Source organism: Labrys sp. KB_33_2, from assembly GCF_052114505.1.
GTDB lineage: Bacteria > Pseudomonadota > Alphaproteobacteria > Rhizobiales > Labraceae > Labrys.
On the sequence record NZ_JBFREW010000003.1, the window covers coordinates 398201 to 454767 of the forward strand.

Genomic DNA, 56567 nt, shown 5'->3' on the forward strand with positions numbered 1-56567 from the left:
GAAGTTCCAGCAGTCTGGCCAGGGTGACGTGATCAAATCCTGGATCGGCGGCGGGCAGAACCAGCCCATTCAGCCGGGCCAGCTCGGTCAGGTCCTCGGCCAGGACACGCTGAACAACCTGGCCCAGAAGGCCGGCGTCAATCCCAACGATCTGCTCGGCCAACTCGCCCAGCACCTGCCCGAGATCATCAACAAGCTCACGCCGAACGGCCGCCTGCCCAATCAGAACGAACTCGGGCAGTAAAGGCCGGTTTGCGAGCCGGATGAAGCTCTCAGCAAGGGCGGGCCTGACGGCTCGCCCTTTTGCATGATCGGCCGGCAGCAGTACGTGCGTCACATAAAGAAATCCTTATATCCTTATTGCCGATGGCTGCCGACTGTGCTAGACGCCCGCCATGTCAAATGCGGGATGCATCGAATGAGCACGCACGATTACATCGTCAAGGATATGGGTCTGGCCGATTGGGGCCGTAAGGAAATCGAGATCGCCGAGAGCGAAATGCCGGGCCTGATGGCCACGCGCGCCGAATATGGTCCGCGCCAGGTGCTCAAGGGCGCCCGCATCGCCGGCTCGCTCCACATGACCATCCAGACGGCCGTGCTGATCGAGACGCTGAAGGCCCTCGGCGCCGATGTGCGCTGGGCTTCGTGCAACATCTATTCGACCCAGGATCATGCCGCCGCAGCCATCGCCGCCGCCGGTACGCCGGTCTTCGCCGTCAAGGGCGAGTCGCTCGAAGAATATTGGGAATACACCCACAAGATCTTCGAATGGGCCGATGGCGGCACGCCCAATTTGATCCTCGACGATGGCGGCGACGCCACCATGCTGATGCATCTGGGCCTGCGCGCCGAGAAGGGTGACGTCGCCTTCCTCGATACCGCCGACAATGAAGAGGCGGAAGTACTGTTCGCCGCGATCAAGAAGCGGCTCACTACCCATCCGGGCTGGTACACCAAGAATGCCCTCGCCATCACCGGCGTGACCGAAGAGACCACCACGGGCGTGCATCGCCTTTACGAGATGGCCAAGAAGGGCACGCTCCTGTTCCCGGCCATCAATGTGAATGACTCGGTGACCAAGTCGAAGTTCGACAATCTCTATGGCTGCCGTGAATCGCTGGTGGACGGCATCCGCCGCGGCACCGACGTCATGATGGCCGGCAAGATCGCCATGGTCGCCGGCTTCGGCGATGTCGGCAAGGGCTCGGCTGCTTCCTTGCGCAACGCCGGCTGCCGCGTGCTGGTTTCGGAAGTCGATCCGATCTGCGCCCTGCAGGCCGCGATGGAAGGCTATGAAGTCGTCACCATGGAGCAGGCTGCGCCGCGTGCCGACATCTTCGTCACCTGCACGGGCAATGTCGACGTCATCACCCTCGACCATATGCGCGCCATGAAGGACCGTGCCATCGTCTGCAACATCGGTCACTTCGATTCGGAGATCCAGGTCGCCGGCCTGCGCAACCTGAAGTGGACCAATGTGAAGCCGCAGGTCGACGAGATCCAGTTCACCGACGGCCACCGCATCATCCTCCTGTCGGAAGGCCGCCTGGTCAATCTCGGCAATGCCACCGGCCATCCCTCCTTCGTGATGTCGGCATCCTTCACCAACCAGACGCTGGCTCAGATCGAGCTGTGGACCAATCCCAGCCAGTACGGCAAGCAGGTCTACACGTTGCCCAAGCATCTGGACGAGAAGGTCGCCTCGCTCCACCTCGCCAAGGTCGGCGCCACCTTGACCAAGCTCTCGGACAAGCAGTCCGCCTATATCGGCGTGGACCAGAACGGCCCGTTCAAGCCGGAACTCTACCGCTACTGAGTTCGCTCGACACGCATGCGTTTCAGCCCTTCCCGCAACTGCGGGGAGGGCTTTTTTGTCGCTTGCCGTACCGCCCTGCTACGGCCGTCAGATCACCAGCTTGCCCTGCTTGGCGAGTGCGTAGCGGTCGCCAATCTTGCGCCAGTCGACCACCTGCCACCAGGCCTTGAGATAATCCGGCCGGCGGTTGCGGTAGGTCAGGTAATAGGCGTGCTCCCAGACGTCGTTGCCGAAGAGCGCGCGCTTGCCGTCCATCAGCGGCGTGTCTTGATTGGGCTTGCTGTCGAGGGCGAGCTTGCCCTCGTTCGTCACCGTGACGAAGACCCAGCCCGAGCCGAAGACCTTGGCGCCGGCGGCACCGAAGGCTTCCTGCAGCTTGGCGACACCGCCGAAATCGCGCTCGATGGCAGCGAGAACCTCGCCTTCGGGCTCGCCGCCCTTGGCGCCCATGATCTGCCAGAACATGGAGTGATTGACATGGCCTCCGAGATTGTTGCGCACCATCTGGCGGACACTCTGCGGCACCTTGTCCAGGCTGGCCAGAATGTCGGTATAAGCCAGGTCTGCCAATGACGGTTCCTGCTTCAGGGCCGCGTTGAAATTGCTGACATAGGCCTGGTGGTGCTTGTCGTGATGCAGAGTCATGGTTTCGGCATCGATGGTCGGCGCCAGCGACGAGGCCTCGTAGGGGAGAGGCGGCAGTTCGGCCGGCCCCTTCGGGTCCGTCGACGCCGAGGCAGCGGCGCTGGCGGGAGCAAGCCTGGCGCTGGCGGCCAAGGCAGCGCCTGTCGCGGCGGCAAGGAGGGTGCGACGGTTCAGCATGGTCATGGTCATTGAAAACGTCTCCGGCCTGTTGGATGAAGAGTCTCGAGCAATGAGGCGGATCGCCCGCGGTCGAGTACCGCGGGCGGAGCGTAATGAAGCTATTGCGGTAATTTGGTGGTACCGAGGCCGCAAGCGCGTTCATGACTGAGCGTCTGTTTGCTCTGGTACCGCGTTTCGAGGCGTCTTTGTGATTTCTGGCGCTTCCGTCTGACCGCAAAGCGTTTTTGGGAGAACGGCATGTCGGTTGCAAAAGTGAAGCCGAGGCAGACGGGGGCGACGGCCGTGCTGTCCCGTTTGGGACAGCCGGTGGTGACATCGGCCACTGGTGGCGAGATCGGCGTGGTCACCCGCCCTTCGGAGGCCGGCTTCAATCCGCTCGACCTGCTCTATGCCTCGCTGTCGGCCTGCCTCGTGCTGAGCGCCCGTATCGCCGCCAGTAATCTCGGCTTGCTCGACAGGCTCGGCGAGGTGCGAGCCGAGGTGAAGGGCGAGAAGGCGGCGGACGAACCCTCGCGCATCGAACGCTTCCATGTCGCGATCGAGATCAGCGGCGATTTCGACGAGGCGACGAAAGCGGCAATCATTGCCGATGCGGAGCGGATCTGCACGGTCAGCAACACGCTCAAGAGCAGTCCTATCCTGAGCTGAGCTTCAGTCGCGGACCATCCGTACATTCCGGCATGGATCCGCCGGTTTTGTACCGAGAATGCCGGTCAAAGGCGATGGCCGGACAGGCCGGACCTTCTATAGCCTCTCACCATTCTCCTTTGCGAGTGTCGGCGATGCGCTATTTGGGTTTTCTGATCCTTTCGATCCTGCTCGCGGTCGCGCAGCCGGCCTTGGCGCAGGACAATGCCTGCGCCAAGCCGGGGGAGACCGGTATAGAGGGCCTCGAAAACCTGCTGCGAGAGCAGAAGAGCTGCAAGGCGGCGACGGCGCTGCTGAGCGAATGTCGGTGGGGTTCCAGCGCCGATACCGAGTTCAGCGCCATCGTCGTCTCCATCTGCGAAAAGGAGTTTTACCAGGGGCTCTCCAAGGCGGCTCAGACCGATTATGGCGAGCGCATGCAGCTATGTGCCTACCGTTATGCCGGCCAGCAGGGCACGCTCTATATGTCGATGGCAGCGACGTGCCAGAGCGAGGTCGCGGCGCGCTTTGCCGATCCGGACGCTGCCCGCGAGCCGCTTGGCCGCGCGAGCTTCAACTGCGGCAAGGCGGTAACGACGCTGGAGAAGGCGATTTGTTCCGACCGGAAATTGGGACGGGCCGATCTCGTCTTGGCGCAGAGCTATCGCGAGGCGGTCGCGAGCCTGGATGCTGACGGGGAGACGCGCGGTGCTCTCATAGCCGATCAGCGTCGCTGGCTCGATCGTGTCGCCCGAAAATGCCAACTTGCCGATGGCGGCACGCCGTTTTCTGCCAAGAGCCTTGCCTGTGTCCGCGGCGCTTTCGAGCAGCGCTTTGCCTTGCTCGACAGTTGCGGCGAGGCGGGCATCAGCGTCGATTGCCTTGCCGGGACGGAGGACGGCGCAGCCAATGCGGCCGATCCGGCCCGGCGGGCGAGTTTCGATTGCGACAAACCCTCCACGCCGCTGGAAATCGCCATCTGCGCCGACTCGGACCTCGGGCAAGCGGACATCAAGCTCGCTGCCATCTACGAAAATGTGAAGAAGACCGCGGGCGGTGAGCCGGACAGGAAGCTTCTGGTTGAAAGCCAGCGCTTATGGCTCTCCTTCGTGCAAGGAACCTGTCCGCTCGGCGCGGTTGGCGGCATTCCGCCGGTGCTGGGGCGTGCTTGCGTACGTTCCGCTTTCGAGCTGCGCGGTAAACAACTAACGGCTTGTCTGCCGAAGCCGGACATCGACCGCAAGACCTGCCTCGATGATTTCAGGATCCTCGAAGACAAGAAGTAGATTTTGGAGCGTTTTCCAGAAAAGGTGGCGGATGATTGGGCCTCTACGCGAGGACGTCCGCGTTTACCGACGGAGGGGGCCTCAGCCGCGTGCCAGATCCTGCCGGTCGAGCAGCGCCTCGATCCTGCCGCCCGCCATGCGCGCCGCCCTGTCGCACATATGGCCGATCACGTCCGGGTCATGGCTCACCAATACCAGCGTCATGCCATGGCGCCGCTTGAGGTCGTTGAGCAAATTGAGAATGCCGGCCTGGACCGAGATGTCGAGCGCCGAGGTCGGCTCGTCGAGCAGCAGCAGGCGGGGCTTGAGCAGCAGGGCCCGGGCGATGGCCACGCGCTGGCGCTGGCCGCCGGACAGCTCGTGCGGATAGCGCCCGGCGATCTCGGCGGCGAGGCCGACATCGGCGAGAATGCTGTCGACACGCCCGGGAATATCGGTCTCCCCCTGCACTTCGAGGGGCTCGCCGAGCACGCGCGCGATCGTATGGCGCGGATGCAGCGAGGCATAGGGGTCCTGGAACACCATCTGGATGTCACGCCTCAGGGCGCCCTCGATGGCGCGTCCCGGCTGCAGGGGGGGCCCGAATACCGAGATCGCGCCCTGCCAGTTCAGGTTCAGCCCGGCAATGACTCGTAGCACCGTACTCTTGCCGCAGCCCGACGGGCCGACCAGGCCAAAGGTCTCGCCGGGCGCTGCGGCAAAGCTCACTCCGCGCACGGCGGCGAAGCTTCGGCCCCGGCGTTGGAAGCTGACCTCGAGATTGTCGATCGACAGCGCCATCATGGCCGTTCATACCCCGAGAGAAGCGCTTGTGGCATGTCGGGGGTCGGCAGGCGGGTGCCGTAGGTCGCTGCCGACGGCCGCGCCTGCCACAGGCCGCGCGTATAGGGATGGCTTGCGTGGGCGAGTTCGTTGGCCGGGAGGGCATCGACGATCGACCCCTGGCGCATCACCAGGACACGGTCGGCGAAGCGGGAGACCTGCTGCAGGTCGTGGCTGATCAGGAGCAGGCCCATGCCGCGCTCGCGCGCCAGCCGCTCCAGCAATTCGAGAATCTGATCGCGCACGACATGGTCGAGAGCGGAAGTCGGTTCGTCGGCGATGAGCAGCTCCGGCTCGCCGATCAGCATGGCCGCGATCATCACGCGCTGGCCCATACCGCCGGAGAGCTCGGCGGGCAGGCTGCCATAGACACGCTCCGGATCGTCGAGCCCGACCTGGGTGAGCATGCTGAGAGCCTTTCGTCGTCGTTCGGCCCTGGGCAGGCGACCATGCAGCAGCAGAGCTTCCTCCACCTGGCGTCCAATACGGTGGGCCGGATTGAGCGAAAATTTCGGATCCTGCAGCACAAGGCCGATCCGTCGGCCGCGCAGGCGCTGCCAGCCCCGGGTGTCGAGGTCGGCGAGGTCCGTTTCGCCGAGCCGCAGCCCCGCGGCCCGTGCCGTAAGGCTCGTCGGCAGCAGGCCCATGATCGCCCGCGCGGTCAGCGACTTGCCCGAGCCGGATTCGCCGACAACAGCCACTTTCTCGCGCCCGACCTCGAAGGAGATGCCGTGCACGAGCTGCCGGGGTGCCGCACCGCCGTCCGCTTTGCCCCCGGCTGTCCGGCTCTTGGTTTCGATCACCAGATCCTCGACCTGCAGCAGGGTATCAGTCATGGCGCGGATCCAATATGTCGCGCAGTCCATCCCCCAGCAGGTTCAGGGCAAGGCTGGTGATGAAGATGGCAAGGCCCGGTGCGGCGGCGATCCACCATTGATCGAAGATTACCTTGGTGCCATCGGCCACCATCGAGCCCCATTCGGCCATGGGTGGGCGCACGCCGAGGCCGAGGAAGCCGAGGCCGGCGGCGGCCAGGATGATTCCAGCGAGATCGAGCGCCAGGCGGATGATGGCCGAGGGCAGCACGAGGGGCAGCACATGGCCGAGAAGCAGGCGTGGCCCCCTGATGCCGACCATGGACGCGGCGGCAAGATAGTCGCTGCGAGCAAGGGCTGCGGTCTCCACCCTGGCGAGCCGCGCATAGGCCGGCCAACTCGTCAGGGCCAGAGCGAGGGCGCCGTTGACCAGGCCCGGGCCTAGAATGGCGACGAAGGCGAAAGCCAGCACCAGGCGCGGGAAGGACATCACGATGTCGGTCAGGCGCATCAGTGTCCGCTCGGTGAGGCCGCCGAAAAAGCCGGCGAGAAGGCCGACCGCTACGCCGAGCGGGGCCATCAGCACGGTGACCAGGACGATCAAGAGCAGGGTCGGCTGGGCACCGTAGATCAGGCGCGAAAGTAGGTCGCGTCCGAAGCCGTCCGTGCCGAGCCAGTGCTGCCAGGACGGAGCGGCGAGGCGGATGGCACTGTCCTGCAGGTTGGGATCGTAGGGAGCGATCAGCGGGGCGGCCAGGGCCATGAAGACGAGCAGAGCGAGCACGCTGGCCCCGATTAGGGCGGATGACGAACGGCGCAGCGCCGCGAGAGAGATTGCAAGGGAGGCCATCAGGAGCGCTCCGCCAAGGCAGCCGGATCGACGCGGGTGACGATCAGGTCGGTAAGGCTGTTGAGCAGCACGAAGGCCATGCCGATCGCCAGCGTCGAGCCGAGGATGGCGGCGGTGTCGCCAGCGAACATGGCGACGGTGAGGTAGCGCCCGATGCCGGGCCAGGCGAACACGGTCTCGGTGAGCACGGCGCCCTCGAGCAGGCTGGCATAGGCGAGGGCGATCACGGTGATCAGCGTGCCGGCCACATTGGGCAGAATATGGACCAGCACCACCCGCAGGGCGCCGGCTCCCTTGGCGCGGGCGGTGAGCACATATTCCTTGGAAAGCTGTTCGAGAATGGCCGCGCGCGTCAGCCTCGAAATGCCGGCCATGGCATAGAGGGCCAGCACCGCCGTCGGCAGGACGAGATGGGCAAGGGCGCTGCGCAGGGCGCCGGGCGTTCCCGAAAGCCAGGCGTCGATCAGGGCGAAACCGGTGACGGGCTTCATGGTATATTGAAAGACGATGTCGAGACGGCCGGGCCCCGGCGCCCAGTGCAGTCGGGCATAGAAGAGCAGCAGAAAGATCAGGCCGAGCCAGAAGATCGGAGTCGAATAGCCGATCAGCGACAACAGGCGGGCAATATTGTCGAAAAGGCCGCGCGGCCGCAGCGCCGCCAGGATGCCGAGCGCCAGGCCGAGCAATGCACCGATCAGCGCTGCGGCTGTGGCGAGTTCGAGCGTCGCGGTGAAGGTACGCAGGATGTCGGAGCGGACGGGCTGGCCGGTCGAGGAGGCGATGCCGAGATCGCCCTGGACGACATGGCCGAGATAGCGCAGGAATTGCATCACCAGCGGCTGGTCGAGCCCGAGCTCGCGGCGCGCGGCCTCATAGCTCGATTGGCTGGCGTGATCGCCGACCTGCTGCAGCGCGGGGTCGATGGTGGAGAGCCGGGTCAGGACGAAGGTGACGACGATCAGGCCGAACAGCGTGAGCGCGACGGAAAGCAGCCAGCGCAGCACCCTGAGCACCGGGCGGAAGAAGGGCCTGGTGCCCGACGTTTCGTCAGTTTGCATGTCCGGGTCCTGGAGGTGGCGCAGGTGCTACGCCACGGCGTCATGAGGGAGAAAGCCGTCTCGTTCCACTCTCGGCGATTGGAACGAGACCTCAAGTCATTTCTCGACCTGATCGTAATAGACCTGATCGGCGTTCAGGCCCTGGGCATAGCCCTTGACGGCCTTGCTGAGCACCACCTGATCACTGCCCTGGAACATCAGCACATAGGGGGCGCTCTTCTGGATCTTGCGCTGCAGTTCCTCATAGAGGGCGGCGCGCTTGGCCGGATCCTGCTCTTTCACCGCGGCGGCCGTCTCGTTGCTGAGCTCGGGGATCACCCAGCCGGCCTGTTTGGCGATGGTGTTGTACTTGTTGTCGCGGTTGATCGCGAAGGCGCTGGCATTGGAATGCGGGTCGAAATAGTCCGGGATCCAGTAGCGCAGCGTGAATTCATACTGGCCCGAGCGGCCCTTGGCATAGATGTCGCTGGCGACGCCCGGCTGGATGTCGAGCGTGAGGCCGGCCTGGCCGAAGGTCTGCTGCAGGGACTGGGCGATCTGCAGATAGGGTTCCTCGTTGAAGACGGGGAAGGCGATCTTCGTCGGGCCGATGCCGGCATCGGCCAGGATCTTCTTGGCCTTCTCGACGTCAAGCTTGTAGGGATTGTCGTTCAGCGCACCCGGGAAGCCGGCGGGCAGGAAGGCCTGGTGTACCTGCGACTGGCCGCGCAAGAGATTCTTGGCGATGCCCTCATAGTCGACAAGATAGCGCGCTGCCTCCCAGAAGGCCGGATTGCCGAGGGCGGCTTTGGCCTTGGTGTTGATCAGGAGATAGTCCGAGCGCGCCGAGGGTACGGCGAGCACGTTGAGCTTGCCCTCCTTCTTGAGAGCGTCGATCTGATCGGCGCCGAGCCCACGGGCGATGTCGATGTCGCCCTGCTCCACCAGGAGGCGGCGGGCGGCGGCATCGGGAACATTGCGCAGGATCACGCCCTGCAGCTTGGGGGCGCCACCCGGCGAGGTCGGGTTGGCATCCAGCACCAGCGCCTCATGCGCGGTATAGGTGTTGATCTTGAAGGCGCCGCTGCCGGCCGAGTGCGACTTCAGCCAGCCATTGCCGAAATCACCATTGGCAGCCTGCGGAGCGACCGTGGCCTCATCGACGACGGAGGCAATCGGCGCGGTCAGGATGGCGAGCACGAAGGCGGGGCCGACATCGGCCTGCCAGCTCAGCTTGAGCTTGCCGTCATCGACCTTGGTAATGGACTTGTCGACATTGTCGGCGTTCCAGCCGAGTTCGCCCAGGATGAAGGAGGGCGCCTTATTGAGCTTCACGGCCCGGGAGAAGGAGAAAATCACGTCTTCCGGGCGGACGGGATTGCCGGAGGCGAATTTGGCGTCCTTGGCCAAGTTGAAAGTCAGGCTCTTGCCATCGCTGCCTGCCTCCCACGAGGTGGCGAGCGCCGGCTCGATGCGGGTGCCCTCCTGGCGGTTCGACTGCACGAGGCGCTGGTAGAGGGCGTTGAAGGCCTGCACCGTCGTCAGCTCGAAGCCTTCGGCCGGATCGAAGCTGACGGCATCGTCGATTGACTGGCCGACCACCAGCAGGCCGGGCGGCGTCTCGGCCTGTGCCGTGGCCACCAGCATGGTCGACAGGCCAGCCAGCATGGCGATGCCGGCCTTCTTCCAGAACTTACCCATTTCACACCTCATGACAGCCGGAACCTTCGATGAATGCCCGGTTCACGGCCCTTCAGCCGTGACGATTAGGCAAGCCGGTTATAACGGTCAATATATTTCTATCAATCTTGTAGACTGTTGGTCGCGACCGCGATCCGCCCGAGCCGTGATCACGAAATTTCGGTTCCTTTACACGAAAACGTGTGCGGGCGGAGCCTTGTTATGCCGGGCGAGAAACAATGCGTTCACATACTCGCTGCAATTTGTGCGCATGGATACACTGCAGCACCCGTTTCCGGATATATTCGGGAGCGGGGCGTGTCGTTTTGAAAAAGGGGGAGGCCTCGCCTGCCCGGATTTAATGAAGATCTGATGGCGGCTCGATGAAGCGTCTTCTCAATTTCGTGCTTATTCTCGTTGTGGTCGTTGGCCTGGCCTGGTGGCAGCGTGCCGCCCTGGTGCCCTGGCTGGTACAGACGGTGCCGGCCTCGAAGTCACTTATCGCTGCTCTTCCCGGTTTTGCCGATGCTCTGCACAAGCCCGAGGAGCCCCAGCCAGCCGGCGGCGGCAGCAAGTCCGCGCAGCGCAACGTCGCGCCCGTGCCCGTGGTGCTCACCCAGGCGGTCGCCAAGCAGATGCCGATGGTGATCGATGCCGTCGGCACCGCCACGCCCTATGCCTCCATCCAGATCCGCACCCGCCTCGACAACACCGCGGTGACGAGCGTCAACGTCGCCGAGGGATCCGAGGTCAAGCAGGGCGACATTCTCTTCACCCTGGACGATCGTGCCATCAAGGCGCAGGTCGCGCAGATCCAGGCCCAGATCGCGCGCGACCAGGCCCAGATCGCTCAGGCCCAGATCGACCTTTCCCGCGCCAATGACCTGCTCGCCCGCAATGCCGGCGCGGCGACCACGCGCGATACGGCCGCCACCGCTCTCAAGGTCGGGCAGGCTCAGCTCCAGGCAGACCAGGCCTCGCTGGAAGCGGCGCAGGTGACGCTCGATTATACCGTGATCCGCGCGCCCGTGCCCGGCCGCATCGGCTCGATCCCGGTCAAGCCCGGTTCGACGGTGCGCACCTCCGACACCAGTCCGCTCGCCACCGTGAACCAGCTCGATCCGGCCGTGGTGGCCTTCTCGATCCCGCAGGCACGCCTGGCCGAGTTGCGTGAGGGCATGGCGAAGGGGCCTGTGCGTGTCGACGCCATCACCGGCAAGAATACGCTCACCGGGCAGGTCTCCTTCGTGGAGAACACCATCGATGCCGCCACGGGAACCATCCTGGTCAAGGCCGACATTCCTAATCCGCACGAGGTCCTGTGGGGCGGTGCCTTCGTCAATGTGCAGGTGGTCCTGCCCGATGCCAGCCCGCAGGTGGTGGTTCCGGACGCTGCCGTTCAGCTCGGCCAAAAGGGGAGCTACGTCTTCGTGGTGAAAGATGGTAAAACGGCTGAGCTTCGGCCCGTGACCGTGGCGCGCGTCACCGGCGCCGATGCCGTGCTCACCAGCGGCGTCGAGAGCGGCGAGCAGGTGGTGGTCGACGGCGTGTTGCGCCTGGTCGACGGTGCGCCGGTCGCCATCAATGCGGGAGCCAAGGAGAGCACCGCCGCCAATACCAGTGCCAAGAGCTGAAGCCGGGAGACAAGCCGTTGCTTTCGGAACTGTGCATCCGCCGCCCGGTCATGACCATCCTGTTGATGGTCTCCTTCATTGCGGCCGGTTGGTTCGGCTACCGGCAATTGCCGGTGGCGGCCGTGCCACGCGTCGATTTCCCAACCATTTCGGTGACCGCGACCCTGCCGGGCGCCAGCCCCGAAACCATGGCGTCTTCGGTGGCCGCCATTCTCGAGAAGCAGTTCTCGGCGATCTCCGGCATCTCGACGATGTCGTCGACCTCCTATCTCGGCTCGACCCAGATCGTCCTGCAGTTCGACCTCAACCGCAACGTTGATGGCGCGGCGCTGGACGTGCAGGCGGCGATTGCTACGGCGCAGCGCCAGTTGCCGAACGAGATGACGACACCGCCAAGCTTCAGGAAGGTCAACCCGGCCGACCAGCCGGTGATCTTCATGGCGCTGACCTCCGACCAGGCGCGCACATCGGATATCGACCGCTTCGCCCAGTCCAACATTCAGCCGCTGCTGGCGACGTTGCCGGGCGTCGCCCAGGTCAATATCTGGGGTTCGCAGCAATATGCCGTGCGGGTGGAGGCGGACCTCGACCAGCTCACTGCGCGTGGCCTGACCCTCGACGATGTGCAGAAGGCCGTTGCGGCCGCCAATTCCAACACGCCAGTCGGTTCGACCAGCAATAACGGCCGCAACCTCATCCTCGATGCCACCGGCCCGATCCGCTATGCCAAGGGCTATATGCCGATCGTGGTGTCGTCCAAGAACGGCGCCCCCGTGCTGCTGCAGGATGTGGCGCGGGCCGTCGACAGCGTGGAGAACGACAAGACCGCAGCCTGGCGCAACGATACCCGCGGCATCATCATCGCCATCCAGCGCCAGCCTGACGCCAACACGGTCGCCGTGGTCGACGCGGTCAAGAACACCCTGCCCAAGATCCGCGAAAGCCTGCCGGTCGGGGTCAGCCTCGACATGCTGTTGGATCGCTCCGTGCCGATCCGCGCCGCGGTGGAGGACGTCGAGTTCACACTGGGCCTGTCGATCCTGCTGGTGATCATGGTGATCTACTTCTTCCTGCGCAGCGCGCGGGCCACCCTGATCCCGGCCATCGCCCTGCCGATCTCGCTGATCGGCACCTTTGCGGGCATGTATGTGCTCGGCTTTTCGATCGACAACATCTCCCTGCTCGCCTTGACGCTGTGCGTGGGCTTCGTGGTCGACGACGCTATCGTCATGCTGGAGAACATCGTCCGCCATGTCGAACTGGGGCAGAAGCCCTTCGCGGCCGCTCTGATCGGCTCGCGCGAAGTCGGCTTCACCATCCTGGCGATGACGCTGTCGCTGATCGCCGTGTTCATCCCGGTGATCTTCATGGGCGGCATCGTCGGGCGGATGTTCTCCGAATTCGGCTATGTCATGGCCATCGCCATCCTGATCTCCGGCGTGGTCTCGCTGACGCTGACACCGATGCTGTGCTCGCGGCTGATCAAGGAGCATCAGGAGGAAAAGCGTCCGGGTCTGCTGCTGCGCCTGTTCGAGGCCGGCTTCAACTGGTTGACCAGGGGCTATGCCCTCACGGTGCGCTGGGCGGTCAATTCGCCTGGCTTCATGCTCACCGTCACGGCAGCGACCTTCGTCGTTACCGCCATCCTGTTCGTCAACATCCCCAAGGGCTTCTTCCCGCAGGAAGACATGGGCTTTGTCAGCGTCTCGACGGTAGGCCCCGACGATGTCTCCTTCGAGGCCATGATGGCGCGCCAGCAGGCCGTCGTCACCGAATTGCGCAAGGATCCCGACGTCGTCTCCATCCTGTCGAGCATCGGCGGCGGAGCGACCAGCCAGATCAGCTCCGGCTCCATGAATATCCAGTTGCGCGACAAGCCGGCACGCCAGGACCCGATCGATGTGGTGATCAAGCGCCTCTCCCAGGAAGCGGCGAAGGTGCCGGGCATCAACACCTATTTCCAGGCGGTGCAGTCGATCAATATCGGCGCCACCCGCTCGCGCAGCCAGTATCAATACGCCCTGATGTCGCCCGACGTCGATGAGCTCAGGGCCAACGCCCAGAAGCTGCAAACGCGCATGACCCAGATTCCGGGCATCACTGGCGTCAATTCCGACCTGCAGATCAAGGCGCGCGACGCCGTCGTCTCGATCGACCGTGACAATGCCGCCAAGCTGGGCATCACCGTCGACCAGATCCGCTCCGCGCTCTATTCGGCCTATGGCACCAGCCAGGTCTCGACCATCTATGCGCCCGAAAATACCTATGAAGTGATCCTGGAGGCGAGCCAGGCCTACAGCTCGCCGCAGGACCTGATGCGAAAGCTCAATGTTCGCTCGAACTCGGGAGTGCTGATCCCGCTCGACAGCGTGGCGCGAGTCGAGCAAAAGCCGTCGGCCGTCTCGCTCTCCCATATCGGCCAGCTGCCTTCGGTGACGATCTCCTTCAACCTCCAGCCCGGCGTCGCACTCAGCCAGGCGGTGGACGCCATCCAGCAGGCGACGGCGGAGCTCGACATTCCCAAGACGATCTCCACGCAGTTCCAGGGCACGGCGCAGCAGTTCCAGGATTCCCTGGCCAGCATGCCGCTCCTGCTCTTCGCCGCGGTGCTGGTGGTCTATATCCTGCTCGGCATTCTTTATGAGAGCTTCATCCACCCGATCACCATCCTGTCGGGCCTGCCGACGGCCGGTATTGGGGCTCTTTTGACCCTGCAGATGTTCTCTATGGACCTCTCCATCATCGCCATGATCGGCCTGATCATGCTGATCGGTATCGTCAAGAAGAACGCCATCATGATGGTGGACTTCGCCGTGCAGCGCCGCTCGGCAGGCCTTTCCGCCAAGGAGGCCATCGTAGAGGCGGCGGTGCTGCGCTTCCGCCCGATCATGATGACCTCGCTCGCCGCCATCCTCGGTGCGCTGCCGATCGCCCTCGGCCATGGCGCCGGTGCCGAACTGCGCCGGCCGCTCGGTGTCACCGTGGTCGGCGGCCTGATCGTGTCGCAAATGCTCACCCTCTACATCACGCCGGTGGTCTACCTCGCCCTTGACCGTGTCGCCGGCTGGTTTTCCCGCAAGCCGGAGGATCTGCCGGCACGCACCGACGACGTCCTGCCCGAACCGGAGCAGCACGACGTGCAGCCGTCCGCGCCGGATGTGCCCGCTATCGCCGCCGAGAAGAAGTCCGGCCTGATGACCGCGGCGGAGTAAATTTCCTGGGATCGCAGGCTTCCAGCCCATAGGCGCTAATTTTGCGGCCGGAGGCGCGGGTAGCGTGGAGGGTCGATCTCCACAGCTCCATCAATTGATGGAGCGAGATCGACCACCTTTGTCCTCTATCTGGCTCGACATTTCCAAGATGGTCGATCTGGAGATCGACCCTCCAATCTGGTGCCACCACCCAAAGTTAGCGCCTATGGGCAGGGACGTCCGCGCACCCGGCGAACCCCATTTGCCCTCCACCCCAGCTTTCGCCTATGAAGGCCCCGATTCCCCGGATGCCTTCCCATGCGCCTCAAGGCGATCTGCCGTATTGCTGCCGTCGCCTTGCTGGCCCTGCTCCTGATCCCGCTGCAATGGCTGGCCGTGAAACGGGACTGGGCGCTCGCCCGCCGCCTGCCGGTGTTCTTCCATCGCAGCGTGCTCGCCATCATCGGCGTCAAGGTTGCCGTCAACGGCGTCCAGGCTCGGCAACGGCCGCTGCTGATCGTCGCCAACCATGTCTCCTGGCTCGACATCGTGGTGCTCGGCGCCCTGGCTCCCCTGTCCTTCATCGCCAAGAGCGAGGTGCGCGGCTGGCCGGTGATCGGCCTGTTCGCCCGGCTGCAGCGTTCGGTTTTCATCGAGCGCGAACGCCGCCACAAGACCGGCCACGCCACCGCCGCCATCGGTGCCCGGCTGAAGTCGGGCGATGCCATGGTGCTGTTCGGCGAAGGCACCACCGGTGACGGGGTGCATGTGCTGCCCTTCCGCTCGGCTCTGGTGGGTGCGGCGCGCGAGGCGCTCGATGGCGGCGAGGCCGCCGCCTACGTGCAGCCGCTCGCCTTGCGCTATGCCAAGCGCGGCGGGCTGCCGATCGGGCGCGGGGCGATGAAGGAGGTCGTCTGGATCGGCGACATGGATCTGGCGCCGCATCTCGTCGGCATTCTCTCCGGTCCGCCGATCGACGCGGTGGTGAACTGGGGCGAAGCGATCGCCTGCGACGCCACCACCGATCGTAAGGCCCTGACACGCCAGCTCGAGGCCGATGTCCGTCGGCTGGTACGGGTGAGTTAGCCGGGGCCTCCCTACTCCGTCTGTACGGAGGCTTCGATCGTCCGCGCGAGGGCCGTCAGTGCGGCCATGACCGACGTAGCGATCTCGGCGTTCCCGGCCATGCCGGCGGCGTCCAGCCTGGACGCCAGCAAAGGCAGCGTGATCGAGGCTTCCTCGACGATGCGGGCCGACATCGTGGTCAAGACCAGGCGCAAGGCCGCCTGCGCGTCGCTGGCGCGCGGGGAGGCATTGAACAGGGCGACCGGCTTGCCCGGAAATTCGAAGCTTCCGACCAGCCAGTCGAGAGCGTTCTTGAAGGAGCCCGGAATGCCGCGGGCATATTCCGGGCAGGAGATCAGGAGGCCGTTGGAGGCGCCGACCTGGCGCCGCAGGGCTGTAACAGCCTCGGGCGGATTATCACCGTCGAGATCCGGGTTGAAATGGGGCAGCGTGCCGATGGCATGATAAGGCTCGATCCGCATGCCGGCCGGCGCCAGCAACCCCGCCGCTTCGAGCAGCACGGTATTCGACGAGCCAAAGCGAAGGCTGCCGGATAGTGCGAGAAGTGTGATCATTGGCGAATCCGATGCTGTTCCGAAGGCCCACTCTTACCGACGGCCGGGCGGGCGGCAAGCACACGCGCAAGTGACAGGACCGGGGCGAGATAGGAGGCTGACATTCGCCCTCATGAGGCGTATTGTCGCGGCTCTCCAGGTCGTGTTCGTCGTGGTTGTTCCCGCGTCGATATCCCCGTTCGACGCTTCCCACTTCGGTTGCGGCCTCTCGAAATTCCTTTCGGGAGTAGGACCATGACGATCAGAAATCCCATCGAATGGGGTATCGATGCTGTCCGCGGCGCCGCCAATGGCGTGGGCGCTCTCGGCACCACCCTGCATCGCCCCGCCGCCCAGTTCGAGACCTCGACGCCCGTCGTCCGCCAGATCGGTTTTGCCGATCTGCGCGAGGTCCTGATCAAGGGCTTCCAGGATTTCGGCGCTTATCGCACCGACGTCATCTTCATCGGCCTGATCTATCCGCTGGCCGGCCTGGTACTGGCTCAGTTCGCCTTCGGCAACGGCATGCTGCCAATGCTCTTCCCGCTGGTATCGGGCTTTGCCCTGGTCGGCCCGGTTGCCGCGATCGGGCTCTACGAAATGAGCCGCCGCCGCGAGCAGGGTCTCGAGGCCACCTGGGCGCATACGCTCGACGTGGCGCGATCGCCCAATTTCGGTGCCATCCTTGGGCTCAGCCTGATCCTGGCCGTGATCTTCGCGCTCTGGCTCGGTGTCGCCGCGCTGATCTATCGCTATACGCTCGGCCCGGCCCTGCCGGTCTCGGTTTCCGCCTTCGTCTCGGATGTCTTCACCACCGGCGCCGGCTGGGCGATGATCGTGCTCGGCGTGGGAGCCGGCTTCCTGTTCGCCCTGGTGGTCCTGGCGATCAGTGTGGTGTCCTTTCCCATGCTGCTCGACCGCAAGGTGCGGATCGGCACCGCGGTCAGGACATCGGTGGATGTGGTGCGCGCCAATCCCGGCCCGATGCTGGCCTGGGGTTTCATCGTCGCCTGCGCCCTGGTGCTCGGCTCGCTACCCGCACTGCTCGGCCTGATCGTCGCCATGCCGGTGCTGGGACATGCGACCTGGCATCTCTACCGCCGCGCGGTAGGATAGCAGGCTCCAGATATGCTCATGCCCGGGCTTGACCCGGGCATCCAGCGTTGGTGGGCCGAAGTACAGCCCTCATTTCGGTGAGGCCTCGACGAAATCCTGCTGGAATTGCTTCAACTCCGCTTGGTTCAGATCGGAGACCGCCCAGAAATTCAGCCCTGCCTGGGTCCAGTTCAGAAGGCTATAGCCCTCGCGCTCGCTGGCTGGGGCAGGGGCGCCCGTGTCAGGCCAGATGAAGAGATTGATAACATGGCCGCTGCGCCGATAGATCAGCGCGGCGACCACCCGGCCATTGAGATAGTCCACACGCCCGCCGACCAGCGGAAAGCCCTGAGTCTTGAGATCCATCACCGGCGGCGAGAAATCGATCTTGCCGTTGAACCAGGGCTTGACGGTGTGCTGGTCGGAGGTGGCGACGTCGGTCAGGTGGTTGGCGAGCAAGGAATGGACATGGCTGGAAATCAGCTCGTCTTCCAGTGACGGGCCCGGTTGCGGCCGCATCGTCACGAACAGCGCGCAGGCGGCCAGGACGGCCAGCGAAGGCAGTAGGCTCCAGCGCGTGAAACGGTCGACAAACAGGCGCCAGTCGAGGCCGGCGAGGGTGGAAGTCCGGGGAGCACCGGCTTCGCGGCGCAGGGCCGCGGCCACTCGGCCATGCAAGGTTGCGGAGGCCGGCCAGCGCACGCCATCTTGGGTGATCATTGCCCGGATCGCCTCGATTTCGGCAAGTCGCGCGTTGCAGTCGGGGCAGCCGGTGAGATGGTCCTCCACCCGCATGGCGTTGGCAGCGTCGAGTTCGCCATCGGCATAGAGCTGTAGCAGCTTGTCCCAGTCCTGGTGGGATGTTTCTGGCATGCTCATGCCTCCTCCCCCAGACCCGCCTGCCGGCTTTTCCACGCCGCGGCGAACAAAGCCCGCGCGCGGGCAAGCCGCGACATCACCGTGCCCATGGGGGCCACTATGGTGTCCGCGATCTCCCGATAGGACAGATCCTCCATTTCGCGCAGGACCAGGATCTCGCGAAAGACTTCGGGCAGGCCGTCGAGAACCTCGCGGATCTCACCCGCTTCGGCGCCCTGCAGCAAGGTGGCTTCCGGGCTCGCCTCGTCATGCGGCAGGTCGGTGCGTTCTTCCCCGCCTTCGCCATCATCGAGCGGTTCGGTATGGATGCTGCGCTGGCGCGCCTGCCACCAGGAGCGATGGCAATTGCGCACGATGGTCAGCAGCCAGGCGCGCGCGCTGCCACCGCGATAGTCGGCAAAGCCGCGAAAGGCGCGCAGGAAAGCCTCCTGCACGATGTCCTCGGCGATGTCGGCATCACGGCAGAGATAACGTGCCAGATTATGCGCAGCGTCGAGATGGGGCAGTATCACGGCCTGGAACCGGGCGAGCGTTTCGGCATTCCCGGCCGCCCGGGCGGAAGGTTGCCCGGTTGCGGCCATGGCCCAGGCGCCATGCCACCATGCAGCCAGCCGCCGGATCGATGGCAGCAGCCATGGCGTGTCGGGATTCGTGCCGGCATGCGCCGTCATCGCCACTCGTCCTTCCCGCCCCAACCCTAGTTCGATCAATGCGTAGCCCACCGCATCGCGACTTTGCCGGTCATCGGCGTGGGCCGGGAACAGGAATAGCTGAAATCCCGGGCCTGCGCGAAGGCGAAGTTGTCTGCGGTTGCTTGGAGAGGGCAGCGGGCGCCGACCAAGGCGGGTAGGGACAGCAGGGCGAATTGCAGGGCGAGGCGCGCCAAGGCATGGCGGTAGAGGCGGGCGGCCGGAGGCAATCCAAACAGGTTCGCGCGGCGGCGACGGCCGGCACCGTCTCCATCTCCATCTGGAGAAGGTGTTTTGTGGGAATGGATCATCTCTCGCTCCGGATGCTGAAAGGGGCTGCCGGCAGCCCATGCCGATCCAGATCACGGCGATCGGGGTTTTATTCCCGAGCGTTCAACTTTTTTCCGATGTAGCTTGTGAGCGAGGGGAGCGCGGACCTGAAGGATGACAGGCGGGCTTGCGCCTCAGGATTCGTGAAAGCCCGTTGGCGACGGCAGCGTCCAGTCTTCCAGGCTGAGCTTTGGAATCCGGCTGAATTCGCCCACATTATTCGACACCAGAGTCAGCGATCGGGCGATAGCTTGCCCGGCTATCAGCAGGTCATAGGGTCCGATCGGCGTTCCAGCCGCCGCCAGAGCGGCCCTGATATCACCGGCTTCGCGGGCATCGCCGTCATCGAGGTCGAGAACCTCGAAATCGCGCTTGATCAAGCGGATGACCTCGAGATTGCGGTCGATCTTCTGGCTGCGATAGGCGCCGTAATAGAGTTCATGTAGGACAATGGTGGAAAGGGCGATCTCACCCGGCCTGCAGGCCAGTATGCGATCGAGCAATACGCGTGAACGCTGGTTCTTGAGAGCAATAATCGCGTTGGTGTCGATGAGGTAGCGGATCATTCGAAGAACTCGTCGAGCCCGGGCCGATCCGGCGTCGCTGGCTCTTCGCGGCCGTCAGCCAGAAAGTCGTTGCTGAAACCGAGTTCGAGAGCCGCCCGCAGGGAGGCCCAGTTCTGGGCGGGGTCGGCACGGGGGCGCAGGATGAGAGCATCGCCTTCCCGGATGACCTCGACCTCGTCGACCTGGAAGCGGAATTCCTTTGGCAGGCGGACGGCCTGGGAATTCCCGGAGCGAAAAACCTTGGCGTAGTGTGGCATCGACAATCCCAATGGGCGTATATACGAGTTTGTATATACGCCCATTTCGGCGAGGCTACAACGCCAGATACTCCGTCTGCACGGCACTGTCGGCTTCCAGTGCCGCCATCGTACCGGAATAACGGATCACGCCGCTCTCGATGACATAGGCGCGATCGGCGATCAGGCGGGCGAAATGCAGGTTCTGCTCGGAGAGCAGGATCGACAGCCCCTCTTGCTTGAGAAGCAGGATGGCACGCGCCATGTCCTCGACGATCTTGGGCGCGAGGCCTTCGGAGGGCTCGTCCAGCAGCAGGATGGCGGGATTGCCCATCAAGGTGCGGGCGATGGTGAGCATCTGCTGCTCGCCGCCGCTCATCCGCCCGCCCAGCCGGCCCGGCATGGCGGCGAGATTGGGAAAGAGTTCGTAGAGGCGTTCCGGCGTCCAGGGTTTCAGGCCCTGGCGAGGCGGTCGGCGGCCCACCTCCAGATTCTCGGCGACCGTCAGGTCGGTGAAGATGCGGCGATCCTCCGGTACATAGCCGATGCCAAGGCGGGCGATCTCGTAGACGGGTAGGCGGATGATGTCGGCGCCGTCGAGGCGGATGGCGCCGCGCCGGTCGGCGACCAGCCCGATGATCGAGCGGAAGGTGGTGGATTTGCCGGCGCCGTTGCGGCCGAGCAAGGCCACGACCTCGCCCTGTCCGATCTCGAGGCTGACCTGGTGCAGGATATGGGCGGGGCCATAGAAACTGTCGAGGTCGGCGATCTCCAGCTTCATCGGGCCTGTTCCTCCGCATGAGTCCCGGCGGGCGCGAAGACCGTGCCATCGCCAAGGTAGACGGCGCGCACTTGCGGGTCGTTGCGCACGGTCTCGGCGTCGCCCGCGGCGATCAGGCGGCCGCGATCGAGCACCAGGAGCCTGTCGGCATGCTCGAACACCACGTCCATGTCGTGCTCGGTGAACAGGATGCCGATGCCGTGCCCACGGGCGATGCCCGCTGCCAGGGCCATCATGGCGATGCGCGCACCAGGCGCCATGCCGGCCGTCGGTTCATCCATCAGGAGAAGGCGCGGCTCGTTGGAAAGAGCCACGGCCAGTTCCAGCCGCTTGAGATCGCCATAGGCGAGTTCGGCACAGGGATGATCGGCCAGGGCGCCGATGCCGACGAGATCGAGCAGGGCCTGGGCCTCTGCTCGCTTGTAGCGGTCGAGGCGGGAAAAGCGCCGCCAAATGATGCCGTCATGGCTCGCCAGGGCGACCTGAAGGTTCTCGATCACGCGCATGGAGGCGAAGGTGGCGGTGATCTGGAAGGTGCGCCCGACACCGAGGCGGGAAATTGCGGCGGGCCGCATCCCGGCCGTCTCACGGCCGAACAGGCGGATGGAGCCGCGGTCGGGCTTGATCTGGCCGTGGACCATGTTGAAGCAGGTGCTCTTGCCGGCGCCGTTGGGGCCGATCAGCGCCACCATTTCGCCCGCCGCGACGGTGAGCGAAACGTCCTTCACCGCTTCGACCCCGCCATAGGTCTTGGCGAGCCCCCGGACCTCCAGCAGCGCCGTCATGGCCGATTCTCCTTGGTGGGCAGGAGATCGCGCAGGCCCGCCAGACCACGCGGCAGCAGCACCACGACGGCGACGATGAACAGGCCGATGGCGAGCTTGGAATAGTCGGTTGCGCTCATCAGCCAGATCGACAGGGTCTTGAACACGCCGGCACCGAGCACGGCGCCGGAGACGCTGCCCATGCCGCCAAGCAGCACCATCACCAGCCCGTCCACCGAGGTGGTGACGCCGAACGCGTCGGGAAACACGCTGCCTTTCAAGAAGGCGAACAGGGCGCCGGAAACACCGGCCAGCAGGCCGGCCAGCACGAAGGCGGCCCATTGCACCGGCGCCTTGGCAATGCCGACCGCTTCGGCACGCAGGTCGGAATCGCGCACGGCCCGCAGCATGAAGCCGAAAGGCGCGAAGGTCGCGAGCCTGAGCAGGCCGACACCCAGCATGGCCAGAACCAATGTCAACTCGTAGAAGGCCCAGGACTTCGACGCCCATGTTGCCGGCCACACGCTCAAGATGCCATTGTCGCCGCCGGTGAAATCGACCCATTGCGAGGCAATCGACCAGCAGATCTGCGCAAAGGCGAGGCTGAGCATGGCGAGATAGACGCCAGAGAGCCGGACCGCGAAGCCTGCGAAGAGCACCGCCCCCGCCAGCGCCAGCAGGGGCGCGACCAGAAGCACAGCTTCCATCGGCCAACCCAGCATCGTCGTCAGCAAAGCGGCGCCATAGCTGCCCAGGCCAAAAAATGCGGCATGGCCGAAGGAGACGAGGCCGCCCACCGAGACCAGGAACTGCAGGCTGGCCGCGAAAAGCACGAAGATCAGGATCTCGCTGCCGACCGACAGCACATAGGGGCTGGCGCCGAGCGGAAGCAGGGCCGCCAGGGCAATGGCGGCTGCCGCGACCAGCCGTCCGGAAATGCGCATGGGCTGCCAGGGCTGTGTCGTGAGGCCTGGAGCGGTGCGCTGCGGGCTTGTCGGCTTGCCGAACAGCCCCCAGGGCCTGACCACCAGCACCACCGCCATCACCAGGAAGATCAGCACGATGGAGATCTTGGGGAAGGCAAGGATGCCGAAAGCGTTGAGCTCGGAGATCAGGATGGCGGCGACGAGTGCTCCCACGATGGAGCCGAGCCCGCCGGTGACCACGATGATGAAGGCCTCGACGATGATGGCGAGGTCCATCTGGTGGGTCACGGCATCGCGTGGGATCTGCAGGGCCCCGCCGAGCGCGGCGAGGCCGACACCGAGCATGAATAGGCCGGTGAACAGCCATTTCTGGTTGACGCCGAGAGCGGCGACCATGTCGCGATCCTGCGTGGCGGCACGCACCAGGATGCCCCAACGGGTGCGGTTGAGCAGCAGCCAGATCAGGCCGAGCACCAGCGGCGACATGGCGATGAGGAAAAGGTCATAGCTGGGAATGGCCTTCCCGGCGATCTCGACCGCGCCCTTCAATCCCGGCGCGCGCGGCCCGAGCAGGTCGTCGGCACCGAAGACGATCACAACGAGGTCCTGCACCACCAGCGTGACACCGAAGGTGGCGAGCAGCTGGAACAGTTCCGGCGCCCGGTAGATCCTTCTCAGCAGCGTCATCTCCAGCAACCCGCCCAGGACGGCCACGATTACCACGGCAGCCGGCAGAGCAAGCCAGAAGCCGAGCGGGCCGGACCAGGCGTTGGCGAGCGTGCAGGCGATATAGGCGCCCAGCATGTAGAAGGCACCATGGGCGAAATTGACGATGCGGGTGACGCCGAAGATCAGCGACAGGCCCGACGCGACCAGGAACAGGGAAGCGGCCCCGGCCAGGCCGCTCAGGAATTGGGCGATGATGGTTCCCACGAAGACCTCGGATCAGGGGGTTCTCGACCTGTCACCTGGAGCGCAATTCGCCTCCCCCTGCTTCGTGGAGGAGGCATATCGCGCCCTTCTCGGCTTGGTCTTCCTTACTGGGCCGGCCGCATGCCCTTCACCGTGGCGTCATCCGGCAGATAGTCCTTGCCGTCGCGATAGACGAAATCAGTCATCACGCCATTGCCGTCCTGCACGGCCGTCTTGCCGACGAAGGCGCCCATGGTCGATTGATGGTCGATGGCGCGGAAGCTGATCGGGCCGAACGGGGTATCCAGCGGCAGGCCTTCCGCCGCCTTGATCAAGGCCTCCGTCTCCGTCGAGCCGGCCTTGGCGAGGATGGCAGCGGCGGCCCTCATGGTGACGTAGCCGACGATCGAGCCGAGGCGGGGATAGTCGTTGTATTTGGCCTGATAGGCCTTCAGGAAAGCCTCATGCGCCGGTGTCTTCACGGCGTTCCATGGGTAGCCGGTGACGATCCAGCCCGTCGGCGCTTCGTCCTTGAGGGGAGCGAGATATTCCGGCTCGCCGGTGAGGAAGCTCACCACCGCCCGGTCCTTGAACAAGCCGCGGGTCGAGCCCTCGCGCACGAACTTCACCAGGTCTCCGCCGAAGGTGACATTGAGAATGGCATCCGGCTTGGTGGCGATCAGCGCTTCCACCACGGGGCCGGCATCGATCTTGCCCTGTGTCGGCCATTGCTCGCCTACCCATTTCACGTCGGGGCGCTTGGCACTGAGGATCTGCTTGAACACGGTCACGGCCGACTGGCCATATTCGTAATTGGGCGCCACAGTGGCCCAGTTCTTCGCCGGCAGCTTGGCGGCTTCCTCCGCCAGCATCGCCGCCTGCATGTAGTTGGAGGGACGCAGGCGGAAGGTCTGGGCATTGCCCTTCGACCAGGTGATGGCGTCCGTCAGCGGCTCGGCCGCCAGGAACATCACGTTCTTCTGCTTGGCGAAGTCCGAGACGGCCAAGCCGACATTGGAGAAGAAGGTGCCCATCAGCATGACCGCGCCGTCGCTCGACGTGAGCTCGTTGGCGGCGGTGATGGCGCTGGCCGGCTTGCCGCCATCGTCCTTGGAGATCACTTCGAGCGGCTTGCCGTTGATGCCGCCGGCGGCGTTGATCTCCTCCAGCGCGAGCTGCCAGCCCTTGCGGTAGGGCTCGGTGAAGGCGGGCAGGCCGGAATAGGAATTGATCTCGCCGATCTTGATGCTGTCGGCCGCTAGGGAAGGAAGGGCGGTGAACAAGGTCACGGCAACGGTGCCGGCGAGGGCCAGTCGAGACAAGATCCGCATTCAGGGTCTCCGCTCTGGATGTTGGAGGCTTTATGATTCTTGAACTGTGTCGGCTCGCGTCCTCGCGGTCCAGCGTCATGGCTGCTGGGAGAGGGCGCAAACCGCCGCAGGCAGGCTGAAAAGGCGGAAAATCGTTCGTATACAAATGAGTTTCGGCTGTGAAGGTCGCCGTTGTCAAGTCGAATGCTCGGGCAGCTTGTGGCGGGCGCCTTGTCGAGGATGGGGCACTGGAGCAGGATACGACCATGGGCTGGAAGGGGCTGGCATGGTTGCGCTAGGTGGCAGACGATTATGGTTTCGCCTGACATTGCTGGTGTTGCTTCTGGCGCTATGCAGGCTGGGTAACGCCATCTCGCTTCCGGGATTGAGCCAGGAGGCGATGGAGTCGCTATTCGGCCCCTTCAGCCATGGAATGCTGAAGCAGATTTCCATCTTTGCTCTCGGCCTCAATCCGCTCTTCGCGGTGCTGGCCTATCTGGAGATGGCAAAACTGCTGTTTCCAGGGCTGGCGCGATGGCAGAGGGCATCTGCCGACAACATGTTCAAGCTGAACGATTATGCGCGTCTCGTTGCCGTCGTGATCGCCGTCTTTCAGGCCTATGGCGTGGCGGTGGGGTTGCAACAGGGAGCCAATCTCGTCGCCGAAGCACAAGGCGGTTTCGTCCTGGCGACGATCGCAACCTTGCTCGGAGGCTGTGTCCTGCTGTGGTGGCTCGTCGATCGCATCACCTTGCTGGGACTTGGCAACGGTTTCTGGCTGGTCTGGGCGGCCGGTATCGTTTCAAGCTTCCCGAAGAATGCGGCGCAGCTGGTGGACCTGACGCAGACCGGCTGGGTGGGGACTGATATCTGGTTGATCTTGGCCGGCTTCCTGTTGGCCATATGCCTTGCAGCCGTCATCGTGAACTTGCTGCTTGTCGATCAGACCTATCTCGATGTCGGACCTCAGGCGGCCTCGAACCACGAGGCGATCCTATCCGCCAGGACGGCGAGCCTGGCACTGATCTGGCCGCCGCTGCTTGCCAATATCGTTCTGGGCTATGTCATGTCACTGTTTCTGGCGTTGGGCCCATCGGTCGATACAGCCTATGCGTGGCTGGGCTATGGACGCCCGGTTCGCCTGTTTTTGCTCGCCGTACTGCTTCCACTCTTTTGCTTTGCCTACATGCGAACTTGGCTTCGTGATGGCGCACAGGCTGGTTTGGTGACACGCTCCAGACTTGTTTTCGGGATGCTTTGCGCGCTTCAGATCACCAGTTGCCTGGGAGGGGAATGGCTCGAGCGCCACCTGAAATTGCCTTTCAGCCTTCACGGTGCCTCGCTCATTCTCTGCATCACGGTGGCGATGAGCTTCTTGCGTGGCCTGCCGCTCGGTTCCTTCCTTGATGCACCAAAGACGGCTGCGGGTCGCGGATAGCGAGGCGCCCTACACCTCATCCTTCGCATAGGAGATGATCGACAGGAAGCGGATCGGCAATTGCCGCATCTCGTCCGGGCCGTGCGGGGCATCGGCGTCGAAGAACAGGCTGTCGCCGGGCGTGAGGTGGTAGAGCTTGTCGGCGTGACGGTAGATCACCTCGCCTTCCAGCATGTAGATGAACTCCAGGCCGGAATGCTGGAACAGCGGGAAGACGTCGGATTCTTCCGTCAGCGTGATGACATAGGGTTCGACCACCACGCGGCCGGTATTGCCGGCATTGTGGCCGAGCAGGCGGTATTGATGGCCGGCGCGCGTGCCTCGCCGCTCGATAAGCAGGCCTTCGCCCGCCTTGACGAACACGGCTTCGCGGCGTTCCTCGAAGCGGCGGAAGAAGGCGGTCACCGGCACGCCGAGCGCGCGCGACAGGGTCTGCAGCGTGGTGAGCGACGGCGAGGTCACGCCGTTCTCGATCTTGGAGAGCATGCCGAGCGACAGGCCCGTCGCGGCGGCGAGGTCGGCGACCGTAATGCCGAGCTTGTTGCGGAAAGAGCGAACCTCGCGCCCGATCGCCACTTCCAGGATATTGTCGCGCGCGCCGCCGAGTGCATGCGGATCCTGGCCGGGAAAGGCGGAGGCAGGCGGCAGCTCGCGGGTGGGGAAGGCATCGGAGAACAGGCCCTCGCCGTCACCCGGATCGATCGGATCGGCATAACGGGGACCCAATGTCGGGGCAATGACCGTCTGGTCTCCACGCCCGGCGGCGTGCGTCGGCACTGTCCTGACAGCCGGCGTAACCACCCGCTTCGTCATGCTCGCTCCTTTCACGTCCCTGCGGAGAGGGGCTGGCGCTTGGCATGCCCCCTTCGCTCATTCCCATTCGCCTCGCAGCCCGTAGTTCTAGACTTCGAGCACTCGGCCGGCGGCAGAAAAAACACGTTCTCCCCCAAGGAGAGACGAGTTGTTCCGGCTCGTATGAAGGCAACCCAGTGGCGGCTGCCCAGCTGTATCGCCGCCAAGTCACTGGCTGCATTGGGCTGACGCTTGAAAAATACCGTGCGGCCCACCGAGCGACAAGCTGGATGCCGCCCGTTATCCCGCCAATATGGCGAGCATAGGTCGGGATTCCAGACAAAGAGCTACGATTTTTGAAGCCGGGGATGCGCGAGGCGGCATTTCTGCCCCGCGGTGGCGGTCCTGCCTGCGATCGCGCGAGCACCATTGGCGAATCGCCCGCCCGCTCCCGGCGCGGTCTGCGCTCGCGCAAACTGCAGTGGACCCTCATGCCCGCCTCCTGCTCCCAGCGATCTTGCGGCGGGTCTTCCTGAAGTGCAAGAAATTTTCCGAGCATTAAACGACTGCAAAAATGGCCTGAATCAGCCAAAAAGTGTCGTGAATGCGAAGTTTTTTGTCAGACAAGCGCTTGACAGCGGCCGCGCAACGGGCGCAGACTTTCCTGGTATAAAAACAAATTGCCTCTCAGTAACAAAAGCGAACCCGCAAGAGGCTGTAATCGGGAGGAAATATCTATGACACCGGGATCGGAAGATCCGCGGATCGAGGTGATGTATCGCCGCGACCGCGCCTGGGCCTTCGCCGCCGTCGGCGTTCTCTGGCTCATCCTCTTATTCGTCTTTTTCAAGATCATGCCCGACACCGGTTCGACAGGCGTCACCGTCGCCTTGCTCGTCGCCGGCAGCCTCGTGCTGCTGTTCAACACAGCTGCAATCGCCGCGCTGGTGCGTCACTACCACGAGGACAAGCAGCATCTCTACGGGCTCGACCTCCACTACATCGACGAAATGAAGAAGAACAAGCGGTGAGGACCTGACATGGCCAAAGCCCCCTCTGCCAAGACCCCCTATCAGCCGCCCGAGCAATCGGCGTTCGGCCAGATCATCGATTCACTCGTCCTCCTCGTCCTGGTGGTCGCCAGCCTGTTCGCGCCCATCTTTTTCGGCCTCGCAGGTGGCGGCAAGATGGATATCGCCTTCGCCGACAAGAGTTGGACCGGCATGGGCCAATCGTCGCTCGCCCAGTCGCTCTGGGAGAAGCTCGGCTTCACCGCCGAGACGGCGGCGCCGATCATCGCCTCGCGTTTCGACTATTCCTTCTCGCTGCCGGCCTTCCTGCTCACCGCGGCGATCATCGTGATCTATTTCGGCTTCCTGATCTATTTCTCGGACAAGGAATACCGGGACGTGATCGCCGAACGCTTTGACGACAAGTGAGGGCGGCACCATGAATGCATTCCAACTTCTCGAATATGCCGCCTGGGCGATCTCGATCCTGATCGGCGCCTGGTTGCTTTACGATCTCATCAAGACCAATGCCGCCTATTCCGAGGACATGTTGATGTCTTCCCGCGAAGGCGAAATCGAAGATGAACTGATCATCGACCCAACGCACAGGGGCGCCCAATGAGTGAGATCACCTCCAATGCGACGGGGGCGCAGGCGCACGTCCAGCACACCGTCATCCATGGCGAGAAGATCTCGCTGTTGCGTGTGCTCGGCCCCGCCCATGTCTGGGCGCTCGGGGTCGGCATCGTGCTGGTCGGCGAGTTCATGGGCTGGAACTTCGCCGTCGGCAAGGGCGGTGCCCTCGCGGCGCTGATCGCTTGCTGGACGGCGGGGCTGCTCTATACCTGCGTCGCCATGATCGATTCCGAAGTGACCTCGACGGTTGCCGCGGCCGGTGGCCAATATGCGCAGGCCAAGCATATCGTCGGGCCGCTGATGGCCTTCAATGTCGGCCTCTTCCTGGTAATGGCCTATACCATGCTGGAAGCGGCCAATGCGATCACGGCCGGCTATCTGATCCAGACAGTCGGCGGCATGGCGGGCTTCGAAGGGGTGCATGACAAGCCCTTCATCGTGCTGACCATCATGGGCCTCGCCTTGCTGAACTATCGCGGCGTCTATGCCACGCTCACCTTCAACCTGGTGATCACGGCCATCGCCTTTCTTGCCATCGTCTTCCTGTTCATCGGCGCCAAGCCCTGGTCGGAAGACCTGCTCAAGCCCGGAGAATTGCTGTCTGGCTTGCCGTATGGTTGGCTCGGCGTGGTTGCTTCGCTGCATTTCGGCCTGTGGTTCTATCTGGGCATCGAAGGCACCTGCCAGGCGGCTGAAGAGGTGCGCTCTCCCGCACGCTCGCTGCCGCTCGGCACCATGCTCGGCATGATCACCCTTTTGATCGCCGCCGCCATGACCTGGTATGTCTGCGTCAGCCTGATGCCTTGGGAATATCTCGGCCAGGCCACCACGCCGCTGTTCGACGCGGCCCGCATGACCGGCTCGACTGGGCTGATGGTCCTGCTCTTCGTCGGCACAATCTTCGCCACGCTGGCCTCGGCCAATGGCTGCATTAACGACGCCTCGCGCGCCTGGTTCTCCATGGGGCGCGACCGCTACATGCCGGCCTGGTTCGGCGCGGTACATCCCAAATACCGCACGCCCTTCCGGTCGATCTTCTTCCTGGTGCCGATCGCCCTGATCTTCGCCCTGGGAGCGCCGCTCGACCAGGTGGTGACCTTCTCGATCCTGTCGGGCCTGCTCGGCTATTCCTTCATGACCTTCAACATCACGATGTTCCGCTCGAAATGGCCGATCGGCACCATCAAGCGTGGCTATGTGCATCCCATGCATCCGCTGCCGGCGATCGTGCTGTTCGTGCTGTGCTCGACCGCCTATTTCGCGGTGTTCCTGGGCTACGGCACCCAGCTCATTGCCATGATGGTGTTCTATATCGTGGTCTCGATGTGGTTCGCCTTCCACCGCTATAAATTCGTGCGGCGGGGCGACCAGTTCACCATGCCCTGGCCCAAGCCCAGGGGATATTGAGGCGATGAGGAGGCGGCCAGCATGACTACTTTTGCGTTCCTCATCATCATCGTGGCGGGGCTTGCCGGCCTGTTCTGGCTGGTCAACCGCGAGAGGTCGGCGCTCTGGCGCCGGCGCAAGGCCCTGCTGGCCGATTGCCGCCCGCTGTTCGAGCGGGCGGAACAGGTGGATGGCGTCGCAGGTTTCCCCCGCCTCGCCGGCGAGATCGCCGGCCGCCGCGTTGTGGTGGAATTGCTACCCGACACCATGACGCTGCGGCGCTTGCCGCAGCTCTGGCTATCACTAACAGTGATGACGCCGCTGCCTGATGGTGCCGCTTTCGGTGCGCTGGCGCGCCCTTCCGGCAGCGAATTCTATGCACGCACGCCCGATCTGCCCGTGCGTCTCGAGCCGCCGATCGGCTTGCCCGAGGACGTGATGGTGCGAGGCCGGCGCCGCGGCGCTGCTTTCCTGGCCCAGGCGGAGCGGGCCGTTGCCGACCTCATGGCCGACGCCAGGGTCAAGGAAGTGCTGGTGATGCCGGCCGGCCTCAGGGTAATCTTCCAGGCCGCCGAGGGAAACCGGGGCCAGCATCTGCTGCTGCGCCAATGTGACTTTGGCGACGAACGCTTCGATCCCGCTCTGTTCATGCGGCTTTATGACGGTTTGGAGGAGATCGCCCGAACGCTGTTGCCCGCGGCGATGCTGGCGCAACTGCCCGAAACGCGCGGACAGCGGGCCTAAGAGGCTGTTCGCGAACGGTTTTGCGATTGGGCGGAGTCGCCAAGAATTACAACGATGTCCGCAATGACGATCAGACCGCAATCGTCATGCTTGAATCACCGCCCGAGGAGGCCGCCGTGGCCGCAGCCATGCTCGTGAAACCCTTTCACCCCTATGTCATCCTCATACTTGCCGTGGTGCTGCCGGGGGTCGGCCATGTCGCCCTCGGCCGCCAGATGCGCGGGCTGGGGTTTGCTTTCTTCACGCTCCTGTTTGCTTTCCTGAGCTGGCATCTGTCGACGCCGGAGACGTCTCCGATCGGTCGGATGGCCGGGGGGCTCTTCGTCTGGGCGCTTTCGGTTCCGGATGCCTATCGGGTGGCACGCCTGCGCTGGGAGCGCTGGCGTCATCAGGCTTGAGTCCCTGGTTTTTCACCTAGTTTCCTGTCAGGAAAATCCGATTCCTAAAAAATATTCCTCACAGGAAAAAAATGTTCAGGTGGATATTGCTGGCGCCTCAGGAAATTGCTAGCCTCCCTAAAATCAATCGCATGAAGGACCCGTGCTATGTGTGGCATTGTCGGCCTGTTTCTGAAGGATAAGAGCCTGGAGCCACAATTGGGTGCGCTCCTGTCCGGTATGCTCGCCACCATGTGCGACCGCGGCCCGGATTCGGCCGGGTTCGCGATCTATGGCGCGCCGCAAGCCGGCAAGGCCAAGATCACCGTGCAGTCGCCGGATGCGGCCAAGGATTTCGACGGGCTCGCGGCCCTGGTCGAGAAGGCTGTCGGTGGCAAGGTCTCCATCACGCCGAAGGACACCCACGCTGTCCTCACCCTCGATGCCGACAAGGCGGAAGCGGCGCGCGGGGCAATCAAGGCGGAGCGGCCTTCGATCCGCGTCATGGGTGCCGGCGAGGCGATCGAGATCTACAAGGAGGTGGGCTATCCCACCGAGGTCGCCAGGCGCTTCGGCCTGGCGGAGATGACCGGCAGCCACGGCATCGGCCACACCCGCATGGCGACGGAATCGGCGGTGACCACGCTCGGTGCCCACCCGTTCTCGACCGGTGCCGACGAGTGCCTGGTCCATAATGGCTCGCTGTCCAATCACAACAATCTGCGCCGCGAGCTCAAGCATGACGGCATGACCTTCGAGACCGAGAATGATTCCGAGGTCGCGGCCGCCTATCTGACCTGGCGCATGAATCAGGGTCTCAACCTGGGCGATGCCATGGAGAAGGGGCTCGACGATCTCGACGGCTTCTACACCTTCGTGGTCGGCACCAAGGACGGCTTCGGTGTCGTGCGCGATCCTGTCGCGTGCAAGCCGGCCGTGCTCGCCGAGACGGATCAGTATGTCGCCTTCGGTTCCGAATATCGCGCTCTGGTGAACCTGCCCGGCATCGAGGATGCCAAGGTGTGGGAGCCCGAGCCCGCCACCGTTTACTTCTGGGAGCGCTGAGGCATGGATCAACTTGCGAAAAAGGTCGCGAGCGTGAGTGTGGACGTTGAGAAGATCGATCTGGCCAAGACGCCGTTGCGCGAGCTCAATCAGGCGTTGCATGCTCTGAAGGCCGGTACCAACGCCACCTCCTGGGAGGTGAGCAATCCAAAGGGCTCGCACGCTTTGGCCGTCGGTGTCGACGCGCCTGTGCGCATCGATGTCAGGGGCAGCGTCGGCTATTACTGCGCCGGCATGAACAAGGAAGCCACCGTGGTCGTGCACGGCTCGGCTGGCCCCGGCGTGGCCGAGAACATGATGTCGGGCGAGGTCCGCATCAAGGGCGATGCCAGCCAATATGCCGGCGCCACCGGCAAGGGCGGCCTCCTGGTGATCGAGGGCAATGCCTCCTCGCGCTGCGGCATCTCGATGAAGGGCATCGACATCGTGGTGAAGGGCAATATCGGCCACATGTCCGCTTTCATGGCCCAGTCCGGCAATCTGGTGGTCTGCGGCGATGCCGGCGACGCCCTGGGCGATTCCATCTATGAGGCCCGGCTGTTCGTGCGCGGCAAGGTCAAGAGCCTGGGAGCCGACTGCATCGAGAAGGAGATGCGCCCCGAGCATCTCGAAATCCTGGCAGGGCTGCTGGCCAAGGCGGGCTTTGCCGACGCCAAGCCCGAGGAGTTCAAGCGCTACGGCTCCGCCCGTACGCTCTACAACTTCAACATCGACAATGCGGATGCGTACTGACCTGGGATCGCAGGCTTCCGGCCTGCTCTTCCCCTCTGCATCGACCGTTTCAAGAGCAGGCTACAGGCCTGCGATCCCAGGATTGACCTCATGAGCTATCACAATCCACCGACCGTTCCGCGCAAGTCCGCGACCTTCGACGATTACACCCTGTCCGAGATCCGCCGCGCTGCCACCACCGGCATCTATGACATCCGCGGCGGCGGCGCCAAGCGCAAGGTCCCGCATTTCGACGACCTGCTCTTTCTCGGCGCCTCGATCTCGCGCTATCCGCTCGAAGGCTATCGCGAGCGCTGCGCCACCAATGTCGTGCTCGGTTCGCGCTTCGCCAAGAAGCCCATCGAGCTGAAGATCCCGATCACCGTCGCCGGCATGAGCTTCGGCTCCCTGTCGGGCCGCGCCAAGGAAGCCCTCGGACGCGGCGCTTCGCTGGCAGGCACCTCGACCACCACGGGTGACGGCGGCATGACGCCGGAGGAGCGCGGCCAGTCCAAGACGCTGGTCTATCAATATCTGCCCTCGCGCTACGGCATGAATCCGGACGATCTGCGCAAGGCTGACGCCATCGAGGTGGTGGTTGGCCAGGGTGCCAAGCCCGGCGGCGGCGGCATGCTGCTTGGCCAGAAGATCTCCGACCGCGTCGCCCAGATGCGGACGCTGCCCAAGGGCATCGACCAGCGCTCCGCCTGCCGCCACCCCGACTGGACCGGGCCGGATGATCTCGAGATCAAGATCCTGGAGCTGCGCGAGATCACCGATTGGGAGAAGCCGATCTATGTGAAGGTCGGCGGCGCCCGTCCCTATTACGACGTGGCCCTGGCGGTGAAGGCCGGTGCCGACGTGGTGGTGCTCGACGGCATGCAAGGCGGCACGGCTGCCACCCAGGAAGTCTTCATCGAGAATGTCGGCCAGCCGACGCTCGCCTGCATCCGTCCCGCCGTGCAGGCGCTGCAGGATCTCAACATGCATCGCAAGGTGCAGTTGATCGTCTCCGGCGGCATCCGCAACGGCGCCGATGTCGCCAAGGCCTTGGCGCTCGGCGCGGACGCGGTGTCCGTCGGTTCGGCCGCCCTGATCGCCCTCGGCGACAACGACCCAGCGCTCGAGGACGAATATCGCAAGCTCGGCACCACGGCCGGCGCCTATGACGACTGGCACGAGGGCAGGGATCCGGCCGGCATCACCACCCAGGATCCCGAGCTGATGGAAAGGCTCGACCCCGTCAAGGCCGGCCGCCGCCTCGCCAATTATCTCAAGGTGATGACGCTGGAGGCCCAGACCATCGCCCGTGCCTGCGGCAAGAACCACGTCCACAATCTCGAGCCGGAAGATCTGTGCGCCCTCACCATCGAGGCCGCCGCCATGGCCCGCGTGCCGCTGGCCGGTACGAGCTGGATCCCCGGACAGGGCTTCTGACATCATGAAAGGGCGCCCGCCGGTAAGCGGGCGCCCTTTGCGTACTGCCATCCCCAGATGAAATCGGCTCTCCGGACGTCGGATTTCCCTGTGGGCTTCAAAGAGCCGAGCAGGCCTTCCGATCCCCCCGGATTAAAAAGGCATCAGGGCCGAAGCCATCGGAAATGACAGAATACCTCATAAATCAAAACGATAGACATCCCGAACCAGGAACTTTGACCATGACCCAGGATTTGGCGACGCTCGCTAGGGAAAAAGGCATTCGCTATTTTATGATTTCCTATACGGACCTGTTCGGCGCCCAGCGTGCCAAGCTGGTTCCGGCAGCAGCGATCGCCGACATGCAGAAGGACGGTGCCGGTTTTGCCGGCTTTGCCACCTTTCTGGACCTGACACCGGCCCATCCCGATCTTTTCGGCCTGCCCGATCCCAGCGCCGTCATCCAGCTGCCCTGGAAGAAGGAGGTTGCCTGGGTCCCCGCCGATTGCGTCATGGAAGACAAGCATGTCGGCCAGGCGCCGCGCGTGGTGCTCAAGAACGTCATGGCCAATGCGGCCAAGGAAGGGCTCTATGTGAAGACCGGCGTCGAGGCCGAGTTCTTCCTGATCGATGCCGACGGCACGGCCATCTCCGATGCCATGGATTGCGCCGCCAAGCCCTGCTACGACCAGCAGGCCCTGATGCGCCGCTATGATATCATCGCCGAGATCTGCGACTACATGCTGGAGCTCGGCTGGGGTCCCTATCAGAACGATCACGAGGACGCCAACGGCCAGTTCGAAATGAACTGGAACTTCGACGACTGCCTCATCACGGCCGACCGGCACTCCTTCTTCAAGTTCATGGTGCGCTCGGTGGCCGAAAAGCACGGCCTGCGCGCCACCTTCATGCCCAAGCCCTTCATGGGGCTGACCGGCTCGGGCTGCCATGCTCATATCTCGGTGTGGGACGAGACCGGCAAGGTCAACATGTTCTACGACAACAAGGACGAGATGGGCCTGTCGCGGCAGGGCTATCACTTCCTTGGCGGCATCATGAAGCACGCCGAAAGCCTGTCGGCGATCACCAATCCGACCGTGAACTCCTACAAGCGCATCAATGCGCCCCGCACCATCTCCGGCGCGACCTGGGCGCCGAATTCGGTGACCTGGACCGGCAACAATCGCACCCACATGGTGCGCGTGCCCGGCAAGGGGCGCTTCGAGCTGCGCTTGCCCGACGGTGCCGCCAACCCCTATCTGATGCAGGCAGTGATCGTCGCGGCCGGCCTCGACGGTATCCATTCCAAGGCCGATCCCGGCAAGCGCTACGACATCGACATGTACCAGCAAGGCCATACCGTGACCGACGCGCCCAAGCTGCCGCTGAACCTGCTCGACGCCCTGCGCAATTTCGACGGGGACGAGTCGCTGAAAGCCGCTCTGGGCAATGACTTCTCGGCTGCCTATCTCAAGCTCAAGCGTCAGGAGTGGAACAGCTACGCCAGCCATCTGACCCAGTGGGAGCGCGACCACACGCTCGACATCTGATTGCCGCGGGCAGACCAGAAACACCAAGGGCGCCGGAACCATCCGGCGCCCTTCTTTTTTGGAATGGCTCGCAGAGGCCTGTGCTGCCTTTCACCCCTTCAGAAACGCGGCCTGTTCGGTGGCTTCGCGCGCGATTTCCTGCAGCAGCACGGCGCCTCGATGCAACTCGCGCGAGGCAGGGCTGCCCGTCCGCCTGGCCTGCCGCATCAGATGCGCCGCCGCCTGCCGGGCGGCCCGTGCCAGGATGTGCGGATCGGCGGCGGCAAGGCGGCGCAACACGGCGCGAACCGGTCGCATGGTGCCTTTGCGGGTCTGCGCCAGCCGGTCGAGATCCATGGCGGCCGCGCCGATGGTCAGGCTTGCCAGCATGCCGGCCATGTCCCGATCCATCACAGCGGCGGGCAGGGTTTTTTCGGCCGCAAGCTGCCGGCCGAAACGGTCGGCGGTCCGGCTGAACCATTCCGCCGCGGTCCAGAACCCCGGGGTGCTGCCGATCAGGGAGAGATCGCGCCGGATGGCCCGGTGCAGGCGGCGTCGCGTCGCCTGGACATTCGGCGGGAACAGCAAGGCGAAAGCCAGCGTGCCGCAGGCGATGCCGGCCACCAGTGTCATGCCGCCGTTGAAGAAACCGGCGGCTTCAGTACGGACTTCGTTGCTCGGCCCGACGAGGTCCCAGAAGAAGATGGCAAAGCTCGCGGCGGGGGCCGCCGTGCGTGGATGGCGCATGGCGATCCCGGCGGGAACCATGAACAGGCTGACCAAGGCAGCGAGCAAGGGAAAGCTCGAAATCATCGGGATCAGCGCGAAATTGCAGATGGCGCTGGCGGCAAAGGCCCAGCCTGTACCCTTCAGGAAGCCGAGACCGGCGGCAACCGGATTGTCCCGCGTGGCGAACAGGGCGCAGACCACGCTGACGATGGTGACGAAACCCGAGCCGGTGGGCGCTGCCGTCAGGATCCAGGCGGCCGAGGCGAGCAGGACGGCCGCAATAGCGCGGATGCCGTTATGCAGCGCAGCGGTCAAGTCGATGTGGAAGGCGAAGTCGAGGCGCGAGGGAGGCGGTTCCGGGCGGGCCAGGAGAGCCTGGCGCGCCAGGGCCGTCTGCAGGGAAGAGAGCAGCGCATCGAGCCTGTCATACAGGAACAGCCGCTCGTTCCCGCCTTCGCCTCGATCATCGGAGCAGGCGAAGGCTGCACCAAGGCCCCCGCGCAAGGCGGCAATTGGGGTCTGCTCGTTGGTGCTGCCATTGGCGACGGCCTGCAGCAGGGCGGAAATTTCAGCCAGGAGAATACCGCTCTGGCCGTCCCGCCGGGCCAGATAGTCCCGCAGGCTGTGCGCGGCGGCGAGCTGGGCCAGGGTTGCGCTCGCAGCTGCGCGCACATGCCCGAGAGCGCCACGTGCGACAGCGGAGGCGGACGCGGCATATTCGGCCGTGGTGTCCAGGGCCAGGGCCTTGGCGAAGAGGCGCTGCAGCGCCGGTGTTGCCGCCGCCTCGCCGCCGAGGGCACGGGCGCAGATACCGGCGGCTTGCCGGATATAGGCGTCGAGGCCTGCGCGGACATCGTCCAGGGGCCGGGAGGGAGCAAGGATGGCGCTCAGCGTTGCCTCCACCCCGATGCCGAGCAGGATGTAGATGAGGCGCGCCTCGGCGACGTCGAAGATCTGCGAGGGGTTGGCAGCCGCATCCAGGGTGATGATCGCCGCGGTATAGCCGGCCAGCACGGCGCCATAGGCGCGGAAATTCCGCAGCGCCGTGGCGACGCCGGTGCACAGCCCGACCCAGACGGCGAGCGCGCAGAGAAGCAATTCCGGCGCCTGGGCGAACAGCGCTGTGAGGGAGACAGCGATGCCCGTTCCCGCGAAGGTGCCGAGGACGCGATAGCGCGCCTTCGACAGCGTCATGCCGCGGCTGCCCTGGGCCACGATCCATACCGTCATGGCCGCCCATTTCGGGCTGTCCAGATTGATCAGGAAGGCGATGTAGAGCGCGATCAGCGAGGCAGCCGTCGTTCTCAACGCAAACGCGATGCTGCTCCAGCTGGTGCCGGGCGGTGCCTGGGTCAGCCGCGTCCAGAAGGGCGTCGGCCCATGCGTGGACGTGGACAGGGCGGTCATGGGAACGCTTATAGCGCGGGACCGGGAATGGAATAACTATGGCTATCTGGCAAAAACTATTGCTGAATATGGAATAATTCCGAGAGTCATTGAAAATGACTCTCGGCACCTTCTGGTGATTTTCGCCAAATCTTTGATTTGATGTCGAAAACGCCAGGTGTCCAAGCCGAGAATGCGTCAGCATTTTCGAGGCTTGGCATGATTCCATTGGAGTGCCGATTGCACAATCTCCAGAGCCTTTGGATCTTTCTGCGCGTGGTCGAAAGGGGCGGTTTCACCGCTGCGGCGAGCCAGCTCGGTCTGCCGCTCAGCACGGTGAGCCGGCGCGTCACGGCGCTCGAGGAGGATCTCGGCGTGCGCCTGCTCAACCGGACGACGAGGCGCGTGTCGCTCACCGAAGCCGGACGGGATTTCTATGAGCGCTGCAGCCTCGCGGAGGAGATCCTGGAGGAAGCCGATCTGTCGGTCCGCTCCTTGAGGACCGAACCGGAGGGCACGCTGCGGCTGCTGGTTCCCTATGCCCTTGGCCTGATTGCGCTGGAGCCGGCCCTGGAAGAGTTTCGGCGCCGCTATCCCAGGATCAGGCTGGCGCTGACCTTCGATAACCATCCGCTCGATCTGGTGGAGCACGGCTTCGACGTGGCGCTGCGGACTGGCGTTCTGCCCGATTCAAGCTATGTCGCCCGGCGGCTGGGGCGATCACGGGCCCGCCTGCTCGCGAGTCCCGGCTATCTCGATCGGGCGGGGCGCCCCGCCTCGCCGCAGGATCTCTCCGGCCATGCCGTGCTGGCCCATGGCCAGGGCGAGCTCCTGACCACCTGGCGGCTGAGAAGCAAGGCCGGAAGCGAAGTCGAGGTCGCCGTCCGCCCGATCCTGATGTCGAACGAATCCGACACCATCATCCGCCAGATGCTCAAGGGCGCCGGCATTGCCCTGGTGTCCACCCGGCTGATGGCCAATCGGGCGGGAGACCAGCCCTTCGAGATCGTCCTACCGGACTGGCATCGGGCCGAGGATGCCGAAGTCTGGGCGCTCTATTCCAAGCGCGCCACGCGTGACCGCAAGATACAGGCCTTCGTCGAATTCGCGGCCGAGATCTTCGCGCCCTGGACCCGGAATCCAGACGAGGAGGTCTGAGGAGACGCCTCAACCCAGCAGCGCGGTAGCGATCTCGAGCCAGAGCGCGGTGGTCACCACGGAAAACGCCGTCGCGATGGTGATCTGGTTGGAAGCCAGGGATTGCTCTGTCTTGAGCTGGATCGCGATCAAATAGGAGTTCACGCCCGACGGCAGGCTCGCCGCAGCCACGGCCACCTTGGCCGGGAAGGGCGGCAAGCCGAACAGCCAGGCTGCGCCGAGGGCCACCGCCGGCATCAGCAGCAGTTTCAGGCCGGACAGGACCAGCGCCGGCTTGAGATTGCCGGTTAGCCCGAACTTCTTCAGGCCGAGGCCCATGGCGAACAGGGCGATCGGCCCGGCCACGTCGGCGAGAGCATCGACGAAGCGATTGGCGATAGCAGGCAGGGGAAGCCCGCCCGCCCGCCAGGCCAGGCCGGCGAAGATGCCGATGATCAGGGGATTGGTGAGCAGCCTGCCCAGGAAGTCGCGGATAACAGCCAGAGGATGCAGCGGCTCCTGGCGCCGTGGCCCGAGCCAGTGGAACAGCAGGATCGAGGCCATCAGCATGGTAGGCAGATGCACCGAGATGATCAGAGACAGGATCTCGAAGCCTTCATTGCCGAAGACGCCGAGCATGAAGGGAATGCCGAGCAGCACCAGATTGGAGAAGGCGGCGGAGACGCCGCCGATCACCCCGGCCTGGCCATCGCGCCGGAACAGGCGGGTGGTCGCGAGATGGCCGGCGATCCAGGCCACGATGACGGCGGTGAAATAGGTGGCCCATAACTGCCAGGGTGCCGAGCCGTGGAAGCTCGAGGTGACCATGGTGCGGAACAGCAGCAGCGGCAGTGCCACGCGGACGGCGAAATCGGAAAGGGCGTCGCCGGTCTCGGGTTTGAGATAGCCGCTCGCCCCCGCGCCATAGCCGAGCGCGACCAGGCCGAAGACGAACAGCACGGTTTCGACCAGAGGCGACATCGGCTCCTTGGGGCTTTCGAGTGGCGGCGTGGCGCCGCCTCATTCTGTCCCAAGATCTCGCAATGCCCGGTGATTCCGTCAAATGGCGAGCGGAAATGGTTGGCTCCCCGAAGGTCGTCGAACCAGTCTTCATGCTCGATTCAGGCCGGCTGGCGTGGCGTCTCGATTGACCGACTAAGGCGAAGAAATCCTTCCCCGGTTTCGGGGAAGGTGGACCGGCAGAGCCGGGCCGGATGGGGGCGAGTGGCGCGATTTTGCAACTATGCAGCCTCCGCAGCACCACTCTCCCCCTACCGTCGCTGCTGCGCAGCGCCACCTTCCCCGAACCCGGGGAAGGATGTCTGCGCTCTTTGTGCCTATGCCGGCGCTGGTGAGTACAGTGAGGTGGCGTCTGTTTGGGGCGCTTTCGCCCCTTCACACCTGCCCGATGCGCCATTGATAGGGCGGCGGCGTGCCGTTGACGGCAAAGTCCCCGATGATCCGGTCCTTGTAGATGCGCGGATTATGCGAGGAGAGCGTGCGTGCATTGCGCCAGTGGCGGTCGAGAGCGGCGGAGCGCAGCGTGGCGGAGGCGCCGAGCGCGTCGAAAACGATGGTGGAGGCATCGAGGATCAGGGTGGTGACCACGGTCTGGGCCTGCGCCACCTCGAGCTCGGCGATGGCATTCGCCTCTTCCTCCGCCGCGGCGTCGCCGGCAAAGCGGGTATCGAAGGCGCGCTGCACGGCTTCGGCGGCCTTGAGCACGATGGCGCTGGCGCAATAGGCCGCGCTGCGGATCCGGCCGACCACCTGCAGTACCTGGGCATCCTCGCTGGGACGCGGGGAGGGGGCGTTGGAATAGCTGCGGCGGCGGGCCTTCACCGCCTTGGCGACGTCGTCGCTGGCGGCGCGACCGATACCCGCGAGCGTCGCCAGATGCACGAGCTGATAGAAGGCGGCCGAATATTTGAAGCGGTCATCGTCGATGACGACATCGGCGGGGTCGACGGGCGCGTCGGTGAAGGTGGTGGTACCGCTGGCGGTGAGGATCTGGCCGAAGCCGTCCCAATCGTCGATCACGTCGACGCCCGGGGCATGGCGGGCAACCACCGCGGAAAGCGACTGGCCTTCCTCACCACTGGCGCCGATATCGATCCAGTCGGCGAAGAGGGAACCGGTTGTGTAATATTTGGCGCCCGTGACGGAAGCTGCCTTGCCGTCCCTGAGCTTCACGATGGTGGAGAAGGCCGCCTGCTTGGCTTCGCCGATCTCCGTCCAGGCACTGCCGGCGATCTCCCCGCGGGAGAGGCGCGGCAGCCAGCGGTCGCGGCGATCCTGCGCGCGGGCGTTGACGATGTCCTCGGCAAAGCCGAAATGGGCGCGCAGGGCCTGCGTGACGTTGGAATCGGCGTGAGACAGCTCGATCAGCAGGGCGAAGAGCTGTGGCAGGTTGGCGCCGAAGCCGCCCTCCTTCTCCGGCACACGCAGGGCGCCGAAGCGGGCATCCTTGAGCCAGCCGATCGGCTCGTGCGGCAAGGTCCGATTGAGTTCCCGTTCGACGGCGCCCTCGCGGATGCGATCGAAAACCGGGCGGAAATTGGCGGCGAGTTCCTCATAGTTGCGACCTGGCCCATTGCCCCAACCCGCCGTCACTGTCGATGCCTTCTGTGTCATCTATCTGATTCTCTTAGCTTTTATCGAACGATCCGATACCGGCGCGGCTGCCTGCCCAGTCTGCCGTAGCATCGATCCGGACTATTTTGTATATATTCTCTATAAAAATACTAGACATTTAGTTTGGAGGGCGTTTTCATACGCCCTGACCGATGCGGTAGCCGGGTGCGGCCCCGCCGCTGTTTCAGAGCCGCGACGCCGCCGCTGTTTTCAGATTTGGAGATTGGGAATGCCCCGCCAGATACGCTTCAACGCCTTCGACATGAATTGCGTGGGCCACCAATCGCCGGGCCTGTGGGCGCATCCGCGCGACAAATCGTGGAAATACAAGGATCTCGACTACTGGCAGGATCTGGCGCGGACGCTGGAGAAGGGCATCTTCGATGGCATCTTCATCGCAGACGTCATCGGTTATTACGACGTCTACAAGGGCTCGAACTACCACGCCCTCCACCAGGCGGCGCAGATCCCGGTCAACGATCCTCTCCAACTGGCGGCGCCGATCGCGCTGGCCACCGAGCATCTGGGCATCGGCATCACCGCATCGACCTCCTTCGAGCATCCCTATACCTTCGCCCGGCGCCTCGCCACGGCCGATCATCACTCCAAAGGGCGCGTCGGTTGGAACATCGTCACCTCCTATCTGGAGAGCGGGGCCAAGAATATCAGCCAGGGCGGCCTGCGCCAGCACTACAACCGCTACGAAGTCGCCAGCGAATATGTCGAGGTGCTCTACAAGCTGCTGGAAGGCTCCTGGGAGGAAGGGGCGGTGCGGCGCGACCGTGAAAACCGCATCTTCACCGATCCCGACAAGGTCCATGAGATCGGCCACAAGGGCAAATATTTCGAGGTGCCCGGCTACCAACTTACCGAACCCTCGCCGCAACGCACGCCGGTGCTCTACCAAGCCGGTGCCTCGGGGCCGGGCAAGGCCTTTGCCGCGGGCCACGCCGAATGCGTCTTCGTGGCGGCGCCGACCAAGTCGCTGCTGAAGGCCTATGTCGCCGATATCCGCCGCCAGGCCGCGGCTGCCGGCCGAGATCCGCGCAAGATCCTGATCTACAACCTCACCACGGTGATCGTCGACGAGACCGAGGCCAAGGCACAGGCCAAGTTCAAGGACTATGAATCCTATACGTCCTATGATGGCTCGCTGGTCTTCCTCTCCGGCTGGAGCGGCATCGATTTCGGCCAATATGCGCCCAGCGATCCGATCAAGAAGGTCGAGACCAACGCCATCATCTCGGTGGTCGAGCATTTCGCCGGCGAGGACAAGACCTGGACCATGGAGGAGCTGGCGCGCTGGGGCGGCATTGGCGGCCTCGGCCCGGTTTTCGTCGGTTCGGCTTCCCATATCGCCGATACGCTGCAGGAATGGGTCGAGGAGACCGATGTCGACGGCTTCAACCTCGCTTATGCGGTGACGCCCGAGAGCTTCGAGGACGCCGTCGGCTATCTCGTGCCGGAGCTGCAGAAGCGCGGGGCCTATCCCACCGCCTACAAGCCGGGCACCCTTCGCGAGAAGCTGTTCGGCGAAGGTCCCTATCTGCCGGCCAGCCATCCCGCCCATGCCTATCGCGACATTGAAGCCGTGAAGCGCCGCGAGGCTGACGAACGCGAGGCCGGTGTCTCCCGCCTCGCCACCGGACGGTGATGCCGATGCCGGCGCCTCTCCTGCAGCTTCAGGACGTCTCCTTGTCTTTCAAGGGCGTCAGCGCCCTGAGCCGGCTGAGCTTTTCGGTCGAGCAAGGGGAGATCTGCGCGCTGATCGGGCCCAACGGCGCCGGCAAGAGTTCCCTCCTCAATGTGATCAACGGTGTCTACCGGGCCGACGAAGGCGATGTCGTTTTCGACGGCGCCAGATTCGAGGCTATTCATCCCTACAAGGCGGCTCATCTCGGCATTGGCCGGACCTTCCAGCACAATGCCTTGTTCGACCGGCTGAGCGTCGTCGAAAACGTCAAGGCGGGGCTGGCGCGCTGGGGTCGCGCGACCTTTGTGGAGAATATCTTCCGGGTAGGGCGGGATGCGGCGGAGCGCTGGCGCTTCGAAGCGCGGACACATGAGATCCTGGCTTTTCTCGGCCTGGAGCGCCATGCCAACACGATCGTATCCACATTGCCCTATGGCCTGCAGAAGCGCGTCGACCTCGCCCGCGCTTTGGCGGCCTGGCCGAAATTGCTGCTCCTGGACGAGCCCATGGCCGGCATGAACCAGGAGGAAAAGCAGGCGATGAGCCGGCTCATCGCCGATGTGAACCTCAAGCTCGGCACCACCGTCGTGCTGATCGAGCACGATATCGGCATTGTCATGGGCCTCGCCCACCACGTCGTCGTGCTCGATTACGGCCGCAAGGTCGGCGATGGCACGCCCGATGCTGTGCGCGAAAATCCCGATGTCATCGCCGCCTATCTCGGCACGGTTCACTGAGGGATCGCCATGACCTTCTTCCTCGAAACCCTGATCGGCGGCCTGCTGGCCGGTGTGATGTACGGCCTCGTCGCGATCGGCTTCGTGTTGATCTACAAGGCCTCCGGCGTCTTCAATTTTGCTCAAGGGTCCATGCTGCTGTTCGCCACGCTCACTTTCGTGACGCTGGTCGAGCGCGAGGTGCCGTTCTGGGCGGCGATCCTGCTGACCGTCGCGGTGATGGTGCTCGGCGCGGTGCTGATCGAGCGCCTGGTCCTGCGGCCTCTGGTCAATCGCGATGCGCTGACCCTGTTCATGGCAACCCTCGGCCTTACCTTCGTGATCGAGGGGCTGGCGCAGTTGCTGATGGGCTCGGACGTGCACATGCTCGACCTCGGCATTGACGACGTGCCGATCTCGGTCGCGGGCCTCTCGATCAGCCAGTTCGATCTCTTCGTCTCCGGCGGCGCCCTCGTCCTGGTCGTGGTGCTTTCCATCCTGTTCGACCGCACCCGCATGGGCATTTCGCTGAGGGCCGTCGCCGACGACACGCTCGCCGCCCAGTCGATCGGCATCCGCCTGCCGACGATCTGGCGCATCGTCTGGAGCGTGGCCGGCATCGTCGCTCTGGTCGCCGGGCTGGTCTGGGGCGCCCGGCAGGGCGTGCAATATTCGCTGTCGCTGGTGACGCTGAAGGCCCTGCCGGTGCTGATCATCGGCGGCTTCTCCTCCGTGCCGGGTGCCATCGTCGGCGGTCTCCTAGTCGGCGCTGCCGAAGCCCTGGCCGACATCTATCTGGGGCCGCTGCTGCAGGGCAGCGTGTCGACTTGGTTCGCCTATATCCTCGCCGTGGCCTTCCTGCTGGTGCGTCCGGCGGGGCTGTTCGGCGACCGCGCTATCGAAAGGGTCTAGCGATGTCCCTCCTATCGCAATCCGGCGAAGGCCTTGTCCTGACTCAGGGGCGCAGCCTCAATCCCCGAATCTTCGCCGTCGCGGGCGCGCTGGCGGCAGCCTTCGTGGTCGTGCCCCTCCTCGCCAGCGATTACTGGCTTTCCTCCATCATCATCCCCACCCTCGTGATGGGCGTGGCCGGCCTCGGCCTCAACCTCCTGATGGGCTATACCGGGCTGGTGTCGCTCGGCTCCGCCGCCTTCATGTCGGTCGGCGCCTTTGCAAGCTACAATCTCCTGCTGCGCGCCCCGTTGCTGCCGCTGCCCGTGGTGCTGGTGCTGGCAGGCCTGATCGCGGCGGCGGCGGGCATCGTCTTCGGCCTGCCGAGCCTGCGCATCAAGGGCTTCTATCTCGGCGCCTCGACGCTGGGCGCCCAGTTCTTCTTCGAATGGCTGTTCACCAACTACAACTGGTTTTCGAATGGCAGCCAGTCCCTCACCGTCTCGGCGCCGCGGCTACAATTCCTCGGCCATGACCTCTCCTCGGCCACCGGGCGCTATCTCCTCGTGGCGGTGACGGCGGCCGCGCTGATCGCCTTTGCCCATGCGGTGGTCAAGAGCCGCGTCGGACGCGAATGGATGGCGATCCGCGACATGGATACGGCCGCCTCGGTGATCGGCATCCATGTCGCCAGCCGCAAGCTCCTGTCCTTTGCCATCAGCTCCTTCGTCTGCGGCATTGCCGGCGCGCTCTGGGCCTTCGGCTATCTCGGCACGGCGGACGCCCATGCCTTCAACCTGGACAAGTCCTTCCAGGTGCTGTTCATCGTGCTGATCGGCGGCACCGCCACCCTTGCCGGCAATTTCCTTGGCGCAGCCTTCATCGTGCTGATGCCGATCCTGCTCGACCGCCTCGCCCCGCTCACCGGCCTGCAGTTCCTGGCGGACCAGGGGGCGCTCGCCAATATCCAGCACATCATCTTCGGCGTGATCATCATCGCGCTGCTGATCAAGGAACCGGAAGGACTCGCTCGCCTGGTGAGGCGGATCCGCTTGCCGCGGCGGCGGTCGGCAGCCACGACCGGGGACTGAACAAGCCTCCCCAACAGATTTGCATCCCGGAAGGGCGGAAGCGTTTTCCGCCAAAGGGAGAGCTTTGCCCTCGAACATCCCAACCGAATGGAGACGAACCGGATGTCATCCTCCCTCATCAAGGCCCTCGCACTGGCGACCGGGCTCGGCTTTGCAGGTGTTGGCCTGGCCGCTCTTGCGGCCGCCGGCCCCGCTGCGGCCCAGGACCACAAGAATGAGCAGCTCTATCCGCTCTTCACCTATCGTACCGGTCCCTATGCGCCCTCTTTCATCCCCTTCGGCGCCGGAAACCGGGACTATTTGACCTATATCAACGAGGTCGAAGGCGGGGTCGACGGCGTCAAGATCCTGATCCAGGAATGCGAGACGGCCTATACGATCGAGCGGGGCATCGAATGCTACGAGCGCTACAAGAACGGCTATGACGGCGCGCCGACGGCGGCGATCTATCCCCACTCCAGCGGCCTGGACGTGGCGCTCACCGACAAGGCGCGCATCGACAAGGTGCCGATCGTCTCGCCGGGCGGCGGCCAGAACATCGCCACCGACGGGCGGGTCTTTCCCTATCAATATCCGCTGATCTTCGACTATTGGAGTGAAGCCCAGATTATCGTCGACTATATCGCCCAGAAATCAGGCGGCTACGACAAGCTCAAGGGCGTCAAGATCGCCACGCTCTATCACGACTCCGGCTATGGCCGCGATACGATCGAGCCGCTTGGCATTCTCGCTAAGAAATACGGCTTCACCGACATTCAGATCCCGGTACCCCACCCCGGCGAGCAGCAGCAGGCGCAGTGGCAGCAGATCCGCAGTGCGGGTGCCGACTGGGTGTTCCTGCGCGGCTGGGGCGTGATGACGCCGGTGGGGATCAAGACGGCCGCGCGCGTGGGGTTCCCGGCCGATCGCATCATCGGCGACATCTGGAGCGGCTCGGAGGACGATGCCCGCCCGGCCGGCGGCGCCGCCAAGGGCTATCTCGCCGTCTCGGTGTTTCCGCCCGGAACCGACTACGCTATCCTCAAGACGCTGAAGGAGAAGATCGTCGACGCCGGCAAGAGCGATCTCAAGGACAAGAGCAAGTTCGGCACGGTCTACTACAATTACGGGGTGATCGAGGCGATCACCTTCGTGGAGGCCCTGCGCGTCGGCCACAAGAAGTTCGGAAACCGCCCCCTCACCGCTGAGGAGGGCCGCTGGGCCCTGGAAAACCTCAACATCGATGACAAGCGCATCGCCGAACTGGGCGCGCAGGGCCTGATCTCCCCCCTCAAGACCTCGCCGGCGAACCACAAGGGCGAGACCGTCGCGGCCAAGATCATCCAGTGGGATGGCAAGTCCTGGACCACGCTGACAGACTGGATCAAGGCCGATGCCTCGCTCTTTGCTGAGACCATCCGCGCCAAGGCCGCTGCCTATGCCCAGGAGAAGGGCATCACGCCGGTGGCCGAGACCAACTGAGCGGGCCGGGCCTGCCCGGACACGAAAAAGCACGAACCTTTGTCATGCCCGGGCTTGACCCGGGCATCCAGAAACCCGGTGCCGAAAGGCTGGCTGCATTGCCGGGGCAAGCCGGGAATGAAAAAGGTCGCGCTTGTTCCGGAATGGCCCCGCTCAACACGACGACGGGACGTCGCCCTCGGGGAGATAGATGCGATGAACGAACCATCCGCGGCGCTGCGCGCAAACGACATTCTCGCCGTCGCAGGCATCGAGGTGCATTACCAGGCAATCCTGGCTGTCAGGGACGTGTCCCTCACCGTCGGTGATGGCGCCGTGGTTGCGCTGCTCGGCGCCAATGGTGCGGGCAAATCGACCACGCTGAAAGCGATCTCTAACCTGCTCGGGCCGGAACGAGGTACCGTCACGCGCGGCAGCATCAACTGGCGGGGCGAACCGGTCAGCCGCCTGACGCCGTCCGTACTGGTGGCCCGCGGCGTGGTGCAGGTGCTGGAAGGGCGCCACTGCTTTCCCCAGCTCACGATAGAGGAGAATCTTCTTTCCGGCGCCTTCCTGCGTCGCCCGGGGCGGCGGCAGATCGCCCAGGATATCGAGCAGATCTATGCCTGGTTCCCCCGCCTGAAGCATAAGCGCCGCACCAAGACCGGCCTGACCTCCGGGGGCGAGCAGCAGATGGCGGCGATCGGGCGAGCCTTGATGACCAAGCCGAAACTGGTACTGCTCGACGAGCCTTCCATGGGCCTCGCACCGATCGTGGTGCAGGAGATCTTCGAGATTATCCGCACGCTCAATCGCGAGCAGGGGGTGAGCTTCCTGGTGGCCGAGCAGAACGCCGCGCTGGCGCTGCGCCACGCCGACTATGGCTATATTCTCGAGAACGGCCGCGTCGCCGCTTCCGGACTGGCCGCCGACCTCGCGGCGCGCGAGGATGTGAAGGCCTTCTATCTCGGCGGTGCCAAGTAGGTTCCCGAGATTGGACAGGGTTCCAGGCAGAGGCAAATTCTTTATCCTCCCCTGGAGGGGGAGGGTCGACGCGGAGCGTCGGGGTGGGGTGACTCTTCCTGGAAAAAGTGATCTCGATCGTCATGACCAGCGTCATCTCACCCCACCCCGGCCTTTCAGGCCGACCCTCCCCCTCCAGGGGAGGGTAAAGAATTTGCGCTGTGATCCCAGGCTCATCTCGCCGCCCCCCACTCGTCAGACCATTACCCATCTACCGCTTGACAGCCTGCCGAAAACTTGGCCTAACTGGTCTGCTGGCTGGTCCAGTAGATCAGATGCCGAGCGTCGTTCCCAAGCGCCATTCCGATGACCCTGCCCACTGCCCTTTCGGTGTTCGAACGCGTGCCCGAGCTGCGCCACGGCGTGGTCAGGCGCAATGTGCGCGAATTGGTCGCCGACAAGATCGCCTCCCTGATTGCGGCGGGCATGCTGCAGGTCGGCGAGACCCTGCCGAGTGAGCGCGATCTCGCCGCGGCCCTGCAGGTCAGCCGCGAGACGGTGCGCGGGGCGCTACAGACCCTGGCCGCCCGCGACATCATCGCCATTTCGCAAGGCGCGCGCACCCGCGTGCTCAGTGCCGAGGTCGGTTCGCTGGCGATTGGTGCGCGCGAGCCGAAACTGATCAATAGCTACGATATCGAGGCCATCCATGCCGCCCGCCTGCTGGTGGAGCGCCCGGTGGTGGAAGAGGCGGCGCGGCGCATCGACGACGAGACCCTGGTCATGCTCGACGCCTCGTTGGAAACGCAGCGCGAGGCCCTCGACGATCCCGTCCGCTTCCTGATCTGCGATCGCGAGTTCCACGCCGCGATCTATCGGTCCTGCGGCAACGATCTCCTCGCTGACTTCGTCGTCGATCTCTATTTCTATGCCATGGCGCACCGGCGCAAGGCCGTGTCGCGGTCCGGCGCAATCGCGCAAAGCTGCCAGGACCATGCCGCCATCCTGGCGGGGCTGCACGCCCGGGATCCCAGGGCTGTCGTCGAAGCCTTCGGCATTCATCTCGACCGGATCTATGCCAGTACGCGCTCCATCCTCGAGGAGGAGGCTGCGCTGTCGCACACGTGAAACGGGCCCGTGAAAGAAGGTCCGGTTTCCAAGACAAAGAGCCTGTAACGGCCGGAAGAGAACCACAGGAGCCGCCCGAGGGCGGGAGGGAGGACAACATGAAGAGAAGAACGTTCCTGCAGCTTGCCGCCGGCGCCGCCTTTGTCGGCACCGGCAGCTTCGGCTTCCAGCCGGCGCGCGCCGCCGGCAAGGACATCGTCTATCTGACGCCGGGTCTCGATTTGCCGTTCTGGCGCTATCTCGCCAAGGGCGTCGAATCTGCCGCCAAGGCCAAGGGCTACGGTTTCCAGGCACTCGATTCCCACAACAGCCCGCAGACGCAGCTGCAGAATGCCCAGGACTCGATTGCCAAGGGCGTGGCGGGTATCGTGATCTCGCCGACCGATTCCTCCACCGCGCCGAGCGTGCTGGCGCTCGCCGCCAAGGCGGGCATCCCGGTGGTGATCGGCGATATCGGCACCAATAGCGGCGACTACGCCTCCTTCATCATCTCCAATAACTATGACGGCGCCAAGGGTGTGGGCGAGGCGCTGGCCGCCGCGCTCAAGGCCAAGGGCTGGGAAGGCGGCTCGGTTGGCCTCATCACCATTTCCCAGGCCCGCAAGAACGGCCAGGCCCGCACCAAGGGCTTCCGAGACGGCCTTGCGGCCGGCGGCTGGACCGGCAAGGAGGCGGGGCTGCAGCAGATGCAATCCTATACGACGGACGAGACCTTCAAGTTCACGCAGGACATGCTGACCGCCAATCCGGACATGCGCGGCCTGTTCATCCAGACCGACCAGCCGGCCCTCGGTGCCCTGCGCGCCATCAAGGCGGCACGGCGGGGATCGGACCTGCTGGTCGCGGCCTTCGACGGCATCCCCGAATTCGTCGATCTCCTCAAGTCCAAGCAGATCGTCGCCTCCGGCATGCAGCAGCCCTATCTGATGGGCCAGAAGTCGGGCGAGGCCCTGCTGGCCAAGCTTGCCGGCGGCTCTGTGGAGAAGGAGGTCTCGGTGCCGATCCTGGTGGTGACCAGCGAGAACATCGACAAGGAGCTGCCCATCGTGAAGGAGACGGTGTTCGCCAACGAGATGAAGTGAGCGTTCTTGCCGGTGTTCGGGGGCGGTTTGTCATTGCCGGGCTTGACCCGGCAAGCCAGGCCGTCGGGGGCTGGCGCCGAAACTCTGGATGCCCGGGTCAAGCCCGGGCATGACAAGCGCGGCGCCATTCTCGTTGCCGATCAGATCATGACTTATTCTCAATCGTCACGCTTTCACACCGGAATACCCTCGGATCGATCGTATGAACGTGCAGCCCACTCTCGCGCCGGCGGAGCCTCTACTGGTCGCCACCGGCATCGCCAAGACCTTCGACCGCACCCGCGCTTTGGCGGGGGCTGGCTTCGAGCTGCGCGCGGGTGAAGTCCACGGCCTGCTCGGCGCCAATGGTGCCGGCAAGTCGACGCTGTCCAAGGTGATCTCAGGCCATGTCAGGCCGGACGAGGGGGACCTCGTCTATCGCGGCCGCTCGGTGCGCCTGCGTTCCACCCGCGACGCGCTCGATATCGGCATCGCCATCGTGATGCAGGAGACGAGCCTGGTGCCGGATCTTACCGTCGCCGAGAACATCTTCCTGCCCGAGCTCGGCCGGCCGGGTCGCTTGTCCTATTCGGCGCTGCATCGGCGCGGGGCCGAACTGCTTTCGGTGCTCGGCCAGGGCGATGCGCTACCCCTCGATGTGGAGGTTAGGCGCCTGTCGGCGGCCCAGCGCCAGCTCGTCGAGATCGCCAAGGCGCTCGGCGTCAACGCCAAGCTGATCATTTTCGACGAGCCGACCTCCTCGCTCAGCCCAAGCGAGGTCGAGCGCCTGTTCGACATCATGACGCGGCTCAGGGCGGATGGGCGCGGGCTCGTCTTCGTCTCGCATCGACTCGAGGAAGTCTTCGCCATCACCGATCGCGTCACCATCATGCGCGAGGGGCGCACGGTGGCGGCATCGCTCGCCACCGCCAGCCTGAGCCAGGCCGAACTCATCCGTCACATGGTCGGCCAGGATGTCGGTGCCATCTATGCGCGGGACGCGGCCGGGACGGCCAAGGACGCCCCGGTTGCACTGGAGGTCAAGGGACTGGCGACGCCGCCTCTGGTGCGTGACGTCTCCTTCCAGGTCCGCCACGGCGAGATCCTGGGGCTGGGCGGCCTGGTCGGCGCCGGGCGCTCGGAGACCGTGGAGGCCATTTTCGGCCTGAGGCCGCGTAGTGCGGGCAGCATCCTCGTCGACGGCAAGCCGATCGATCCGCGCAAGCCTGCGCAAGCGGTGAGGGCCGGCATCGGCTTCGTGGCCGAGGACCGGCGGTCCCAGAACATCGTGCCCGATCTGTCGGTGAAGGAGAATTTGCTGCTCGCCCATCTCGGCGCGCACAAGGGCTTCGGCCTCGGCTATCGCAGCCGCGAGAAAGCCGTCGATGCGCTCCTCAAGAGCCTTGGCCTGCCGCCAGACCGGCTGCTCGACGCCAACATGCTCAACTTCTCGGGCGGCATGCAGCAGAAGATCATCATCGCACGCTGGCTGCTGCTCGAGCCGCGCGTGTTGATTCTCGACGAACCCACCAAGGGCGTGGATATCGGCACGCGCGCTTCCATCTATGCCATCCTGCGCGACATTGCCGCCAAGGGCGTCGCCGTGGTGGTGGTGTCTTCCGATTTCGAGGAATTGCTGGGGCTCTCGCACCGTATCGTCGTCATCAGCGACGGCTATAGCGTCGCCGACCTGCCTGCCGATCTGCTCGACGAGGAAAAGCTCACTTTGCTGGCGGCGCCGCGCACCTCGATGGCTGGCAACACCGAGGTCCTGCGCGGCCTCACGGGCGAATGCGGCGGCGCCGGCTTCTGGGCCCTGATCGACCAGGACCGCCTGATCTGCCTCAACCTCGTCATGGCGGACAAGGCGGCGGATCCGGGCTTTGCGGCGGGCGAGGTGAAATCACTGTCCGCGACCTGCATCGCCGCGGCGCTTGCCGGGCGCGAACCCGTCTTCACGCCCGAAGCCGACGGCTCGCGCTCGACCCTGCTCCTGCCGATCGTCAGTCCGCGCGGGCACGATCTCGGCTGGGTCGGCCTCACTCTGCCGCAGGGTGCTGCCCTGCCATCGCCCGAAATCGTCCGCAGCCGTGTCGCCAAGCTCGCTGCGACGCCCTGACCTCTCGTTTGCCAAGGACCGCCGCATGTCGACCACCACCTCCCCCGATCCCACGCGACGGCGCCTCGGCTGGCTGACGGGGCGGCTCGAAGTGCGCATGCTCGGCCTCGCCATCGTGCTGGCGATCTGCCTGTCGCTGCTCTCGCCCTATTTCCTGACGCGATCGAACATCTTCAACATCCTCGATCAGTCGGTGGTGATCGGCATCGTCGCCGTCGGCATGACCTTCGTCATCCTCACCGGCGGCATCGATCTTTCAGTGGGATCGGTCGCCGGGTTGACCGGCATCATCCTGGGTCTTGCCGTGCAGCAGTATCCGCCGGCTTTGGCCGTGGCGCTCGCCATTCTCAGCGGAGCCGGCATCGGCCTCATCTCGGGCGTTCTGATCGCCTATTTCGGGCTCGCCGCCTTCGTGGTGACCCTGGGCATGATGGCGATCGGCCGCAGCCTCGCCTATATCCTCTCCGGCCAGACGGCAATCGCCTCGATCCCCGATTCCATGCAGTCGATCGTCTATACCGACTTTTTCGGCCTTCCGGCCAATGTGCTGTTCCTGGCGCTGCTCTATCTCCTCGCCTGGGCTTATCTGACCTACACCAAGGGCGGGCGCACCATCTATGCCGTCGGCTCCAACAAGGAGGCGGCGCGGGCGGCGGGCCTCAGCGTGATGTTCTACTCCATACTGCCCTATGTGATTTCGGGCGCGCTCTCGGCGGTGGCGATCACCTTCTCGATCGGCCAGATCCTCTCGGCCGATCCGCTGATGGGCAACGCCTGGGAACTCGACGCCATCGCTGCCGTGGTGATCGGCGGCGCCAGCCTGTTCGGTGGGCGTGGCTCGATCATCGGCACGCTGATCGGCGTCCTGATCATGGTGATGATTCGCAACGGCCTCAATCTGATGGGTGTATCGCCCTTCTGGCAGGGCTCGGCCATCGGCACCATCATCATCGTGGCGCTGCTGTTCGAGCGCCTGATCGGGCAGCGGGCTGGACGGTGAGGCGGGCGGGTCGTCAGACCAGCCTGAATGCTGTTCGTTTGAAAGAGAGAGGCGGGTCCGAAGACCCGCTCCCCAAATCACCCCAAACTCTTTACCCCAGGCTTTTCGCCAGCACCTGCGACAGGCGCTCGGCAAAGCCGGCCGGATCGGTAGGCACCGTACCGTCGAGAATGCGGGCCTCGTCGAGGAGAAGCCGCGTGACGCTCTCGATGAGGGCGGCGTCGCCGCCGGCCTCACGGGCGGTGGCGAGGCGCGTCACCAGCGCATGGCGCGGATTGATCTCAAGGATCGGTTTCTGCAGGGCACCGTCGAGCTTGCCGGCGCTGGCGAGGATCTGCTCCATGCGCTTGTCCATGCCGCTATCAGGCGCCACCAGGCAGACCGCGCTGGAAGTCAGCCGCTCGGAAGCGCGCACGTCGGAAACGTCCTCGCCCAGCGTGGTCTTGAGATAGGCGATGTAGGAGGCAATAGCCGCGCTCACTTCCGGCGTCTGCTCCTCCGGATTTTCGGCGAGCGGGATCAGGTCGAGATCGGCGGTGCCCTGCGTCACCGACTTGAAGGGCTTGCCTTCGAAGCCGAGTGCCGAGGTCACCCAGAAGCTGTCGACCGGATCGGAGAGCAGCAGTACCTCGATGCCACGTGCCCGGAAACCTTCGATATGAGGCGAGTTCTCCAGGCGTTTGGCGTCGTCGCCGGCGAGATAATAGATCGCCGTCTGGTTGTCCTTGAGGCTGGCGATATAATCCTTGAGCGAGCGCCATTCGCCGCCGGAGGTCGTGCTCTTGAAGCGGGCGAGGCCGAGCAGGGCGTCCCGGCGCTCGAAGTCCTCGTAGAGGCCCTCCTTCAGGACAGAGCCGAAATTCTCCCAAACCTTCGCATAGGCTGCCGCGTCCGAGGTGGCGAGCTTCTCGAGGTCGGAGAGCACGCGGCCGGTCGCCGCCTTGCGGATCGCCGTGAGCAGCGGACTTTCCTGGATCATTTCGCGGGAGACGTTGAGCGGCAGGTCGGCGGAATCGATCAGGCCGCGTACGAAGCGCAGATAGCCGGGAAGCAGGTCGGCTTCGTCGGTGATCAGCACACGCCGCACATAGAGCTTCATGCGCCCTTTGCGCTGCGGGTCGAACAGGTCGAACGGGCGCGAGCCGGGCACGAAGGCCAGCATCGTGTATTCCTGCCGGCCCTCGGCGCGGAAATGGATGGTGAGCGCGGGATCGTCGAACTGGCCGGCGACGCTGCGGTAGAAATCGGTGTAGTCCGCTTCGGAAATATCGGACTTCGGACGGGTCCACAGGGCCGCGCCGTCCCCGATCTGCTGTGGCTCGGCGTCCGGCTTGTCGGCGAGCAGGATCGGCACCGGGACATGGCCGGAATGGGTCTTGATCAGCCGCTCGATGGTGTAGCTCTCGGCATAGGATTTGGCGTCCTCCATCAGGTGGAGCACCACCCTGGTGCCGCGGGCGGGGGCCTCGTCGAGGCTGGCCGCTGCCACAGAATAGGAGCCCTTGCCATCCGAGCTCCAGACATTGGCGACATCGCTGCCGGCGCGGCGGGAGAACACCTCCACCTTGTCTGCCACCATGAAGGTCGAATAGAAGCCGACGCCGAACTGGCCGATCAGCTGGGTTCCCTCGGCCTGTTGCGCCGTTTCCAGGCGCTCGACGAAGGCCTTGGTGCCGGAGCGCGCGATGGTGCCGAGAGCCTCGATCATCTCCTCCGCGCTCATGCCGATGCCGTTGTCTTCAACCGTGATGCGCCGTGAATCCGCATCGAGGATGATGCGGATCGTGCCCTTCTGGTCTTCCCCGAGCAAAGCGGGGTCGGACAGGCCTTCGTAGCGCAGCTTCTCGCAGGCATCGGCCGCATTGGAGATCAATTCGCGCAGGAAGACATCCTTGTCGGAATAGACCGAGTGCACCATCAGATGCAGCAGCTTGGCGACGTCGGCCTCGAAGGTATGGCTCTGCGGCGCGGCAATGTCCGGGCCGGCGCTTTCGGCTTCAGCGCTCATGAAAACTCACTCTTGTTTGATGATCGTCTTGGCTAAAGCGTTTTGCGATTTGGTGGAATCACCAAGAATCGCAAAGACGCGTCGGAACGAGAAGTTAGAGCAAATAAGCGTTCACGCTTGAACGCGCTTTGCTCTAGGCGTGTCCGGCAACGGAAACGCCGCTGCACAGATGGACAATCTGGCCGGGGGATTCAAGAGCGGGTTTGAATCTTCGGGTGCACGGACGTCTCGTCCGTTCTTCCTCTCCTGCAAATGCAGCGTTTCCAAGAACGGACGCGCCACATGCGGGCATGTGGCTGTGACGTCCGTGCACCCGGAAGAGTGGCGCACAAAAAGAAAGGCCGGCTCCAGAGGAGCCGGCCTTTAATCTCAAGACATGTCGTCAAACGCCACCTCGGCGGACCCGGTCCGACAAAGTCGGGGGGCTGGGGGGCTGAGGTTTCCGGCTTACGCCGGACCGGGTGCCGAGGTAACGAGGAGGAAGGTCGCGCCGGGCTGGGGCGGCCCCTTGGCTGGATTGCGGCAAAGTTGTGACTTTTGGTGAAGTTATATTGCCGGTGTGCGCTGCAGCAAAATTGGCCGCTGCGAAGGGTGCAACCCACGCATGAAAATCCCGCCACGGCAATGCCGGCGGGTATGATGAGGAGAATTGGAGAAATGGGCGGCTACCGCCCTTGTGTCGCCGCTGATACCTTGACGCTGCCAGAGGGGCGCCTTCTACCGTCAGGCTTCCTCGCCGAACTTGTCAGCCAACAGAGTTTCCAGGGCGTCCAT

General features: G+C 64.4%; 52 protein-coding genes (2 of these 52 running past the window's edge). 30 read left to right on the plus strand and 22 right to left on the minus strand.

Features of this window, described 5'->3' with window-relative positions; translation table 11 throughout:
• Together AB4037_RS07380 and ahcY are read left to right on the plus strand one after the other, a co-directional pair.
• On the plus strand, positions 1–244 hold the 3' portion of the coding sequence (locus tag AB4037_RS07380) for a YidB family protein (RefSeq protein ID WP_434958478.1). 239 nt of this gene lie to the left of the window's left edge; the window shows 244 of its 483 coding nt (coding positions 240–483); its start codon lies beyond the left edge, outside the window; it ends in the stop codon at positions 242–244.
• A gap of 174 nt (positions 245–418) precedes the next feature.
• Positions 419–1819 carry an adenosylhomocysteinase gene (gene ahcY, locus AB4037_RS07385; RefSeq protein ID WP_441771057.1) on the plus strand — a complete coding sequence of 467 codons (1401 nt, stop codon included), beginning with the start codon at positions 419–421 and terminating at the stop codon, positions 1817–1819.
• 87 nt (positions 1820–1906) lie between these two features.
• On the opposite strand, the gene AB4037_RS07390 is transcribed toward ahcY, so the two are convergent.
• The gene (locus tag AB4037_RS07390; RefSeq protein ID WP_434959715.1) at positions 1907–2647 is read right to left on the minus strand and encodes a superoxide dismutase; all 741 of its coding nucleotides are present in this window, start codon (positions 2645–2647) and stop codon (positions 1907–1909) included.
• A 234-nt stretch (positions 2648–2881) separates the two neighbouring features.
• On the opposite strand from AB4037_RS07390, the gene AB4037_RS07395 reads away from it, so the two are divergent.
• On the plus strand, positions 2882–3292 hold the full coding sequence (locus AB4037_RS07395; RefSeq protein WP_441771058.1) for an OsmC family protein: 411 nt from the start codon (positions 2882–2884) through the stop codon (positions 3290–3292).
• Between the two features lie 134 nt (positions 3293–3426).
• Positions 3427–4557 carry a lysozyme inhibitor LprI family protein gene (locus AB4037_RS07400; protein ID WP_441771059.1) on the plus strand — a complete coding sequence of 377 codons (1131 nt, stop codon included), beginning with the start codon at positions 3427–3429 and terminating at the stop codon, positions 4555–4557.
• A gap of 81 nt (positions 4558–4638) precedes the next feature.
• On the opposite strand, the gene AB4037_RS07405 is transcribed toward AB4037_RS07400, so the two are convergent.
• The 5 genes from AB4037_RS07405 to AB4037_RS07425 all read right to left on the minus strand — a co-directional run bounded on the left by AB4037_RS07405 (position 4639) and on the right by AB4037_RS07425 (position 9782).
• Complete coding sequence (locus tag AB4037_RS07405; protein ID WP_434958474.1) at positions 4639–5340, minus strand: ABC transporter ATP-binding protein; 702 nt, start codon at positions 5338–5340, stop codon at positions 4639–4641.
• Positions 5337–6215, minus strand: coding sequence for an ATP-binding cassette domain-containing protein (locus tag AB4037_RS07410; RefSeq protein ID WP_441771060.1), 879 nt, complete (start codon positions 6213–6215; stop codon positions 5337–5339). Before AB4037_RS07410 ends, AB4037_RS07405 begins: the two co-directional genes overlap by 4 nt.
• Positions 6208–7044: an ABC transporter permease gene (locus AB4037_RS07415; RefSeq protein WP_434958472.1), complete on the minus strand. Its 837-nt coding sequence runs from the start codon at positions 7042–7044 to the stop codon at positions 6208–6210. Before AB4037_RS07415 ends, AB4037_RS07410 begins: the two co-directional genes overlap by 8 nt.
• Positions 7044–8102: an ABC transporter permease gene (locus tag AB4037_RS07420; protein WP_434958471.1), complete on the minus strand. Its 1059-nt coding sequence runs from the start codon at positions 8100–8102 to the stop codon at positions 7044–7046. The genes AB4037_RS07415 and AB4037_RS07420 overlap by 1 nt, the downstream gene beginning before the upstream one ends.
• A gap of 96 nt (positions 8103–8198) precedes the next feature.
• Positions 8199–9782 carry an ABC transporter substrate-binding protein gene (locus AB4037_RS07425; protein ID WP_434958470.1) on the minus strand — a complete coding sequence of 528 codons (1584 nt, stop codon included), beginning with the start codon at positions 9780–9782 and terminating at the stop codon, positions 8199–8201.
• 362 nt (positions 9783–10144) lie between these two features.
• Between AB4037_RS07425 and AB4037_RS07430 the strand changes: the two genes are divergently transcribed.
• From AB4037_RS07430 to AB4037_RS07440, 3 genes are all read left to right on the plus strand, one after another.
• The gene (locus AB4037_RS07430; protein WP_434958469.1) at positions 10145–11395 is read left to right on the plus strand and encodes an efflux RND transporter periplasmic adaptor subunit; all 1251 of its coding nucleotides are present in this window, start codon (positions 10145–10147) and stop codon (positions 11393–11395) included.
• Positions 11396–11412: 17 nt separating this feature from the next.
• The gene (locus AB4037_RS07435) at positions 11413–14607 is read left to right on the plus strand and encodes an efflux RND transporter permease subunit (protein ID WP_434958468.1); all 3195 of its coding nucleotides are present in this window, start codon (positions 11413–11415) and stop codon (positions 14605–14607) included.
• 297 nt (positions 14608–14904) lie between these two features.
• Entirely contained in the window at positions 14905–15672 is a 768-nt protein-coding gene (locus AB4037_RS07440; RefSeq protein ID WP_441771061.1) for a lysophospholipid acyltransferase family protein, read from the plus strand.
• Positions 15673–15683: 11 nt separating this feature from the next.
• Here AB4037_RS07440 and AB4037_RS07445 read toward each other — a convergent pair whose 3' ends face one another.
• Positions 15684–16226, minus strand: a complete 543-nt coding sequence (locus tag AB4037_RS07445; protein WP_434958466.1) for an NADPH-dependent FMN reductase — start codon at positions 16224–16226, stop codon at positions 15684–15686.
• A 234-nt stretch (positions 16227–16460) separates the two neighbouring features.
• Here AB4037_RS07445 and AB4037_RS07450 point away from each other — a divergent pair, with 234 nt between their 5' ends.
• The gene (locus AB4037_RS07450) at positions 16461–17321 is read left to right on the plus strand and encodes a DUF2189 domain-containing protein (protein ID WP_434958465.1); all 861 of its coding nucleotides are present in this window, start codon (positions 16461–16463) and stop codon (positions 17319–17321) included.
• 69 nt (positions 17322–17390) lie between these two features.
• Here AB4037_RS07450 and AB4037_RS07455 read toward each other — a convergent pair whose 3' ends face one another.
• The 9 genes from AB4037_RS07455 to AB4037_RS07495 all read right to left on the minus strand — a co-directional run bounded on the left by AB4037_RS07455 (position 17391) and on the right by AB4037_RS07495 (position 24714).
• On the minus strand, positions 17391–18173 hold the full coding sequence (locus AB4037_RS07455; RefSeq protein WP_441771062.1) for an anti-sigma factor family protein: 783 nt from the start codon (positions 18171–18173) through the stop codon (positions 17391–17393).
• A 2-nt stretch (positions 18174–18175) separates the two neighbouring features.
• Positions 18176–18850, minus strand: a complete 675-nt coding sequence (locus tag AB4037_RS07460; RefSeq protein ID WP_441771193.1) for a sigma-70 family RNA polymerase sigma factor — start codon at positions 18848–18850, stop codon at positions 18176–18178.
• A gap of 35 nt (positions 18851–18885) precedes the next feature.
• Positions 18886–19179 carry a hypothetical protein gene (locus AB4037_RS07465; RefSeq protein WP_441771063.1) on the minus strand — a complete coding sequence of 98 codons (294 nt, stop codon included), beginning with the start codon at positions 19177–19179 and terminating at the stop codon, positions 18886–18888.
• A 153-nt stretch (positions 19180–19332) separates the two neighbouring features.
• Complete coding sequence (locus tag AB4037_RS07470) at positions 19333–19764, minus strand: type II toxin-antitoxin system VapC family toxin (protein WP_441771064.1); 432 nt, start codon at positions 19762–19764, stop codon at positions 19333–19335.
• Complete coding sequence (locus AB4037_RS07475) at positions 19761–20021, minus strand: antitoxin (RefSeq protein WP_441771065.1); 261 nt, start codon at positions 20019–20021, stop codon at positions 19761–19763. The genes AB4037_RS07470 and AB4037_RS07475 overlap by 4 nt, the downstream gene beginning before the upstream one ends.
• A 55-nt stretch (positions 20022–20076) precedes the next feature.
• Positions 20077–20781 carry an ABC transporter ATP-binding protein gene (locus tag AB4037_RS07480; protein ID WP_441771066.1) on the minus strand — a complete coding sequence of 235 codons (705 nt, stop codon included), beginning with the start codon at positions 20779–20781 and terminating at the stop codon, positions 20077–20079.
• Positions 20778–21566, minus strand: coding sequence for an ABC transporter ATP-binding protein (locus AB4037_RS07485; RefSeq protein ID WP_441771067.1), 789 nt, complete (start codon positions 21564–21566; stop codon positions 20778–20780). Before AB4037_RS07485 ends, AB4037_RS07480 begins: the two co-directional genes overlap by 4 nt.
• Complete coding sequence (locus tag AB4037_RS07490) at positions 21563–23404, minus strand: ABC transporter permease (protein ID WP_441771068.1); 1842 nt, start codon at positions 23402–23404, stop codon at positions 21563–21565. The genes AB4037_RS07485 and AB4037_RS07490 overlap by 4 nt, the downstream gene beginning before the upstream one ends.
• A 104-nt stretch (positions 23405–23508) precedes the next feature.
• Positions 23509–24714: an ABC transporter substrate-binding protein gene (locus AB4037_RS07495; protein ID WP_434958456.1), complete on the minus strand. Its 1206-nt coding sequence runs from the start codon at positions 24712–24714 to the stop codon at positions 23509–23511.
• A gap of 313 nt (positions 24715–25027) precedes the next feature.
• Here AB4037_RS07495 and AB4037_RS07500 point away from each other — a divergent pair, with 313 nt between their 5' ends.
• Positions 25028–26131 (plus strand): hypothetical protein, encoded by a 1104-nt coding sequence (locus AB4037_RS07500; RefSeq protein ID WP_441771069.1) that lies wholly within the window; start codon positions 25028–25030, stop codon positions 26129–26131.
• Positions 26132–26140: 9 nt separating this feature from the next.
• On the opposite strand, the gene AB4037_RS07505 is transcribed toward AB4037_RS07500, so the two are convergent.
• Positions 26141–26944 carry a helix-turn-helix domain-containing protein gene (locus AB4037_RS07505; protein WP_434958454.1) on the minus strand — a complete coding sequence of 268 codons (804 nt, stop codon included), beginning with the start codon at positions 26942–26944 and terminating at the stop codon, positions 26141–26143.
• A gap of 716 nt (positions 26945–27660) precedes the next feature.
• On the opposite strand from AB4037_RS07505, the gene AB4037_RS07510 reads away from it, so the two are divergent.
• From AB4037_RS07510 to glnT, 10 genes are all read left to right on the plus strand, one after another.
• Positions 27661–27954 (plus strand): hypothetical protein, encoded by a 294-nt coding sequence (locus AB4037_RS07510; RefSeq protein WP_434958453.1) that lies wholly within the window; start codon positions 27661–27663, stop codon positions 27952–27954.
• A 9-nt stretch (positions 27955–27963) separates the two neighbouring features.
• Complete coding sequence (locus tag AB4037_RS07515; protein WP_434958452.1) at positions 27964–28362, plus strand: hypothetical protein; 399 nt, start codon at positions 27964–27966, stop codon at positions 28360–28362.
• A gap of 10 nt (positions 28363–28372) precedes the next feature.
• Positions 28373–28555, plus strand: a complete 183-nt coding sequence (locus AB4037_RS07520; RefSeq protein ID WP_434958451.1) for a hypothetical protein — start codon at positions 28373–28375, stop codon at positions 28553–28555.
• Positions 28552–29976 (plus strand): APC family permease, encoded by a 1425-nt coding sequence (locus tag AB4037_RS07525; protein ID WP_434958450.1) that lies wholly within the window; start codon positions 28552–28554, stop codon positions 29974–29976. Before AB4037_RS07520 ends, AB4037_RS07525 begins: the two co-directional genes overlap by 4 nt.
• Positions 29977–29997: 21 nt before the next feature.
• The gene (locus AB4037_RS07530; RefSeq protein WP_434958449.1) at positions 29998–30699 is read left to right on the plus strand and encodes a hypothetical protein; all 702 of its coding nucleotides are present in this window, start codon (positions 29998–30000) and stop codon (positions 30697–30699) included.
• 86 nt (positions 30700–30785) lie between these two features.
• The gene (locus AB4037_RS07535) at positions 30786–31097 is read left to right on the plus strand and encodes a hypothetical protein (RefSeq protein WP_441771070.1); all 312 of its coding nucleotides are present in this window, start codon (positions 30786–30788) and stop codon (positions 31095–31097) included.
• 147 nt (positions 31098–31244) lie between these two features.
• The gene (locus AB4037_RS07540; protein WP_441771071.1) at positions 31245–32141 is read left to right on the plus strand and encodes a class II glutamine amidotransferase; all 897 of its coding nucleotides are present in this window, start codon (positions 31245–31247) and stop codon (positions 32139–32141) included.
• A 3-nt stretch (positions 32142–32144) separates the two neighbouring features.
• Complete coding sequence (locus tag AB4037_RS07545) at positions 32145–32873, plus strand: protein GlxC (protein WP_441771072.1); 729 nt, start codon at positions 32145–32147, stop codon at positions 32871–32873.
• Positions 32874–32963: 90 nt separating this feature from the next.
• Positions 32964–34289 carry an FMN-binding glutamate synthase family protein gene (locus tag AB4037_RS07550; RefSeq protein ID WP_434958447.1) on the plus strand — a complete coding sequence of 442 codons (1326 nt, stop codon included), beginning with the start codon at positions 32964–32966 and terminating at the stop codon, positions 34287–34289.
• 221 nt (positions 34290–34510) lie between these two features.
• The gene (glnT, locus tag AB4037_RS07555) at positions 34511–35818 is read left to right on the plus strand and encodes a type III glutamate--ammonia ligase (protein WP_441771073.1); all 1308 of its coding nucleotides are present in this window, start codon (positions 34511–34513) and stop codon (positions 35816–35818) included.
• Between the two features lie 90 nt (positions 35819–35908).
• On the opposite strand, the gene AB4037_RS07560 is transcribed toward glnT, so the two are convergent.
• Entirely contained in the window at positions 35909–37933 is a 2025-nt protein-coding gene (locus tag AB4037_RS07560) for an FUSC family protein (protein ID WP_441771074.1), read from the minus strand.
• Between the two features lie 219 nt (positions 37934–38152).
• Between AB4037_RS07560 and AB4037_RS07565 the strand changes: the two genes are divergently transcribed.
• The gene (locus AB4037_RS07565) at positions 38153–39070 is read left to right on the plus strand and encodes a LysR family transcriptional regulator (RefSeq protein ID WP_441771075.1); all 918 of its coding nucleotides are present in this window, start codon (positions 38153–38155) and stop codon (positions 39068–39070) included.
• Between the two features lie 9 nt (positions 39071–39079).
• On the opposite strand, the gene AB4037_RS07570 is transcribed toward AB4037_RS07565, so the two are convergent.
• Together AB4037_RS07570 and AB4037_RS07575 are read right to left on the minus strand one after the other, a co-directional pair.
• On the minus strand, positions 39080–40030 hold the full coding sequence (locus AB4037_RS07570) for an AEC family transporter (RefSeq protein ID WP_441771076.1): 951 nt from the start codon (positions 40028–40030) through the stop codon (positions 39080–39082).
• Between the two features lie 414 nt (positions 40031–40444).
• The gene (locus AB4037_RS07575; protein WP_441771077.1) at positions 40445–41683 is read right to left on the minus strand and encodes an acyl-CoA dehydrogenase family protein; all 1239 of its coding nucleotides are present in this window, start codon (positions 41681–41683) and stop codon (positions 40445–40447) included.
• A gap of 229 nt (positions 41684–41912) precedes the next feature.
• On the opposite strand from AB4037_RS07575, the gene AB4037_RS07580 reads away from it, so the two are divergent.
• The 10 genes from AB4037_RS07580 (at position 41913) to AB4037_RS07625 (ending at position 53785) form a co-directional block, all read left to right on the plus strand.
• Positions 41913–43337, plus strand: a complete 1425-nt coding sequence (locus tag AB4037_RS07580) for an LLM class flavin-dependent oxidoreductase (RefSeq protein ID WP_441771078.1) — start codon at positions 41913–41915, stop codon at positions 43335–43337.
• Positions 43338–43342: 5 nt separating this feature from the next.
• Positions 43343–44113 carry an ABC transporter ATP-binding protein gene (locus AB4037_RS07585; RefSeq protein ID WP_434958440.1) on the plus strand — a complete coding sequence of 257 codons (771 nt, stop codon included), beginning with the start codon at positions 43343–43345 and terminating at the stop codon, positions 44111–44113.
• 9 nt (positions 44114–44122) lie between these two features.
• On the plus strand, positions 44123–45004 hold the full coding sequence (locus AB4037_RS07590; RefSeq protein WP_434958439.1) for a branched-chain amino acid ABC transporter permease: 882 nt from the start codon (positions 44123–44125) through the stop codon (positions 45002–45004).
• Between the two features lie 2 nt (positions 45005–45006).
• Positions 45007–46074: a branched-chain amino acid ABC transporter permease gene (locus AB4037_RS07595; protein ID WP_434958438.1), complete on the plus strand. Its 1068-nt coding sequence runs from the start codon at positions 45007–45009 to the stop codon at positions 46072–46074.
• A gap of 102 nt (positions 46075–46176) precedes the next feature.
• Positions 46177–47535, plus strand: coding sequence for an ABC transporter substrate-binding protein (locus AB4037_RS07600; RefSeq protein ID WP_434958437.1), 1359 nt, complete (start codon positions 46177–46179; stop codon positions 47533–47535).
• A 195-nt stretch (positions 47536–47730) separates the two neighbouring features.
• On the plus strand, positions 47731–48498 hold the full coding sequence (locus AB4037_RS07605) for an ABC transporter ATP-binding protein (RefSeq protein WP_441771079.1): 768 nt from the start codon (positions 47731–47733) through the stop codon (positions 48496–48498).
• 345 nt (positions 48499–48843) lie between these two features.
• On the plus strand, positions 48844–49605 hold the full coding sequence (locus AB4037_RS07610) for a FadR/GntR family transcriptional regulator (protein WP_441771080.1): 762 nt from the start codon (positions 48844–48846) through the stop codon (positions 49603–49605).
• A gap of 98 nt (positions 49606–49703) precedes the next feature.
• A complete protein-coding gene (locus AB4037_RS07615; protein WP_434958434.1) occupies positions 49704–50687 on the plus strand; it encodes a substrate-binding domain-containing protein in 984 nt (327 codons plus the stop codon).
• 202 nt (positions 50688–50889) lie between these two features.
• Positions 50890–52785, plus strand: coding sequence for a sugar ABC transporter ATP-binding protein (locus tag AB4037_RS07620; protein WP_434958433.1), 1896 nt, complete (start codon positions 50890–50892; stop codon positions 52783–52785).
• A gap of 25 nt (positions 52786–52810) precedes the next feature.
• On the plus strand, positions 52811–53785 hold the full coding sequence (locus tag AB4037_RS07625; RefSeq protein WP_441771081.1) for an ABC transporter permease: 975 nt from the start codon (positions 52811–52813) through the stop codon (positions 53783–53785).
• Between the two features lie 91 nt (positions 53786–53876).
• Here the strand turns inward: AB4037_RS07625 and htpG are convergent, their stop codons facing one another.
• Together htpG and AB4037_RS07635 are read right to left on the minus strand one after the other, a co-directional pair.
• A complete protein-coding gene (gene htpG, locus AB4037_RS07630; RefSeq protein ID WP_441771082.1) occupies positions 53877–55793 on the minus strand; it encodes a molecular chaperone HtpG in 1917 nt (638 codons plus the stop codon).
• Between the two features lie 723 nt (positions 55794–56516).
• On the minus strand, positions 56517–56567 hold the 3' portion of the coding sequence (locus AB4037_RS07635) for an HPr family phosphocarrier protein (protein WP_434959713.1). Its footprint extends 228 nt past the window's final position; the window shows 51 of its 279 coding nt (coding positions 229–279); its start codon lies off the right edge, out of view; the stop codon is at positions 56517–56519.

What these genes read in the sequence shown, in the direction of transcription:
- AB4037_RS07545 (WP_441771072.1), top strand. Translation starts at nt 32,145, where the DNA reads ATGGATCAACTTGCGAAAAAGGTCGCGAGCGTGAGTGTGGACGTTGAG.
- AB4037_RS07470 (WP_441771064.1), bottom strand. Translation starts at nt 19,764, where the DNA reads ATGATCCGCTACCTCATCGACACCAACGCGATTATTGCTCTCAAGAAC.
- AB4037_RS07585 (WP_434958440.1), top strand. Translation starts at nt 43,343, where the DNA reads ATGCCGGCGCCTCTCCTGCAGCTTCAGGACGTCTCCTTGTCTTTCAAG.
- AB4037_RS07600 (WP_434958437.1), top strand. Translation starts at nt 46,177, where the DNA reads ATGTCATCCTCCCTCATCAAGGCCCTCGCACTGGCGACCGGGCTCGGC.
- AB4037_RS07510 (WP_434958453.1), top strand. Translation starts at nt 27,661, where the DNA reads ATGACACCGGGATCGGAAGATCCGCGGATCGAGGTGATGTATCGCCGC.
- AB4037_RS07450 (WP_434958465.1), top strand. Translation starts at nt 16,461, where the DNA reads ATGACGATCAGAAATCCCATCGAATGGGGTATCGATGCTGTCCGCGGC.
- AB4037_RS07570 (WP_441771076.1), bottom strand. Translation starts at nt 40,030, where the DNA reads ATGTCGCCTCTGGTCGAAACCGTGCTGTTCGTCTTCGGCCTGGTCGCG.
- AB4037_RS07535 (WP_441771070.1), top strand. Translation starts at nt 30,786, where the DNA reads ATGCTTGAATCACCGCCCGAGGAGGCCGCCGTGGCCGCAGCCATGCTC.
- AB4037_RS07525 (WP_434958450.1), top strand. Translation starts at nt 28,552, where the DNA reads ATGAGTGAGATCACCTCCAATGCGACGGGGGCGCAGGCGCACGTCCAG.
- AB4037_RS07550 (WP_434958447.1), top strand. Translation starts at nt 32,964, where the DNA reads ATGAGCTATCACAATCCACCGACCGTTCCGCGCAAGTCCGCGACCTTC.
- AB4037_RS07445 (WP_434958466.1), bottom strand. Translation starts at nt 16,226, where the DNA reads ATGATCACACTTCTCGCACTATCCGGCAGCCTTCGCTTTGGCTCGTCG.
- AB4037_RS07540 (WP_441771071.1), top strand. Translation starts at nt 31,245, where the DNA reads ATGTGTGGCATTGTCGGCCTGTTTCTGAAGGATAAGAGCCTGGAGCCA.
- AB4037_RS07530 (WP_434958449.1), top strand. Translation starts at nt 29,998, where the DNA reads ATGACTACTTTTGCGTTCCTCATCATCATCGTGGCGGGGCTTGCCGGC.
- AB4037_RS07520 (WP_434958451.1), top strand. Translation starts at nt 28,373, where the DNA reads ATGAATGCATTCCAACTTCTCGAATATGCCGCCTGGGCGATCTCGATC.
- AB4037_RS07475 (WP_441771065.1), bottom strand. Translation starts at nt 20,021, where the DNA reads ATGCCACACTACGCCAAGGTTTTTCGCTCCGGGAATTCCCAGGCCGTC.
- AB4037_RS07560 (WP_441771074.1), bottom strand. Translation starts at nt 37,933, where the DNA reads ATGACCGCCCTGTCCACGTCCACGCATGGGCCGACGCCCTTCTGGACG.
- AB4037_RS07505 (WP_434958454.1), bottom strand. Translation starts at nt 26,944, where the DNA reads ATGACGAAGCGGGTGGTTACGCCGGCTGTCAGGACAGTGCCGACGCAC.
- glnT (WP_441771073.1), top strand. Translation starts at nt 34,511, where the DNA reads ATGACCCAGGATTTGGCGACGCTCGCTAGGGAAAAAGGCATTCGCTAT.
- AB4037_RS07485 (WP_441771067.1), bottom strand. Translation starts at nt 21,566, where the DNA reads ATGACGGCGCTGCTGGAGGTCCGGGGGCTCGCCAAGACCTATGGCGGG.
- AB4037_RS07575 (WP_441771077.1), bottom strand. Translation starts at nt 41,683, where the DNA reads ATGACACAGAAGGCATCGACAGTGACGGCGGGTTGGGGCAATGGGCCA.
- AB4037_RS07590 (WP_434958439.1), top strand. Translation starts at nt 44,123, where the DNA reads ATGACCTTCTTCCTCGAAACCCTGATCGGCGGCCTGCTGGCCGGTGTG.
- AB4037_RS07465 (WP_441771063.1), bottom strand. Translation starts at nt 19,179, where the DNA reads ATGATCCATTCCCACAAAACACCTTCTCCAGATGGAGATGGAGACGGT.
- AB4037_RS07440 (WP_441771061.1), top strand. Translation starts at nt 14,905, where the DNA reads ATGCGCCTCAAGGCGATCTGCCGTATTGCTGCCGTCGCCTTGCTGGCC.
- AB4037_RS07480 (WP_441771066.1), bottom strand. Translation starts at nt 20,781, where the DNA reads ATGAAGCTGGAGATCGCCGACCTCGACAGTTTCTATGGCCCCGCCCAT.
- AB4037_RS07395 (WP_441771058.1), top strand. Translation starts at nt 2,882, where the DNA reads ATGTCGGTTGCAAAAGTGAAGCCGAGGCAGACGGGGGCGACGGCCGTG.
- AB4037_RS07415 (WP_434958472.1), bottom strand. Translation starts at nt 7,044, where the DNA reads ATGGCCTCCCTTGCAATCTCTCTCGCGGCGCTGCGCCGTTCGTCATCC.
- AB4037_RS07615 (WP_434958434.1), top strand. Translation starts at nt 49,704, where the DNA reads ATGAAGAGAAGAACGTTCCTGCAGCTTGCCGCCGGCGCCGCCTTTGTC.
- AB4037_RS07515 (WP_434958452.1), top strand. Translation starts at nt 27,964, where the DNA reads ATGGCCAAAGCCCCCTCTGCCAAGACCCCCTATCAGCCGCCCGAGCAA.
- AB4037_RS07595 (WP_434958438.1), top strand. Translation starts at nt 45,007, where the DNA reads ATGTCCCTCCTATCGCAATCCGGCGAAGGCCTTGTCCTGACTCAGGGG.
- ahcY (WP_441771057.1), top strand. Translation starts at nt 419, where the DNA reads ATGAGCACGCACGATTACATCGTCAAGGATATGGGTCTGGCCGATTGG.
- AB4037_RS07605 (WP_441771079.1), top strand. Translation starts at nt 47,731, where the DNA reads ATGAACGAACCATCCGCGGCGCTGCGCGCAAACGACATTCTCGCCGTC.
- AB4037_RS07400 (WP_441771059.1), top strand. Translation starts at nt 3,427, where the DNA reads ATGCGCTATTTGGGTTTTCTGATCCTTTCGATCCTGCTCGCGGTCGCG.
- AB4037_RS07425 (WP_434958470.1), bottom strand. Translation starts at nt 9,782, where the DNA reads ATGGGTAAGTTCTGGAAGAAGGCCGGCATCGCCATGCTGGCTGGCCTG.
- AB4037_RS07390 (WP_434959715.1), bottom strand. Translation starts at nt 2,647, where the DNA reads ATGACCATGCTGAACCGTCGCACCCTCCTTGCCGCCGCGACAGGCGCT.
- AB4037_RS07610 (WP_441771080.1), top strand. Translation starts at nt 48,844, where the DNA reads ATGACCCTGCCCACTGCCCTTTCGGTGTTCGAACGCGTGCCCGAGCTG.
- AB4037_RS07495 (WP_434958456.1), bottom strand. Translation starts at nt 24,714, where the DNA reads ATGCGGATCTTGTCTCGACTGGCCCTCGCCGGCACCGTTGCCGTGACC.
- AB4037_RS07420 (WP_434958471.1), bottom strand. Translation starts at nt 8,102, where the DNA reads ATGCAAACTGACGAAACGTCGGGCACCAGGCCCTTCTTCCGCCCGGTG.
- AB4037_RS07430 (WP_434958469.1), top strand. Translation starts at nt 10,145, where the DNA reads ATGAAGCGTCTTCTCAATTTCGTGCTTATTCTCGTTGTGGTCGTTGGC.
- AB4037_RS07410 (WP_441771060.1), bottom strand. Translation starts at nt 6,215, where the DNA reads ATGACTGATACCCTGCTGCAGGTCGAGGATCTGGTGATCGAAACCAAG.
- AB4037_RS07580 (WP_441771078.1), top strand. Translation starts at nt 41,913, where the DNA reads ATGCCCCGCCAGATACGCTTCAACGCCTTCGACATGAATTGCGTGGGC.
- AB4037_RS07460 (WP_441771193.1), bottom strand. Translation starts at nt 18,850, where the DNA reads ATGACGGCGCATGCCGGCACGAATCCCGACACGCCATGGCTGCTGCCA.
- AB4037_RS07625 (WP_441771081.1), top strand. Translation starts at nt 52,811, where the DNA reads ATGTCGACCACCACCTCCCCCGATCCCACGCGACGGCGCCTCGGCTGG.
- AB4037_RS07405 (WP_434958474.1), bottom strand. Translation starts at nt 5,340, where the DNA reads ATGATGGCGCTGTCGATCGACAATCTCGAGGTCAGCTTCCAACGCCGG.
- AB4037_RS07620 (WP_434958433.1), top strand. Translation starts at nt 50,890, where the DNA reads ATGAACGTGCAGCCCACTCTCGCGCCGGCGGAGCCTCTACTGGTCGCC.
- AB4037_RS07455 (WP_441771062.1), bottom strand. Translation starts at nt 18,173, where the DNA reads ATGCCAGAAACATCCCACCAGGACTGGGACAAGCTGCTACAGCTCTAT.
- htpG (WP_441771082.1), bottom strand. Translation starts at nt 55,793, where the DNA reads ATGAGCGCTGAAGCCGAAAGCGCCGGCCCGGACATTGCCGCGCCGCAG.